This is a genomic window from Mycobacterium sp. 1482292.6, assembly GCF_001672995.1.
Lineage (GTDB): Bacteria > Actinomycetota > Actinomycetes > Mycobacteriales > Mycobacteriaceae > Mycobacterium > Mycobacterium europaeum_A.
Window position 1 is genome coordinate 1 of sequence record NZ_LZKV01000082.1, and the last position, 56,564, is coordinate 56,564.

60 protein-coding genes and 1 pseudogene (1 of these 61 running past the window's edge) are annotated in these 56,564 nt (G+C 66.4%); 28 read left to right on the forward strand and 33 right to left on the reverse strand.

Translation table 11 applies throughout. The features are described 5' to 3' along the window. Positions 1–361 (reverse strand): LLM class flavin-dependent oxidoreductase (locus tag A5624_RS07955; RefSeq protein ID WP_156748922.1); only part of this gene is annotated, 361 nt, incomplete at its 3' end. Positions 362–503: 142 nt separating this feature from the next. Between A5624_RS07955 and A5624_RS07960 the strand changes: the two genes are divergently transcribed. From A5624_RS07960 to A5624_RS07970, 3 genes are read left to right on the forward strand one after another with little or no spacing between them, the layout of a single operon-like run. After that, a complete protein-coding gene (locus tag A5624_RS07960; RefSeq protein WP_066864231.1) occupies positions 504–1,712 on the forward strand; it encodes an FAD-dependent monooxygenase in 1,209 nt (402 codons plus the stop codon). A 60-nt stretch (positions 1,713–1,772) separates the two neighbouring features. Continuing rightward, positions 1,773–2,633, forward strand: coding sequence for an LLM class F420-dependent oxidoreductase (locus A5624_RS07965; protein ID WP_066864234.1), 861 nt, complete (start codon positions 1,773–1,775; stop codon positions 2,631–2,633). A gap of 36 nt (positions 2,634–2,669) precedes the next feature. Further along, entirely contained in the window at positions 2,670–3,278 is a 609-nt protein-coding gene (locus A5624_RS07970) for a bifunctional 2-polyprenyl-6-hydroxyphenol methylase/3-demethylubiquinol 3-O-methyltransferase UbiG (RefSeq protein WP_066864237.1), read from the forward strand. 127 nt (positions 3,279–3,405) lie between these two features. On the opposite strand, the gene A5624_RS07975 is transcribed toward A5624_RS07970, so the two are convergent. Both A5624_RS07975 and A5624_RS07980 read right to left on the reverse strand, forming a co-directional pair. Beyond that, a complete protein-coding gene (locus tag A5624_RS07975) occupies positions 3,406–5,559 on the reverse strand; it encodes a 3-hydroxyacyl-CoA dehydrogenase NAD-binding domain-containing protein (RefSeq protein ID WP_066864240.1) in 2,154 nt (717 codons plus the stop codon). A 4-nt stretch (positions 5,560–5,563) separates the two neighbouring features. Further along, positions 5,564–6,775, reverse strand: coding sequence for an acetyl-CoA C-acetyltransferase (locus A5624_RS07980; protein ID WP_066864243.1), 1,212 nt, complete (start codon positions 6,773–6,775; stop codon positions 5,564–5,566). Positions 6,776–7,055: 280 nt separating this feature from the next. Between A5624_RS07980 and A5624_RS07985 the strand changes: the two genes are divergently transcribed. Next, a complete protein-coding gene (locus tag A5624_RS07985) occupies positions 7,056–8,237 on the forward strand; it encodes a pyridoxal phosphate-dependent aminotransferase (protein WP_066864246.1) in 1,182 nt (393 codons plus the stop codon). Here the strand turns inward: A5624_RS07985 and A5624_RS07990 are convergent. The 4 genes from A5624_RS07990 to A5624_RS08005 are packed head-to-tail and all read right to left on the reverse strand — an operon-like array spanning position 8,234 to position 10,869. After that, the gene (locus tag A5624_RS07990) at positions 8,234–8,674 is read right to left on the reverse strand and encodes an SRPBCC family protein (RefSeq protein ID WP_066864249.1); all 441 of its coding nucleotides are present in this window, start codon (positions 8,672–8,674) and stop codon (positions 8,234–8,236) included. The genes A5624_RS07985 and A5624_RS07990 overlap by 4 nt on opposite strands. 38 nt (positions 8,675–8,712) lie before the next feature. Beyond that, positions 8,713–9,168 (reverse strand): SRPBCC family protein, encoded by a 456-nt coding sequence (locus A5624_RS07995; RefSeq protein ID WP_066864252.1) that lies wholly within the window; start codon positions 9,166–9,168, stop codon positions 8,713–8,715. Between the two features lie 58 nt (positions 9,169–9,226). Then, positions 9,227–10,420, reverse strand: coding sequence for a CaiB/BaiF CoA-transferase family protein (locus A5624_RS08000; protein ID WP_197518934.1), 1,194 nt, complete (start codon positions 10,418–10,420; stop codon positions 9,227–9,229). Positions 10,421–10,425: 5 nt separating this feature from the next. Then, positions 10,426–10,869, reverse strand: a complete 444-nt coding sequence (locus A5624_RS08005; RefSeq protein WP_066864255.1) for an SRPBCC family protein — start codon at positions 10,867–10,869, stop codon at positions 10,426–10,428. A gap of 67 nt (positions 10,870–10,936) precedes the next feature. Between A5624_RS08005 and A5624_RS08010 the strand changes: the two genes are divergently transcribed. Continuing rightward, positions 10,937–12,622 (forward strand): alpha-keto acid decarboxylase family protein, encoded by a 1,686-nt coding sequence (locus tag A5624_RS08010; RefSeq protein ID WP_066864390.1) that lies wholly within the window; start codon positions 10,937–10,939, stop codon positions 12,620–12,622. Between the two features lie 4 nt (positions 12,623–12,626). On the opposite strand, the gene A5624_RS27295 is transcribed toward A5624_RS08010, so the two are convergent. The 5 genes from A5624_RS27295 to A5624_RS08030 form a co-directional block, all read right to left on the reverse strand. Next, positions 12,627–12,815: a bacterioferritin-associated ferredoxin gene (locus A5624_RS27295; RefSeq protein ID WP_067143839.1), complete on the reverse strand. Its 189-nt coding sequence runs from the start codon at positions 12,813–12,815 to the stop codon at positions 12,627–12,629. A gap of 10 nt (positions 12,816–12,825) precedes the next feature. Beyond that, positions 12,826–13,452, reverse strand: coding sequence for a fatty-acid--CoA ligase (locus tag A5624_RS08015; protein WP_066864258.1), 627 nt, complete (start codon positions 13,450–13,452; stop codon positions 12,826–12,828). Then, complete coding sequence (locus tag A5624_RS08020; protein WP_066864393.1) at positions 13,449–14,852, reverse strand: FadD3 family acyl-CoA ligase; 1,404 nt, start codon at positions 14,850–14,852, stop codon at positions 13,449–13,451. Before A5624_RS08020 ends, A5624_RS08015 begins: the two co-directional genes overlap by 4 nt. Before the next feature lie 38 nt (positions 14,853–14,890). Next, positions 14,891–16,081 carry an amidohydrolase family protein gene (locus A5624_RS08025; protein WP_066864260.1) on the reverse strand — a complete coding sequence of 397 codons (1,191 nt, stop codon included), beginning with the start codon at positions 16,079–16,081 and terminating at the stop codon, positions 14,891–14,893. Between the two features lie 87 nt (positions 16,082–16,168). Beyond that, entirely contained in the window at positions 16,169–16,588 is a 420-nt protein-coding gene (locus tag A5624_RS08030; RefSeq protein ID WP_066864263.1) for a lipoprotein LpqH, read from the reverse strand. A gap of 111 nt (positions 16,589–16,699) precedes the next feature. On the opposite strand from A5624_RS08030, the gene A5624_RS08035 reads away from it, so the two are divergent. Both A5624_RS08035 and A5624_RS08040 read left to right on the forward strand, forming a co-directional pair. Further along, complete coding sequence (locus A5624_RS08035; RefSeq protein ID WP_066864266.1) at positions 16,700–17,455, forward strand: enoyl-CoA hydratase/isomerase family protein; 756 nt, start codon at positions 16,700–16,702, stop codon at positions 17,453–17,455. 71 nt (positions 17,456–17,526) lie between these two features. Continuing rightward, entirely contained in the window at positions 17,527–17,892 is a 366-nt protein-coding gene (locus A5624_RS08040; protein ID WP_082990519.1) for a hypothetical protein, read from the forward strand. Here A5624_RS08040 and A5624_RS08045 read toward each other — a convergent pair. Then, positions 17,808–18,527, reverse strand: a complete 720-nt coding sequence (locus A5624_RS08045; protein WP_066864271.1) for a TetR/AcrR family transcriptional regulator — start codon at positions 18,525–18,527, stop codon at positions 17,808–17,810. The genes A5624_RS08040 and A5624_RS08045 overlap by 85 nt on opposite strands. Before the next feature lie 194 nt (positions 18,528–18,721). Here A5624_RS08045 and A5624_RS08050 point away from each other — a divergent pair, with 194 nt between their 5' ends. Next, positions 18,722–20,017, forward strand: coding sequence for a cytochrome P450 (locus A5624_RS08050; protein WP_066864275.1), 1,296 nt, complete (start codon positions 18,722–18,724; stop codon positions 20,015–20,017). A gap of 20 nt (positions 20,018–20,037) precedes the next feature. Here A5624_RS08050 and A5624_RS08055 read toward each other — a convergent pair whose 3' ends face one another. Genes A5624_RS08055 through A5624_RS08070 form a run of 4 tightly spaced genes read right to left on the reverse strand, consistent with a single transcriptional unit; the run spans position 20,038 to position 22,497 of the window. Then, positions 20,038–20,319, reverse strand: a complete 282-nt coding sequence (locus A5624_RS08055; protein WP_066864277.1) for a cytochrome C oxidase subunit IV family protein — start codon at positions 20,317–20,319, stop codon at positions 20,038–20,040. Between the two features lie 5 nt (positions 20,320–20,324). Further along, on the reverse strand, positions 20,325–20,903 hold the full coding sequence (locus A5624_RS08060; protein WP_066864279.1) for a cytochrome c oxidase subunit 3 family protein: 579 nt from the start codon (positions 20,901–20,903) through the stop codon (positions 20,325–20,327). Continuing rightward, a complete protein-coding gene (locus A5624_RS08065) occupies positions 20,900–21,715 on the reverse strand; it encodes a hypothetical protein (RefSeq protein ID WP_066864282.1) in 816 nt (271 codons plus the stop codon). Before A5624_RS08065 ends, A5624_RS08060 begins: the two co-directional genes overlap by 4 nt. Then, positions 21,712–22,497 (reverse strand): hypothetical protein, encoded by a 786-nt coding sequence (locus tag A5624_RS08070; protein ID WP_066864284.1) that lies wholly within the window; start codon positions 22,495–22,497, stop codon positions 21,712–21,714. Before A5624_RS08070 ends, A5624_RS08065 begins: the two co-directional genes overlap by 4 nt. Before the next feature lie 101 nt (positions 22,498–22,598). Here A5624_RS08070 and A5624_RS08075 point away from each other — a divergent pair, with 101 nt between their 5' ends. Further along, positions 22,599–23,201 (forward strand): TetR/AcrR family transcriptional regulator, encoded by a 603-nt coding sequence (locus tag A5624_RS08075; RefSeq protein ID WP_066864287.1) that lies wholly within the window; start codon positions 22,599–22,601, stop codon positions 23,199–23,201. An 11-nt stretch (positions 23,202–23,212) separates the two neighbouring features. Here A5624_RS08075 and A5624_RS08080 read toward each other — a convergent pair whose 3' ends face one another. Further along, entirely contained in the window at positions 23,213–23,596 is a 384-nt protein-coding gene (locus A5624_RS08080) for a hypothetical protein (protein WP_197497979.1), read from the reverse strand. A gap of 220 nt (positions 23,597–23,816) precedes the next feature. Here A5624_RS08080 and A5624_RS08085 point away from each other — a divergent pair, with 220 nt between their 5' ends. The 3 genes from A5624_RS08085 to A5624_RS08095 all read left to right on the forward strand — a co-directional run bounded on the left by A5624_RS08085 (position 23,817) and on the right by A5624_RS08095 (position 25,828). Further along, positions 23,817–24,539: a hypothetical protein gene (locus tag A5624_RS08085; RefSeq protein ID WP_066864293.1), complete on the forward strand. Its 723-nt coding sequence runs from the start codon at positions 23,817–23,819 to the stop codon at positions 24,537–24,539. Continuing rightward, on the forward strand, positions 24,536–25,174 hold the full coding sequence (locus A5624_RS08090; RefSeq protein ID WP_066864296.1) for a hypothetical protein: 639 nt from the start codon (positions 24,536–24,538) through the stop codon (positions 25,172–25,174). Before A5624_RS08085 ends, A5624_RS08090 begins: the two co-directional genes overlap by 4 nt. A gap of 132 nt (positions 25,175–25,306) precedes the next feature. Beyond that, the gene (locus A5624_RS08095) at positions 25,307–25,828 is read left to right on the forward strand and encodes a hypothetical protein (RefSeq protein ID WP_066864299.1); all 522 of its coding nucleotides are present in this window, start codon (positions 25,307–25,309) and stop codon (positions 25,826–25,828) included. A 54-nt stretch (positions 25,829–25,882) separates the two neighbouring features. Here A5624_RS08095 and A5624_RS08100 read toward each other — a convergent pair whose 3' ends face one another. From A5624_RS08100 to A5624_RS08145, 11 genes are all read right to left on the reverse strand, one after another. Continuing rightward, positions 25,883–27,670: an MCE family protein gene (locus A5624_RS08100; RefSeq protein WP_066864303.1), complete on the reverse strand. Its 1,788-nt coding sequence runs from the start codon at positions 27,668–27,670 to the stop codon at positions 25,883–25,885. After that, entirely contained in the window at positions 27,671–29,008 is a 1,338-nt protein-coding gene (locus A5624_RS08105) for an MCE family protein (protein ID WP_066864306.1), read from the reverse strand. Further along, positions 29,005–30,432, reverse strand: a complete 1,428-nt coding sequence (locus A5624_RS08110; RefSeq protein WP_066864309.1) for an MCE family protein — start codon at positions 30,430–30,432, stop codon at positions 29,005–29,007. Before A5624_RS08110 ends, A5624_RS08105 begins: the two co-directional genes overlap by 4 nt. Then, the gene (locus tag A5624_RS08115) at positions 30,429–31,547 is read right to left on the reverse strand and encodes an MCE family protein (RefSeq protein WP_066864312.1); all 1,119 of its coding nucleotides are present in this window, start codon (positions 31,545–31,547) and stop codon (positions 30,429–30,431) included. The genes A5624_RS08110 and A5624_RS08115 overlap by 4 nt, the downstream gene beginning before the upstream one ends. Then, positions 31,547–32,569, reverse strand: coding sequence for an MCE family protein (locus tag A5624_RS08120; protein WP_066864316.1), 1,023 nt, complete (start codon positions 32,567–32,569; stop codon positions 31,547–31,549). Before A5624_RS08120 ends, A5624_RS08115 begins: the two co-directional genes overlap by 1 nt. After that, positions 32,566–33,828, reverse strand: a complete 1,263-nt coding sequence (locus A5624_RS08125; RefSeq protein WP_066864318.1) for an MCE family protein — start codon at positions 33,826–33,828, stop codon at positions 32,566–32,568. The genes A5624_RS08120 and A5624_RS08125 overlap by 4 nt, the downstream gene beginning before the upstream one ends. A gap of 19 nt (positions 33,829–33,847) precedes the next feature. Further along, positions 33,848–34,693, reverse strand: a complete 846-nt coding sequence (locus tag A5624_RS08130) for an ABC transporter permease (RefSeq protein ID WP_066864323.1) — start codon at positions 34,691–34,693, stop codon at positions 33,848–33,850. A gap of 7 nt (positions 34,694–34,700) precedes the next feature. After that, positions 34,701–35,519: an ABC transporter permease gene (locus A5624_RS08135; protein WP_066864326.1), complete on the reverse strand. Its 819-nt coding sequence runs from the start codon at positions 35,517–35,519 to the stop codon at positions 34,701–34,703. Further along, on the reverse strand, positions 35,509–35,691 hold the full coding sequence (locus A5624_RS28115) for a hypothetical protein (RefSeq protein WP_156748926.1): 183 nt from the start codon (positions 35,689–35,691) through the stop codon (positions 35,509–35,511). Before A5624_RS28115 ends, A5624_RS08135 begins: the two co-directional genes overlap by 11 nt. Positions 35,692–35,913: 222 nt before the next feature. Beyond that, a complete protein-coding gene (locus A5624_RS08140; RefSeq protein ID WP_066864329.1) occupies positions 35,914–37,119 on the reverse strand; it encodes a CaiB/BaiF CoA-transferase family protein in 1,206 nt (401 codons plus the stop codon). Next, positions 37,116–38,651 carry an aldehyde dehydrogenase family protein gene (locus tag A5624_RS08145; protein WP_066864332.1) on the reverse strand — a complete coding sequence of 512 codons (1,536 nt, stop codon included), beginning with the start codon at positions 38,649–38,651 and terminating at the stop codon, positions 37,116–37,118. Before A5624_RS08145 ends, A5624_RS08140 begins: the two co-directional genes overlap by 4 nt. A 281-nt stretch (positions 38,652–38,932) precedes the next feature. Between A5624_RS08145 and A5624_RS08150 the strand changes: the two genes are divergently transcribed. From A5624_RS08150 to A5624_RS08180, 7 genes are all read left to right on the forward strand, one after another. Then, entirely contained in the window at positions 38,933–39,634 is a 702-nt protein-coding gene (locus A5624_RS08150) for an SDR family NAD(P)-dependent oxidoreductase (protein WP_066864335.1), read from the forward strand. Between the two features lie 53 nt (positions 39,635–39,687). Beyond that, complete coding sequence (locus A5624_RS08155) at positions 39,688–39,888, forward strand: ferredoxin (protein ID WP_066864338.1); 201 nt, start codon at positions 39,688–39,690, stop codon at positions 39,886–39,888. A 48-nt stretch (positions 39,889–39,936) separates the two neighbouring features. Continuing rightward, complete coding sequence (locus tag A5624_RS08160) at positions 39,937–41,301, forward strand: cytochrome P450 (RefSeq protein WP_066864341.1); 1,365 nt, start codon at positions 39,937–39,939, stop codon at positions 41,299–41,301. 121 nt (positions 41,302–41,422) lie between these two features. Continuing rightward, complete coding sequence (locus A5624_RS08165; protein ID WP_066864344.1) at positions 41,423–41,818, forward strand: hypothetical protein; 396 nt, start codon at positions 41,423–41,425, stop codon at positions 41,816–41,818. Positions 41,819–41,873: 55 nt separating this feature from the next. After that, the gene (locus tag A5624_RS08170; RefSeq protein WP_066864347.1) at positions 41,874–42,758 is read left to right on the forward strand and encodes a hypothetical protein; all 885 of its coding nucleotides are present in this window, start codon (positions 41,874–41,876) and stop codon (positions 42,756–42,758) included. Beyond that, positions 42,755–43,354 carry a hypothetical protein gene (locus A5624_RS08175; RefSeq protein ID WP_066864350.1) on the forward strand — a complete coding sequence of 200 codons (600 nt, stop codon included), beginning with the start codon at positions 42,755–42,757 and terminating at the stop codon, positions 43,352–43,354. The genes A5624_RS08170 and A5624_RS08175 overlap by 4 nt, the downstream gene beginning before the upstream one ends. A gap of 214 nt (positions 43,355–43,568) precedes the next feature. Then, the gene (locus tag A5624_RS08180; protein ID WP_369827454.1) at positions 43,569–44,984 is read left to right on the forward strand and encodes an alpha/beta hydrolase; all 1,416 of its coding nucleotides are present in this window, start codon (positions 43,569–43,571) and stop codon (positions 44,982–44,984) included. Positions 44,985–44,989: 5 nt separating this feature from the next. Here A5624_RS08180 and A5624_RS08185 read toward each other — a convergent pair whose 3' ends face one another. The 3 genes and pseudogenes from A5624_RS08185 to A5624_RS08195 form a co-directional block, all read right to left on the reverse strand. Further along, complete coding sequence (locus A5624_RS08185) at positions 44,990–46,165, reverse strand: acyl-CoA dehydrogenase family protein (protein WP_066864356.1); 1,176 nt, start codon at positions 46,163–46,165, stop codon at positions 44,990–44,992. Next, entirely contained in the window at positions 46,149–47,147 is a 999-nt protein-coding gene (locus A5624_RS08190; RefSeq protein WP_066864359.1) for an acyl-CoA dehydrogenase family protein, read from the reverse strand. The genes A5624_RS08185 and A5624_RS08190 overlap by 17 nt, the downstream gene beginning before the upstream one ends. A gap of 145 nt (positions 47,148–47,292) precedes the next feature. Next, positions 47,293–47,921, reverse strand: a pseudogene (locus A5624_RS08195) (nitroreductase family protein). A gap of 293 nt (positions 47,922–48,214) precedes the next feature. On the opposite strand from A5624_RS08195, the gene A5624_RS08200 reads away from it, so the two are divergent. The 6 genes from A5624_RS08200 to A5624_RS08225 all read left to right on the forward strand — a co-directional run bounded on the left by A5624_RS08200 (position 48,215) and on the right by A5624_RS08225 (position 53,372). Next, positions 48,215–48,607 carry a carboxymuconolactone decarboxylase family protein gene (locus A5624_RS08200; protein WP_008253716.1) on the forward strand — a complete coding sequence of 131 codons (393 nt, stop codon included), beginning with the start codon at positions 48,215–48,217 and terminating at the stop codon, positions 48,605–48,607. 76 nt (positions 48,608–48,683) lie between these two features. Next, the gene (locus tag A5624_RS08205; RefSeq protein WP_066864362.1) at positions 48,684–49,577 is read left to right on the forward strand and encodes an NAD(P)-dependent oxidoreductase; all 894 of its coding nucleotides are present in this window, start codon (positions 48,684–48,686) and stop codon (positions 49,575–49,577) included. A 247-nt stretch (positions 49,578–49,824) separates the two neighbouring features. After that, positions 49,825–50,916: an amidohydrolase family protein gene (locus A5624_RS08210; RefSeq protein WP_066864365.1), complete on the forward strand. Its 1,092-nt coding sequence runs from the start codon at positions 49,825–49,827 to the stop codon at positions 50,914–50,916. A gap of 28 nt (positions 50,917–50,944) precedes the next feature. Beyond that, positions 50,945–52,090 (forward strand): amidohydrolase family protein, encoded by a 1,146-nt coding sequence (locus A5624_RS08215; protein ID WP_066864369.1) that lies wholly within the window; start codon positions 50,945–50,947, stop codon positions 52,088–52,090. Position 52,091: 1 nt separating this feature from the next. Beyond that, positions 52,092–52,490 carry a Rieske (2Fe-2S) protein gene (locus A5624_RS08220; protein ID WP_064882584.1) on the forward strand — a complete coding sequence of 133 codons (399 nt, stop codon included), beginning with the start codon at positions 52,092–52,094 and terminating at the stop codon, positions 52,488–52,490. Positions 52,491–52,505: 15 nt separating this feature from the next. Further along, positions 52,506–53,372, forward strand: coding sequence for an alpha/beta fold hydrolase (locus A5624_RS08225; protein WP_066864372.1), 867 nt, complete (start codon positions 52,506–52,508; stop codon positions 53,370–53,372). Positions 53,373–53,389: 17 nt separating this feature from the next. Here the strand turns inward: A5624_RS08225 and A5624_RS08230 are convergent, their stop codons facing one another. Beyond that, positions 53,390–53,863, reverse strand: a complete 474-nt coding sequence (locus A5624_RS08230) for a hypothetical protein (protein WP_066864375.1) — start codon at positions 53,861–53,863, stop codon at positions 53,390–53,392. A 36-nt stretch (positions 53,864–53,899) separates the two neighbouring features. On the opposite strand from A5624_RS08230, the gene A5624_RS08235 reads away from it, so the two are divergent. The 3 genes in view from A5624_RS08235 to A5624_RS08245 are tightly spaced (at most 27 nt apart) and all read left to right on the forward strand, a layout consistent with a single transcriptional unit that may run on beyond the window. Then, positions 53,900–55,195, forward strand: a complete 1,296-nt coding sequence (locus A5624_RS08235; protein WP_066864378.1) for an NADH-ubiquinone oxidoreductase-F iron-sulfur binding region domain-containing protein — start codon at positions 53,900–53,902, stop codon at positions 55,193–55,195. Continuing rightward, positions 55,192–55,488: a ferredoxin gene (locus A5624_RS08240; protein WP_066864380.1), complete on the forward strand. Its 297-nt coding sequence runs from the start codon at positions 55,192–55,194 to the stop codon at positions 55,486–55,488. Before A5624_RS08235 ends, A5624_RS08240 begins: the two co-directional genes overlap by 4 nt. A 27-nt stretch (positions 55,489–55,515) precedes the next feature. Then, positions 55,516–56,564, forward strand: partial view of an acyl-CoA dehydrogenase family protein gene (locus A5624_RS08245; RefSeq protein ID WP_066864383.1) — the 5' portion only. The gene runs 127 nt beyond the window's last position; only the first 1,049 of its 1,176 coding nucleotides appear in the window; the start codon lies at positions 55,516–55,518; its stop codon lies beyond the right edge, outside the window.

Sequence of the window (56,564 nt, forward strand, 5' to 3'; positions counted from 1 at the left end):
ATTCGTGTTCGTACCAGCCGCCGCCGATACCCATCTGGATGCGGCCACCGGAGATGATGTCGGCCGTCGCGGCGACCTTGGCCAGGTAGACGGGGTTGCGGTAGCTCATCGCCGTGCACATCTGGCCGAGCTTGATCCGCGAGGTGGTCGCCGCGTAGGCGGCCATCAGCGACCAGGCCTCGTGCGTGGCTTCCCCGGTCGGCACGGGCACGGTGTGGAAATGGTCGTAGACCCAGAGTGAATCCCAGCTGCCCTTGTCCGCGTGGTCGGCCAGCTCGCGCATCACCGCCCAGTGGTTCTCCGGTTCGATGCCGACCAGATCCATTCGCCAGCCCTGCGGGATGAAGAGACCAAAGCGCATACCCGGACTGTAGCCGCAACCCCGCGGCCGTCACCCGCCCAGCGCGTCGAGCGCGGCCGCGACCGACTTCGCTCGCGACACCTCGTGCGCAGCATCGGGGGACTTACGCTTACCGAACGTTAAGTAAGTATGGGAGATCGTCATGCGGATCCTCGTCTCGGGTGCCAGCATCGCCGGCCCGGTCCTGGCCTACTGGCTGACCCGTCACGGCTTCGACGTCACCGTGGTGGAGCGCGCACCGACACTACGCAAAACCGGCGGCCACGCCGTCGACTTGTTCCGTCCGGCAATGGAGATCTCGGCGAAGATGGGCGTCCTGCCACGCATCGAGGCGCGGGCCACCGGAACGGACCGGCTGACGATGCACCGGGAGGGCCGGACGAAGCCCACCCGGATCGACCTCACCAAGATCTACGCGGCCACCTCCGACCGGCACGTGGAGATCATGCGCGACGACCTCAGCGAGATCTACTACGACGCCGCGCGCGACGACGTCGAGTACCTGTTCGGTGACTCCATCATCGGGATCGAGCACGACGGCACCGTGACCTTCGAGCACGGCCCAGCGCGCACCTTCGACGTGATCGTGGGCGCCGACGGGCTGCATTCCAATGTGCGGCGCCTGACCTTCGGTGAAGACGCCGAGCTCACCCGCTTCCTCGGCGGCTACCTGTCGGTGGTCTCGGCGCCCAAGGCGCTGGTCGCGCCCGGCGAGATGGTCGCCCACATCGGGGTCGGGCGCTTCGCCGGCATCTACACCGCCGATCACCTGGACGACGCGCGGGCGGTGTTCATGTTCCGCAGCACGGCCGAATTGGATTACGACCACCGCGATGCGTTGCGGCAGAAGCGATTACTGCACGAGGCGTTTACCGGGATGCACGAGCAGGTGGACGGCTGGTTAAGCGAACTGGAGCGCACCCCCACCTTCTACTTCGACTCCATCACCCAGCTGCGCACCGATCGGTGGTCGCGCCGCCGGGTCACCCTGGTCGGGGACGCCGGATACTGTCCGGGGCCCGCGGTGGGCGGCAGCACCAGCCTCGCCGTCCTCGGCGCCTACGTGCTGGCCGGCGAGCTCGCCGAGGCCGACGGGGACCACCTGCGCGCCTTCGCCGCCTACGAACTCCGGATGCGCGAACCGGTGCACCGCAGCCGGTCGTTTGCCCGCGGTGCGGCCAAGGGCGTCATCCCCGGTTCACGAATCGGCCTGTGGGCGTTGACCCGTGGGGCCCAGCTGGTCTCGGCGATGCCCGGACCGCTGTCGCGGTCCTTGGCGAAGCTCAACACCAAGGGCGTGCGGATGCACGACTCGATGCCAGTCCCCGAGTACACCTTCAGCGACGTCTGACAGCATGTTGCGTAGAGCCGCGGACCCGAGTCACCGCGCGCCACCACGGGAAGGCTGCAGATGGAACTGACCGGTGTGGGGATCTGGAGCAGTCAACTGCGCTACGGCGACCCGGCCGAATCCGCCGACGCCGCAGCGGAACTCGACGACCTGGGCTTCCCCGCGCTGTGGATACCGGATGTCGGCGGTCCGGTGTTCGACGCGGTGGGTCATCTGCTCGGCGCGACCAAGCGGACCGTGATCGCCACCGGGATCCTGAACCTGTGGATGCATTCGCCCTCCGAGGTCGCCGACTCCTACGCGGCCCTGACCGCCGAGCACGGTGACCGCTTCCTGCTGGGCATCGGCGTCAGCCACGCGCCGCTGATCGATGCCGGCCAACCCGGGCGCTACCGTAAACCGCTGGCGGCGACGGCGGCGTTCCTGGACGGCTTGGATGCCGCGCCGCGGCCGGTGCCCGTCGAGCGCCGGGTCCTTGCCGCGCTCGGCCCCAAGATGCTGACCCTGTCGGCGACCCGCGCCGGGGGCGCCCACCCGTACCTGGTCACCCCCGAACACACCGCCTCCGCCCGTGCGACTTTGGGCCAGGGCCCATTGCTGCTGCCCGAACAGACGGTGATCCTGACCGACAGCGCCGAGGAGGCCCGCCAGATCGGAACCGATTGGCTGCGCGCGTATTTGGCCTTGCCCAACTACGCCAACAACCTGTTGCGCAGCGGCTTCTCCGAGGACGACCTGTCGCAGGTGAGCGACCGGCTCTTCAACGCGATCATCGCCTGGGGCGACGAAGAGGCCGTCATGCGCCGCGTCGCCGAACATCGTTCCGCCGGCGCCGACCACGTCTGCGTCCAGGTGCTGCTGGCCGATCCCCGCGCCTTCCCGCGCGAGGAATGGCGCCGGATCGCCGCCGCCTCCCGGTAGGGTGACCGGCCGCGTCGAAGCGGCCTAGGGTGAGCTATGGCTTCCAAACAGACGCTGTTTCGGATCTTCTACCGCATCGGTTTCACCCCGTGGGACGGTCATCCGCTCGCCCAGAGCGTGCGCGATCTCGTCGAGGGCACCCCCGACGCCGCCGCGCTCCCCGCAGGGTCGGCCCTGGAGGTCGGCTGCGGCACCGGCGACTGCTCCATCTACCTCGCCCAGCACGGCTGGAAGGTCACCGCGGTCGACTTCGTGGCCAAACCGCTCGAGCGCGCCCGCGCGAAGGCACAGGCTGCGGGCGCCACGGTCGACTTCGTCCAGGCCGACGTCACGCAGTTGAGCCGGACGGGCATCGGCACCAACTTCGGGTTGATCGTCGACAACGGGTGCCTGCACAACATGAGCGACGCGGATCGCGACGCCTATGTCCGCGAGATCAGCGCCCTTGCCGCACCCGACGCCCGCCTGCTGATCGTCGCGTTCGTGCCCGGTGGCCGGGTCGGCGTGCGCGGGATCGACCGCGCCGAGATGGAACGTCGATTCACCCAGAGCTGGACGCTGCTGTCGGCCGGCGCCGAACGCGAGCTGGACCGCGCCGAGAAGACGCCGGCGTGGTACTACCTATTCGCGCGCCGCGACACGTAACCTGTTGCGACGACACGCCGTAGCGCTTCGCAATGGCTTAAGTCTCGGCGCAGCGGCCGAGCCGCCGTACGCATAAGCCCCCGAAACCACGAGGTTTCGGGGGCTTATGCGCTTGCGTTGGTGCAGGCTAGGTCAGCGACGCCGGCGGCAGGAACCGGTCGCCGTAGCGGGCCGCAAGCTCCTTGGCCCGGGCCACGAAGGCTTCCTTGCCGATGCCGTGCTTGCCCTCGTAGCCGACGATGAACTGGGCGCTACCACCGGTGTAGGGCGGGAAGCCGATGCCCATGATCGACCCGATGTTGGCGTCGGCGGTCGACGTCAGCACGCCCTCGTCCAGGCACTTCTGCGTCTCGAGCGCCTCGGCGAACAACATGCGATCGATCATGTCCTGCAACGGAATATCGGCGCTACCGGACTTGAACGTCTCGCGCAGGCCCGGCCATAGCCGGGTGCGCTTGCCGTCGACGTACTCGTAGAAACCCGCGCCCTTCAGCCGCGACGGGCGGCCCAGCTCGATCATCTTCTCGACGACGGCCTCGGCCGGGTGCGGCTCGTAGGTGCCGCCCGCGTCCTCGACACCCTTGCGGGTGGCCGTGGCGATCTTGTGCATCAGCTCCAGGTTGAGCTCGTCGGACAGCTGCAGCGGCGGCGCCGGGTAGCCGGCCTGCGAACCGGCGTGCTCGACGCTGGCCGGCTCCACGCCCTCACCGAGCATGGCGAGCGCCTCGTTGACGAACGTGCCGATGACGCGGCTGGTGAAGAAGCCGCGGCTGTCGTTGACGACGATCGGGGTCTTGCCGATGGCCAGCGTGTAGTCGAACACCCGGGCCAGCGCCTCGTCGGAAGTCTTTTCGCCCCTGATGATTTCGACCAGCGGCATCTTGTCGACCGGCGAGAAGAAGTGGATCCCGATGAAGTCCTCCTGGCGCTTCACGCCGGTCGCCAGACCGGTGATCGGCAGCGTCGAGGTGTTCGACCCCAGCAGTGCGTTGGGCTCGACGATGTCCTCGATCTCCTGGAACACCTTGTGCTTGAGTTCCTGGTTCTCGAACACCGCCTCGATCACGAAATCGACGCCCTTGAAGGCCTCGGGGTCGGCGGCCGGGGTGATCCGGTCCAGCAGCGCCTTGCTCTTCTCCTCGGTGGTCTTGCCACGCTGAAGCGCCTTGGCCTCAAGCTTTTCCGAGTAGCCCTTGCCCTTCTCGGCGGCCTCGAGGCTGACGTCCTTGAGCACCACCTCGAAGCCGGCCTTGGCCGAGACGTAGGCGATACCGGCGCCCATCATGCCCGCACCCAGCACACCGATCTTGTTGATCTTGACCGGTTCGATGCCGTCGGGCCGCGACCCACCGCCGTTGATGTGCTGCAGGTCGAGGAAGAACGCCTGGATCATGTTCTTGGCGACCTGGCCGGTGACCAGCTGGGTGAAATAGCGGCTCTCGATGCGGCTGGCGGTGTCGAAGTCCACCTGCGCGCCCTCGACGGCCGCGTCCAGGATGGCGCGCGGCGCCGGCATCGGTGCGCCCTTGAGCTGCTTCTTGAGCAGCGCCGGGAACGACGGCAGGATGCCGGCCAGCGCGGGGCTGGCGGGGGTGCCGCCGGGCATCTTGTAGCCCTTTTTGTCCCATGGCTGGGTGTATGAGTCGGGGTCGTCCTTGACCTGTTTGATCCAGGCCTTGGCGGCGGGCACCAATTCGTCTACCGAGCCGACGATTTCGTCGACCAGGCCGATCTCCTTGGCCTTGTCGGCCTTGAACCGGGTGCCCTGCGACAGGATGTTCATGAAGGCGTTCTGGATGCCGAACATCCGCACGGTGCGGGTCACCCCGCCGCCGCCGGGCAGCAGGCCCAGCGTGACCTCGGGCAGGCCGACGACCAGGCCCTTGACGTCCGCGGCGATGCGGTGGTGACAGGCCAGCGCGATCTCCAGACCGCCGCCCAGCGCCGCGCCGTTGATGGCGGCCACCACCGGCTTGCCCAGCGTCTCGAGCGCACGCAGGTCACGCTTGACCGACTCGACGGTGTCGAACGCCTCCCCGGCGTTCTCCGGGCCGAGGTTGATCATGCCCTTCAGGTCACCACCGGCGAAGAAGGTCTTCTTCGCGCTGGTGATCACCACACCGGTGATCGAATCCTTCTCGGCGGCAAGGCGTTCCACAGCGTTGTGCATGGACTCGCTGTAGTGCTCGTTCATCACGTTGGCCGACCCGGTGGGGTCGTCCAGGGTCAGGGTGACGATGCCGTCGTCGTCCTTGTCCCACTGAATGGTGTTCTCTGCCATGGTCTTAAACCCTCTCGATGATGGTGGCGACACCCATGCCGCCGCCGATGCACAGCGTGATCAGCGCGCGACGCGCGTTGCGGCGCTCGAGCTCGTCGACCATGGTGCCGGTGATCATGGCGCCGGTGGCGCCCAGCGGGTGGCCCATCGCGATGGCGCCACCGTTGACGTTGAGCTTCTCGTCGGGGATGTTGAGGTCCTTCTGGAACTTCAGCACCACCGACGCGAACGCCTCGTTCAGCTCGAACAGGTCGATGTCGTCGATCGTCAGGCCCGCGCGGTCGAGCACCTTCTGCGTGGCCGGGGTCGGGCCGGTGAGCATGATGACCGGGTCCGAGCCGCTGGTGGCGGTGGCCACGATGCGTGCCCGCGGCGTCAGGCCCTGCGACTTGCCCGCGGCTTCCGAACCGACCAGCACCAGCGCGGCGCCATCGACGATGCCCGAGCTGTTGCCGCCGGTGTGGACGTGGTTGATCTTCTCGACCCAGTGGTACTTGGTGAGCGCAACGTCGTCGAACCCGCCCATCTCACCGATCCCGTCGAACGCGGTCTTCAGCTTGCCCAGGCCCTCGAGCGTGGTGTCGGGCCGCATGTGCTCGTCGTGGTCGAGGATGACCAGACCGTTCTGGTCGCGCACCGGCACCACCGACTTGGCGAAGTAGCCGCCCGACCACGCCGCGGCGGCCTTCTGCTGGCTGCGCAGCGCGTAGGCGTCGACGTCGTCGCGGGAGAAGCCCTCGATGGTGGCGATCAGGTCGGCGCCGATGCCCTGGGGCACGAAGCCGATCTGATAGTTGGTCTCGGGGTCGGTCGCCCAGGCGCCGCCGTCGGAGCCCATCGGCACCCGGCTCATCGACTCGACACCGCCGGCCAGCACCAGGTCGTCCCAGCCGGACCGGACCTTCTGGGCGGCGGTGTTGACGGCCTCGAGACCGGAGGCGCAGAACCGGTTGAGCTGCACGCCGCCGGTGGTCTCCGGCAGGCCGGCGGCCAGCACCGCGGTGCGGGCGATGTCGCCGCCCTGGTCACCGACCGGGGACACAACGCCCAGGATCATGTCGCTGATCAGGTTCTCGTCCAGGTCCGGGAACCGCCGGCGCAGCTCGTCCACCAGGCCCACGACCAGGTTGAGCGGCTTGACCTCGTTCAGCGAACCGTTGCGCTGCTTGCCCCGCGGGGTGCGGATGGCCTCATAGATAAAAGCTTCTTCGGACATGACGACTTCCTGTTCTGACGAATAGGGTTCGAATCCGTCTTCGAGATAGATTCCGCCCCACCCTAACAGGGTCCCCGGCCAACCTGTTGGTTGGGCAAGATCGCGCAGCTCAGAGGCACCGAGTGACGCACGCCACGCGTCGGCTTGCGGGGTCGGGCGGCCGCCCCGGCCAAACGTGCGACTACGTTCACGCTCGGCGACGAGTGTGCGCCTAACTTCACGCTTGGCTGGTGGGCGTCCCGGGCACTGGCCGTGGCCGACCCGCCTAAGCTCGACCACCATGACGGTGGAGCGATTGCGCCCCTACGCGACCACGGTGTTCGCCGAGATGTCGGCGCTGGCCGCGCGCATCGGAGCAGTGAACCTGGGCCAGGGGTTTCCCGACGAGGACGGCCCCCCGGCCATGCTCAAGGCCGCCCAGGAGGCCATCGCCGACGGCGTCAACCAGTACCCCCCGGGCATCGGCATCGCGCCGCTGCGCCACGCCATCGCCGCCCAGCGCCGGCGCCGCTACGGCATCGACTACGACCCCGACACCGAGGTGCTGGTGACGGTCGGGGCGACCGAGGCCATCGCCTCGGCGGTGATCGGCCTGGTCGAGCCGGGCTCCGAGGTCCTGCTGATCGAGCCGTTCTACGACTCCTACTCGCCGGTGGTGGCGATGGCCTCCGCGCAACGGGTGGCCGTGCCCCTGGTCCCCCACGGTCGCGGCTTCGCCCTGGACGCCGACGCGCTGCGCCGGGCGGTTACGCCCCGGACCCGGGCGCTGATCGTCAACTCACCGCACAACCCGACCGGCACCGTGCTGCGCGCCGAAGAGTTGGCGGCCATCGCCGAGGTGGCGGTCGCGGCCGACCTGCTGGTGATCACCGACGAGGTCTACGAGCATCTGGTATTCGACCGCCACCGACACGTGCCGCTGGCCGGCTTCGACGGCATGGCCGAGCGCACCATCACCATCTCCAGCGCGGCCAAGATGTTCAACTGCACCGGCTGGAAGATCGGATGGGCTTGCGGCCCAGCGCATCTGATCGCCGGGATGCGCGCGGCCAAACAGTACCTGAGCTATGTTGGCGGCGCGCCGTTCCAACCGGCGGTGGCGCTGGCCCTGGACACGGAGGACGCATGGGTGGACGACCTGCGCGCCACGCTGCAGGCCAGACGCGATCGGCTGGCCGCCGGGCTGATCGACGTCGGGTTCGAGGTGCACGACAGCGCCGGCACGTACTTCCTGTGCGCCGATCCGCGTCCGCTGGGATACGACGACAGCAGCGAGTTCTGCGCGGCGCTGCCGGAAAAGGTTGGCGTTGCCGCGATCCCGATGTCGGCGTTCTGTGACCCCGCTGCGACGAGCGGTCCGGCCGACGTGTGGAATCACTTGGTGCGCTTCACCTTCTGTAAACGTGACGACACGCTCGACGAGGCGATCAAGCGGCTGGCCGCGCTGAAAGACGCCGGTTAGCCGGCAGTGCCCATCACGCGCTTACGCAGACCCTCCAGCGCGGCGTGCAGGATTTTCTTGCGGGCCCGGGCGATCCAGAACTCCGGTAGCGGCGCCCACGGTTCGACGGTGATGGTGAAGCGCACCCTGGTCTTGTCCACGCCCAGCCGGCTCAGGTTGTACTCGCCGTGCTGACCGTGCTGCTGCGCCGTCTTCCGGGCGTCCCACACCATCCAGTCTGGGCCCCAATGGTATTCGAGCAATTCCGTGTCGTGGATGCCGGTCACCGAGATCGTGACCTTCACGTGGTGGGGGCGGCCGTCGGGATGCTTGTCGACGACCTCGACCCGCTTGTGGACCGACGACCACGAGGGCACGGCATCCATATCGGCGAGCGCCTCCATGATGACTTCCGGAGGCGCGTCGATGATGATTTCCGACGATGCTTGAACGGCCACTACTACTAAGTTAACGCCAGCGCAGCCACCGGCGAAGGCTATTCGGTCCCGGGGGACTCCCTGTCGCCCGAGACCAGGTCGCGCAACCCCTTCATGGAGGCGTCGAGAACGCTCTCGGCGGCCCGTCGCACGATGAACGCGGGCATGGGCCGGCCGGGTTCGACGGTGATGTCGAAGCGCACCCGAGTCTGGTCGATCCCTTCGGGTTTGAGGGTGTATTCGACGTGCTGCCCATGCTGCTGAGAGGTCCCCGTGGCGTCGTAGACGACCCAATCGGGACCCCAGTGATATTCCAGGACCTCCTTGTCGACCAGCCCGAGAATCTTGATGGTGGTCTTGACATGGTGGGGCCGGCCGTCGGGATAACGGTCGATCACTTCGATGTGTTTGTGCAGCGGCGACCACGATGACAGGACGCCGACATCTGTCAGCGCCTCCATGACCACTTCTGGCGGCGCGTTGACGACGAATTCCCGTGATGCTTTTACGGCCACTGAAGATCAACTTAGCAACGCCGATCCCGCTGCGGACGGATTCGGCGTAACCAGTTCCCTACCAGTTGATTTCGGCAAGCGGTGTGGTTTTCGCCGGCGGCGGTCCGACCGGTCCGGCCGGGGTCCGCGAAAAGCGTGGGGCGGGCGCGGCCTGGTCGGCGCCATGGGCGGTGATCACCGTGGACCGCGTCCGCAAGTGCTCGTCGGTGGCGGCCTCGCTCCACGTCAGCACTGCGGTGACGCACGCGTCGGTGCCGGCGAACGTCTGTGCCCACTCGTCGCGCGTGCGCCCGGCGAACCGCCGGGTGAAGATCTCGCGCATCCGCGGATACGAAGCTTTGTCGTGTTGGGCCGGCACGTCATCGGGTGACAGGCCAAGCCCATCGAGCAACGCCGCGAAGAATTGCGGCTCGATGGCGCCGACGGCCACGTACTTACCGTCGGCGGTCTCGTAGCAGCCATAGAACGGGGCGCCACCGTCGAGCAGAAACGATTCGCGCCGGTCGCGCAGTGCCCCAGTGGACTTCATGGTCCACATCATCTGGGACAGCAGGCTGACACCGTCGACCATCGCCGCGTCGATCACCTGCCCGGTGCCCGTGCGTTCGCGTTCGTAGAGGGCGGCCGCGATGCCGATCACCACCAGCATCGAGCCGCCGCCGAAGTCGGCGACCAGGTTCAGCGGCGGCATCGGTGGCCGGTCGGCATATCCCAGCGCCGACAGCGCACCGGTCTGCGCCAGGTAGTTGATGTCATGCCCGGCGGTCGCGGCCAGCGGCCCGTCCTGGCCCCAGCCGGTCATCCGGGCGTAGATCAGCCGCGGGTTGAGTGCCGCGCAGTCGTCGGGCCCGATGCCGAGCCGCTCGCAGGTTCCGGGCCGGAAGCAGTCCAGCAGCACGTCGGCCTTGGCGGCCAGGCCCAGCAGCGCCTGCGGCTGCGCCTTGACGTCCAGGTCGACGATCCGCTTGCCGCGATGCAGCAGATCACGACCCTCGGCTGGCATCGCGATCGCCACGCCTGTTTGGTGGCGACCCGCTTCGCCCGGCTTCGCCGCGCTCGCGATCGCCACGCCTGTTTGGTGGCGACCCGCTTCGCCCGGCTTCGCCGCGCTCGCGATCGCCACGCCGCCCGGCCGGCGCACCCGCACCACGTCCGCACCCAGGTCGGCGAGCAGCATTCCCGCGTGCGGCCCGGGCCCGATGCCGCCGAGTTCGATGACGCGCACCCCCGCCAGCGGCCCGCCACCGCCCACGGCGGCTAGTTACCCTTCTTCACCTGGAGCACCCGCTCGCGCAGCGCCTTGGTCGCCGAATCGATAGTTCCCTTCACGGCACGCTTGAGCACGAAGCCCGGCAGCGGCACGTTCGGGTCGGCCAGCAACTCGAACTTGACCAGGGTCCCCTCGCCCTGCGGCACCAGGGTGTACTTTCCGTCCTGCGCCTTCTGCTGCGAGGAGCTGACCAGCTTCCAGCTCACCACGTTGTCGCCCCAGGTGTAGGCCACCACCTGTTCATCGGTGATCCCGGCGACCTTGACCTTCATCCGCACTTGGCGGGGGCGCCCGTCGTCGCCGGTGTCGAGGATCTCCGCACTCTGATGCGGCTCCGACCAGTCGGGCATCGCTTCGAAGTCGGCGATGACGTCCAGAATCTCCTCGGGACTGGCTTCGATGACGATGTCGCGGGATTCTTTGAGTGCCATGGCCCGCACGATACTGGCACCGCGTCTCACCCGGAACGGATTGAACTTCGAGCGTACCGTCGTGCCTGTGACTGATGCCGCGACCGATACCGCATACACCGTCGGTGACTACCTGTTGGACCGTCTCGCCGAGCTCGGCGTCTCGGAGATCTTCGGTGTTCCCGGCGATTACAACCTGGAATTCCTCGACCACATCATCGCCCATCCCCGCATCCGCTGGGTCGGCAACGCCAACGAGCTCAACGCCGGCTACGCCGCCGACGGATACGGTCGCCTGCGCGGAATGTCGGCTTTGGTAACGACATTCGGCGTCGGCGAGCTCTCGGCGGCCAACGCGATCGCGGGCAGCTACGCCGAACAGGTACCCGTCGTGCACATCGTCGGCGGCCCGTCCAAGGACGCCCAGGGCACCCGCCGGGCGCTGCACCATTCGCTCGGCGACGGGGACTTCGAGCACTTCTTCCGGGTCAGCCGCGAAATCACCTGCGCCCAAACTAATCTCATGCCCGCGACGGCCCGCCGCGAGATCGACCGGGTGTTGTCGGAGGTGCGTGAGCAGAAACGCCCCGGCTACATCCTGCTGTCCACCGACGTGGCGCGCTTCCCCACCGAGCCGCCGGAGGCGCCGTTGCCCCGCTACACCGGGGGCACCAGTCCCCGCGCGCTGGCCATGTTCATCGAGGCGGCGAGCGCACTCATCGGCGACCACCAGGTCACGGTGCTCGCCGACCTGCTGGTGCACCGGCTGCAGGCGATCAAAGAACTCGAGGCGCTGCTGGCCGCCGACGTGGTGCCGCACGCCACGTTGATGTGGGGCAAGAGCCTGCTCGACGAGAGCTCACCCAACTTCCTGGGCATCTACGCCGGGTCGGCCAGCGCGCCGGCGGTGCGCGCCGCGATCGAGGACGCGCCCGTGCTGGTGACCGCCGGCGTCGTGTTCACCGACATGGTCAGCGGCTTCTTCAGCCAGCGCATCGACCCGGCCCGGACCATCGATGTGGGCCAGTATCAGAGCAGCGTGGCCGGGGAAGTCTTCGCGCCGTTGGAAATGGGCGCCGCGCTCGACGCGCTGGCCACCATCGTGGCCCGGCGCGGGGTCTCGTCGCCGCCGGTGGTCTCGCCGCCCGCCGAGCCGCTGCCGCCGCCCCCGCCCCGCGACGAACCGCTGACCCAGAAGATGTTGTGGGACCGCCTGTGTGTGGCCCTCACACCGGGCAACGTGGTGCTCGCCGACCAGGGCACCTCCTTCTACGGCATGGCCGACCACCGGCTGCCGCAGGGCGTGACGTTCATCGGTCAACCACTATGGGGCTCAATCGGTTACACGTTGCCCGCCGCGCTCGGGGCGGCCGTGGCGCACCCGGACCGCAGGACGGTGTTGATCATCGGCGACGGCGCGGCGCAACTGACCGTCCAGGAGCTGGGCGCCTTTTCGCGCGAGGGCCTGACCCCCGTCATCGTGGTGGTCAACAACGACGGCTACACGATCGAGCGGGCGATCCACGGCCAGACCGCGCCCTATAACGACATCGTGAGCTGGCAGTGGACGGACGTTCCCCGGGCGCTGGGCGTCACCGACCACTTGTCGTTCCGGGTGCAGACCTACGGCGAGCTCGACGACGCCCTGACCGCAGCGGCGCAGCACCAGGACCGCATGGTGTTCGTCGAGGTGATATTGCCACGGCTCGAAATCCCCAACCTGCTCGTCGACCTCGTCCGACCGACGTCACCGGACGGCAGCCCCCGGCGCTGACGGCCTAGCGCGACGAGTTTGGCGTTCGCTCCGGGCTGGAGGAGCGCAGGATGGCCTGCACCGTGCGCCGGCAGCGACCGCAGTCGGCGCCCGCCCCACAGGCCTGGGCGACTTCCTTGGTCGTCGACGCCCCGCATTCCACGGCCTCGGTCACGGTTTGGCTGGTGACGCCGTTACACAGGCATACGAACACCGGCGAGCCCTCAGTCCGCGCCGATGCGCATCATGTCGAAGAATCGGCCGACGAACAGCGGCGGGTAGGCACCGATGCCCGCGCCGGACATCCATTGCGCCGCGGCATCGGGGTGGTCGATCCAGCGCCGCGCGCTTTCCTCGTCGGGAAACTCCTGCAGGATCAGCACCTCGTGATCGTCGTCGAAAGCCTGGAATACCCACGTCTTTCGGATTCCGGCGGTGGTGAATCTGTCTATCGCCGTGCCGACTTCGGAGGTCAGCAGGGACACGTCGTTGACCGACGCGATGGCGGCCACCACGACGCCCGGTGCCGCAGGGGTTTTCGGTGGCTGCGCGATGAACCTGTCGACGATCTCGCCGGCGAAGACCGCGGGTATGTCCTCGACGCCGGCCTCGTCGAACCAGTCGAAGAAGACCCGGGAGCGCAACAGCTCCACGATCGGCTCCCTGCTGTGGACGCCGATCATCACCAACACCCGCCCGTGGTCATGTGTCGAGGTGTAGACGAGCACATGGTGTGCACCGATGTCGGCCAGGGCGGCCTTATTGCGTTCCAGCAGCGGCCAGACCCGGGTCGGGTCGGGGACGCGATAATCCGACGCGATCACCATTGAATGAATGTCGCCGTTGTTCACCGCAGTTGGTCCTTCATCACTTTCCCTGTGGCGTTGAGTGGAAGTGAATCAAGGAACTCTACCGCGCGCGGCACTTTGAACCCGGCCATCCGGTCCCGGCACCAGCCGATCAGCTCTTCGGCGCTGACATCGGCATTACGGACCACGAAAGCCTTGCCCACCTGGCCCATCCGCTCATCGGGGACACCGATGACGGCCGCCTGCGCGACGGCCGGGTGGCTGAGCAGGAAGCCCTCGATCTCGGCCGGGTAGGCGTTGAATCCACCGACGATGAACATGTCCTTTTTCCGGCCGACGATGCGCAGCCGACCGGCCTCGGTGAATTCCCCTAGATCCCCGGTGTGCAGCCACCCCTCGCCGTCGATCGCTTGGGCGGTGGCCTCCGGTTCGTCGAGGTACCCCTGCATGACTCCGTAGCCGCGGACCAGCACTTCGCCGTCGTCGGCGATGCGCACCTCGACCCCGTCGCACGGCACGCCCGCGGTGGTGGCCACATCCTCGAAGGAGTCGCCCGGCAGCGAAAGGGTGACGTTGCCGGCCTCGGTCAGGCCGTAACCCGTCATCAACGTCTGGAAGGGCAGCTCGTCGTGGATGCGCCGCACCAGCTCGACGGGAATGTCCGCGGCGCCGGTCACCCCCGCACGCAACGACGACAGCTTGGACTTGTCCCCCACCGTCAGCAACGAGTGATACAGCGTAGGCGGTCCGGGAAGCATTGTAATGCGTTCGCGTTCAATGAGGTTCACGACGATGTCGACGTCGAACACCGCGACGGGCAGCATCGTCGCACCGCGCAGGAAAGAGGTCACGAGGCCGGCCTTGAGCCCGAAGGTGTGGAAGTACGGGTTGATCTGGAGATAGCGGTCGCCCTCGCGCAGGTCCGCGAGCGTCGCCCACTCCTCGTACATGCGCAGCGTCTGGCCGTGATTCAGCATTGCGCCCTTCGGGCGCCCGGTGGTGCCCGAGGTGAAGATGATGTCCGAGGTATCGGTGCCGCGCACCGGACGCTCGAACGGTGAACCGCTGGACAGGAAGTCGGACTTCAGGTCGATGACCGGCACCCCGGCGGGGGCGGTGTAATCCTGGTTCAGAAAGCCCTTCTGGACCAGGACCGCCTTCACCTTGCTGCGGCCGATGATGTCACCGGCCTCTTCGGTCTTGAACCGGGTGTTGACCGGGACGAGCACACCGCCCGCGGTGAGCAACCCGAACGCGGCGATGATCCACTCGGCCGAATTCGGTGCCCAGATCGCGACGCGGTCGCCCTTTTCGATGCCGAGGTCAGCGAAAGCGCCTGCGGCGCAACGAATTCGCTCGACGACTTCGGCGAAAGTCAAACGCAGCGGACCGTCGACGACTGCTTCCGCATCGCCGAAGCGGTCCGCTGCGCTCAAGACCATCTCGGGGATGGTCTGCCATGCCTGGTTTGGCCGGTCGGTCACACCGTGACGAGCCGACCGAGGTTGCCGCCCATGATCTTGGCCTGGTCGTCAACGGACAGGTGCGACAGCGCGTTGACGTAGTACGTCGGCTCCGCCAGGCCCTCCGGGTGCGGCCAGTCCGAGCCGTACAAGACCTGATCCACACCGACGAGGCTGATCAGGTCGTCGATGCCGTCCTCGAAGAACGGGCTGACGTGGATCCGGTTCTTGACCGTCTCGACGGGGTCGCTCGGGAAGGCCTCCGGGGCCTTCCGGAAGACCTCGGCCAAGCCGTCGAGCAGCGGGGTCATCCACTTCGAACCGGCCTCGACGATCGCGACCTTCAGCTTCGGGTGGCGGTAGAGCGCGCCGTGGATCACCCACGAGCCCACCGCATCCTGGATCGGCCGCCATTCGTTGAGAATGTTCATCGCATTGGTCTGGAACGGCAGCATTTCCTGTTCGGCGCCGTCCCACTCGGAGGTGTAGCGCGAGTAGCCGCTGTCGCTGGAGTGCATGCCGACCAGCACGTCGTGCTCGACGACCCTTTCCCAGAACGGGTCGAACTCGGGCACCGCGAACGACCGCGGGCCGCGGAAGCCGGGGACGGGAGCCGGTCGGATCAAAATGGCGCGGGCGCCGCGCTTGACCGCCCACTCCAGTTCCTCGATCGCCTTCTCCACGATCGGCAGCGTGATGACCGGCGTGGTGAAGATGCGGTTCTGGTAGTTGAAGCCCCAGACCTCGTCGAGCCACTCGTTCAACGCGTGAACCAGGACGTGGATGGCGACCGGGTCGTCGCGCAGCCGCTCCTCGAGCAGGCTGGCCAGCGTCGGGAACATCAGCGTGCGGTCCAGACCCAGCTCGTTCATCTTCTCCAGCCGCGGGCCGGGTTCGAAGAACGCCGGTATCGCGCGCATCGGCTCGCCGAACAGCTCGCGCTTGGATTTGCCGTCCGGGTTACCGAACTTGAAGTACTCCTCCCAGGCACCCGGCCGGGCGACGACCTCGAAGGTCGGGTTGGGAATGTAGTTGCTGATTTGGCCGCGGATGGCGATCTTCGTCCGCCCGTTGACCTGCACGTACTGGACATAGTCCTTGTACGCCTTGGGCAAGAACTTGGTCAGCGCTTCCGGCGGCTCGTACAGATGGTTGTCCGCGTCAAAGATCGGAAACGGGACGTCTTCCCGGTGCGACAACTGCCCCATGAAATCCTCCTTCTTGATTTGTGAGAATACTATTCTCTACAGGCGCCTAACCGCAACGTGCCCCCGCCGAACCGCTGTTCGACGAGGTCAGCACGACACGTAGATCTTGTAGGTGGCGGTGGCCGGTTCCCCGGGCTTGTCGGTCTTGTAGCCGTTGGCGGTGCCACTGACGGTGAATTTGTCACCCGTCATGCTCATGTCGCCGGTCCCGTCGCCGCCCCGGGAGTACATCCCGGTGAAGCCGCCCACATTCTGGATGTGCACCGACTCGACCGTCGCCGGTTGCGCGCTCTCGTCGACGATGAGCTTGGCGCCGGCAAAATCGCTACCGATGTCGATGGTCCGGGTCCATTCGCGTTGACCGCACTTGACGATATGAAAATTCCGGTCGTTGCCGTTGACGGTGACGGATGCCGTGCCGGCGAGTTGGGTCGGCGGTCGCGACGTGCACGCCGCGACCAAGGTAATGGTCAGGACCGCAGTGGCGGCCGCGATGGGACTCCGCACCGAGTCACCTCAATTCTCGCCGGCGAAAGTTCTTGGGCTGCAGCGATGATGTTATTCTCGCGAAAAGAGAATGCCAATATCGGGTTCTTGCCGAGGAGCGATAACAAGAACATGGTGGACCTGGAGATCGACGACGGGTTGGCCGTGGTCACCATCGACCGCCCGCACGCGCGCAACGCCATTGGCCTGGACACCATGGACCAGCTGGAGAAGGCGCTCGACGCGGCGGCGGATGCGCAGGCGCTGGTGATCAAGGGCGGCGGGGACAAGGCCTTCGTCTCCGGCGGTGACCTCAAGGAACTGAGCGCGCTGCGGACCGAGGAGGACGCCGCGGCGATGGCCCGGCGGATGCGGTCCATCTGCGACCAGCTGGCGGACTTCCCCGCCCCCGTCATCGCCGCGCTCAACGGTCACGCGTTCGGGGGCGGCGCCGAAGTCGCGGTCGCCGCCGACATCCGGGTGGCCGCCGACGACATCAAGATCGCCTTCAACCAGGTGCAGCTGGAGATCATGCCGGCCTGGGGCGGAGCCGAGCGGCTGGCCGCGCTGGTCGGAAAGAGCAAGGCGCTGCTGTTGGCCGGTTCGGGAACCGCCCTCGGCGCGGCCGAGGCCGAGCGGATCGGCCTGGTGGACCAGGTGCTGCCCCGCGCCGTCTTCGACTCACCCGACGAAGGATGGCGAGCGGTCGCGAGGTCGCTGGCCCGCCGCCCGGCGACGGAGATAAAGCGCGTAATCCGCGGAGTTTCTCCTGATGAGGCGATAGCATCCTTTGCGCGACTATGGGTTGCCGACCCACACTGGCAGGCCGCAGAACGGGTCATGAACCGCAACACCAAACCGCGCCCGGCAGCCGGAGGAGCGTCATGACCATGAACTTGAAGACGGTGCTGGGCGTCGGCCCCGCCATCTCGTTGGCCTGTCTGTTGGCCGCGGCGGGAGTGCTGGGGGGAAGCGGGCGGGCACACGCCGATGACCCCGTCATGCATCACGTCAGGTACACCGTCACCGCGCAGAATCCGATTTACACCAGCATCTATTACCTGGACCATCAGCCGGCCAAGTTCTCCGATTACAGCCACAACCCCTATTCGTTCACGCCACACGTCGACGTCGACCTCGCCCCGGGCAAACCGTGGGGCTTCGATCTGGACATGTCGGACCCCGATCATTACGCCATGGTCGTGGCGAGCACGGGCACGGAGCCCGGCACGCCGGGGCTTCACTGTGAGCTGGCGGTAGACGGCGCCGTCGTCGTATCCAAGGACGGCCCCAAAGGCGTGCTCTGCTCGCTGCGTAACTGGTGAACCAGCCAGGTCTCCGGCACACCCTCGATCGGTTGCGGTTCGCCTTCCAGGCGGCGCAGGTAGTTTTCGACCAACTCCACCGTCTCGGCATGGCCGGCGGACATGCCGATCGCCTGCTCGAGCACCAGAAAGCGCGAGAGGCTGCTCATCAGCACCGTCCACACCACCGGGGGGATGTCGATGTCCTGGCCCTCGTCTTGAATCCTGGAGCCGTAGCGCTCCAGCGCCGTCGCCACCGCTTGGCGCTGTTCTTCGCGGAAACGCTCTGCGTAATAAGCGATTTCGGCCCGCATGTCCTTACGGTGGTTGGCCAGCGCCATGAATTCCATGGAAATCCGGGTGAAGGCGGGGTCGGTGCCGAATCGCCACAGCGCCCACAGCGGCTGTGGCAACTTCAGCATTTGCGCGTGCGCCTCAAGGGCCTCTTCGGCCCGGCGGCGGAACACCTCGAGGAACAGCTCTTCCATGGTGCGGAAGTAGTAGTGCACCAGCTGGGGTTTCAATCCCGCCCGGCCCGCCAGCCGGCGCGACGTCACCGCGGCATACCCCTCTTCGAGCATCAGCTGCTCGGCAGCATCGAGCAACAGACCACGGTTTTTCGCGTCCGGCGCCCCGATCCTGCGGGCCGATGTCATGTCCCTGCTCCGTACTGTGTGCCATCCCGTGCCGACCACACGGATCGTATCGTGGCGCGGCGTTGCGATCTTGACCCTGACATTACCGCCATGCTAAGCAGGTGCTCAGCATATTTTCGATCTCGTAATCACGCGGCGATACCGCTTGCCCCGGTACACCACCGGTTAACCCAGCCCAGGGGGACGCACTGAAGATGAGCAACTTCGAGACGATTGACTTCTTCACCGATCCGACTTTGGTCCCGGATCCGCATCCGTACTTCGACTACCTGCGGAGCCAAAACCCCGTGCTGCGGCTGCCGCACTACGGCGTCGTCGCCGTCACCGGCTATGACGAGGCCTGCGAGATCTATAAGGACCCCGACACCTTCTCCAACATCGTCGCGCTCGGGGGGCCGTTCCCGCCGCTGCCCTTCACGCCCGAAGGCGACGACATCAGCGCCCAGATCGATGCGCACCGCAGCTCCTTCCCGATGAACGAGCACATGGTCACGATGGACCCGCCGGATCACACCAAGGCCCGGTCGGTGCTCGCCAAGCTGCTGACCCCGAGCCGGCTCAAGCAGAACGAGGAGTTCATGTGGCGCCTCGCCGACCGTCAGCTCGACGAGTTCCTCGGCATCGGTGAGTGCGAGTTCATCGCCGAATACTCCAAGCCGTTCGCCACTTTGGTGATCGCCGACCTGCTCGGGGTGCCGGAGGAAGACCACAAGGAGTTCCGCACCGTCCTGGGCGCCGACCGGCCGGGCGCGCGGGTGGGCGCGCTGGACCACGAATCGGTGGGCATCAACCCCCTCGAGTGGCTCGACGACAAGTTCTGTCACTACATCGAGGATCGGCGCCGTGAGCCGCGCGGCGACGTGCTGACCTTCCTGGCCGAAGCGAAGTACCCGGACGGGTCGACGCCCCCGGTGATAGAGGTGGTACGCTCGGCGACCTTCCTCTTCGCCGCGGGGCAGGAAACCACGGCCAAGCTGCTCAGCGCCGCCCTGCAGGTGCTCGGTGACCGGCCCGACATCCAGCAACAGTTGCGTGATGACCGCAGCCTGATTCCCGGGTTCATCGAGGAGTCGCTGCGCATGGACAGCCCGGTGAAGAGCGACTCACGCCTGGCCCGCAAGGCCACCAGCATCGGCGGTGTCGACATCCCCGCCGGCACCGTGGTCATGATCCTGCCGGGCGCCGCCAACCGCGACCCGCGCCGCTTCGACAACCCGCACGAATTCGACCTGCGCCGCAAGAACGTTCGCGAACACATGGCGTTCGCCCGCGGTGTGCACTCGTGTCCCGGCGGTCCGCTCGCCCGCGTCGAGGGCCGTGTCTCGATCGAGCGGATCCTGGACCGCATGCCGCACATCGAAATCAACGAAGCCCATCACGGGCCGGCCACCGAGCGCCGCTACAGCTACGAGCCGACGTACATCCTGCGGGGCCTCAGCGAACTGCACCTGACGTTCACCACCGCCGACGCGGTCGCGCCGGTCGCCTAGGGGTTCGACGCTCGCGAGCGCTACCGGACCTGCAGTCCCACGAAGTAACTGCCGAGCAAGACCACCGCGATCAGCACCACCCACGCGTCGGTGAGTCGGCACAGCAGGACCGGGGCGTCTCGCACCTCCATGAACTCGCGAAAGATGATGCGCACCTTGACCAGTGCGATGACGATGACGCTCGACGTGACCACGGCGCTGGACTTCAGCAATCCGCCGGCGGAGTGGTCGATCCCCAGATAGGCCAGCGTCAACGCGGCCAGGATCACCCAGACCAACAACAGCCTCTTGTTGAGTTTCACTGGGCTCACCTCACCACGTAGAGCAGCGCAAAGATCAGCACCCACAGGAAATCGATGGTGTGCCAATAGGTTGCGCAGGTTTCGACAAGGTTTTGGTCCCGCCGCGCCGGGCTCAGAAGTTGGTAGACGATGACGCCGAGCACGACGAAGCCGATCAGCAGGTGCACGAAGTGGATGCCGGTGAGGAAGAAATAGAACATGAAGAAGTCGTTGCTGTCGATGCCGTTTCCGGCGTGGACCAGTCGCGCCCACTCGAGCACCTTGAACGACAGGAAGACTGCGCCGAATGCGGCCGTGATGAAGACATCCCGGAGCGCCGGCCGGTAGGCGCCGGCGCGCGCCGACTGCACACACCGCGCCACCGACCATGAGCTGAGCAACAACACCAATGTGTTCAAGACCCCGACGCGCAGGTCGAGCTGAGCCTGTGAATGCAGGAACAGCTCGGGGTTGCGGCCGCGGGAGAACAGGTAGAAGCCGAAATACGCGGTGAACACCAGGGTTTCGAACAGGACGAACGCCCACATGTCGGGCTGGCCCGGCACAGCCCTCGCGCGCGCCGGCTTGCCGGCCAGGCCGGTCACTGCGCCACCGGACCCTTGGCCGGCAGGTCCGGCAGCACGCCGGTCCCGAAGTCTTCGCGGCGGATCATCTGGAACAGCATGACGATGAACGTGACCTGGTAGATGCCGAACACCACCATATCGAGCCACCACGCGATCTCGCCATCCCACGCGAACACGCCGCGCCGGAAGATCCAGCACGGCGCCACGACCACCTCGGTCAGCGCGTTGCACAGGTTGAGATAGCCGAACCACTTGGGAAATACCCGATTCTTGTCGAGCAGGATCGCCACCATCCAGATGAGCGAGCCGATCAGAAACACCCCCATCGTTCCGTCAAAAGACAGGAACGCGAAGTCATACAGCCAGCCGATCACCCGGGGATCGCGGTCCGGTCGCAGCGTGCCGACGATCAGCGCGATGTTGAGCAGCAGCATGCCGGGTACCGCGCTGAGCGAGTAGATGAGCAGATACGAGTAAGCGAACGCCCGGCTGACCGACATGCGCCGCATCGAATAGGCGATGAGGGCGTTGTTGACCGCGATCATGCCGCTGATGGCGAAGATGACGCCGAAGCCGACGGGTATGCCGAGGCGACGTTCGGCGAACCAGTGGACCTGTGTCGCGAGATCCCAGGTGGGTTCCGGCGGCGGCTGGACCTGCGCCACGATGAAGAACATGGGGAAGAAGAGGCCGTAGAACACCATGAGCACCCCCCACGCCAGCCACAGCTCTCGCTTGGGGTCGCGGCGCAGGTGCCAGCCGATCCGGTGATGCAGCGGGCCCGGGGGCGGCGTGGCCGGGGACGGCGGCGGTGTGATCACCGCGCTCATGCGGTAGCCAATTCCGTTGGGCAATCACGGCTTTCGGCCCGCTCGCGGTAAACGGCTCGACCCAGGACAACACCCATCACGATGATCCACAGGGCAATGGCGGCGTTTTTCACCCAGAACGACAGCAAGCCGTCCCACGCCAGCGGGCCGGTCAACGCCACGCCGACGAAGGACGCCGGCGCCAGCGCGGCCGCCACCAGCAGGTTGAAGTGGGCCACCCAGCGGTTGAACACCGGGCGCGACTTGTCATCGAAATAGATCGCCAGGGCCAGGATTACGCACTGCCCGATGAAGAACGGGACCAGAATGGTGAAGGTGATCCAGCCGAGATCGTTGAGCAGCTGGGTCAACTCGGGGCTGCGCTCCGGTCGAAAGGCGGCCAGCAGCCAGCAGACGTTGGCAACGAGAAACAACGTCGGACCACCGGCCGCGCACCCGAGCATCGCGTAGGAAAAGATTGGCGTCCGATGCGCCATGCGGCGAATCTGCAGCACGATCAGGGCCAGGATCGGCACGAGGCACACGCCGAACCAATTGAACAGGATCATGCTGGAACGGATCTGGGGAATATGCGCCGGATCGCGGTAGAACGCGGCCACCTGTTCGGCCGACATGGTGGGTGACATCGGCGGGTTGAACCCTGGAAACAGGAAGAAGGACGCGATCCACAGGATCAGCGCCGCGGGCAATGTCCAGAGCAGAATCAGCTCGCCATCGGTCCGCCGCGCGGCGGTTCGCACCGATTGGGTACCGTCCCCGTCGTTTCCGCCGACGTCGGACATCGGCACTCCTTCCCCGCACGAAATCGCCGCCGAAACCCGGCTAGTGAGCGAAGCTAGCCGATCGGCTAGCCAGGGTCAATAGCGTCGTCTAGTCTCGGTGCGTGGGAACAGCGCGGCAGCCGGACACCGGTGAGCAATTCTGGCTCATCGAGCACAGTCCTGCCCGGACACGGGTACTCGATGCCGCGCTGGATCTGATCGCCAACCACGGCGTGAGCGGTACGTCACTGCAGATGATCGCCGACGCCGTCGGTATCACGAAAGCTGCTGTCTACCATCAATTCCGGACCAAAGAGCAGATCGTGATCGCCGTGACCGAGCGCGAACTCGGCCGGCTCGAGCCCGCGCTGGAGGCGGCCGAAGCGTACGACGACGGGCCCCAGGCTCGAGATGCGTTGCTGGTGGGCGTGATCGAGATGGCCGTTCGGGACCGCCGGCTGGTGCGCACGCTGCAATTCGATCCCGTCGTCGTCCGGCTGCTGGCCGAGCACAAGCCGTTTCAACATTTCATGGACCGTCTGTATCGGGTGCTGCTGAGCGATGCGGGCCTGGACGGGCGGATCGAGGCCGCCATGTTCTCCGGCGCGCTGAGCACCGCGGTCATGCATCCGTTGGTGGCCGACATCGACGACGAGACCTTGCTCGAACGGGTTACCGATTTGAGCCGGCGCCTGCTCGGTCTGCCTCGACCATCCCGCGACTGACCGCGCCGCGGCTACGTGTCGGCGCGGACCCAGCTCGAGATGCCGTCGTGCGCGATACAGATCAGGAACAGACCATCGGGCGCCTGCGCGACGTAGTTCAGATAGTTCGTGCAGTCGGAGTTTTCGTCCTTGACACCCGCCATCGGCGGTGAGCGGAACCATCGCGGCTGGTATCGCCTCGGCGAGCCGCAGAACATCAGCCGGCCCGGCTCCGAGGCGAAGGAGACGTATCCGTCGGCGACACCGAAGGCGTAGTAGGTGGTGTTGTCACACGGTGCGCCGAGAACCTGATGGGGCATGATGCCCGGGGTGCAGGCTGGGTAGTCGCAGACGGTCGGCCCGGCCGAGGCTGGCGGCGCCGCCACCACCCCGGCGCCGAGCAACGCGGCAACCATAGCCACGATTGATCGCACCCGATTACTCTGCCACACCTGAAAAGAAAATTCTCCTGGTTGGAGAAGATCACCTGGGCCGAACGGTGTTCGGCGACGCGCCATGCCGAAACACCGCGGTGGCCGCTCCCCGGCGAGCCGGCATTTCCGCATGTAAGGCCTCGGGTGGGCGGCCGACCGACGACGGCATTGAGCCCGGGCGGCGGTGATAAGCTGCTTCTCCGTGCACGATCCGGAGGGGCCTGACGCCGACCCACGTGAGGACGCGGCGCCAGACGAAGTTGCCCGGGCCGAAGCGCGGGCCGAGGCGGCGCGGGCACGCCTGTCGCAACTGCGCCGGGCCGCCGAAACCGGGAGCGTGGACGACGAGGACGATGCCTCCCAAGACGCCGAGCAGCGCCCCGCGAAGACCCGCAAGCGGCTACGCCTGCGGCGTCCGGGACGCCCACGGTGGCTGCGGCGTCCCAAGCGGAAAACGGTAGCGGTCGGCGTCGGCTCCGTGCTCTTCTCGGCCTCTGTCGCCGCGACCGGTTACATGCTGTGGCAGCACCACATCGGCGTGCATAATCGCCAACTCGCCGCGGAGTTCAGTGCGGCCGCCCGGCAAGGGATCACGGCTTTCATGTCAATCGACCCCGCTCATGCCAAGGAGGATGTCCAGCGCGCGATCGATGCCTCCACCGGCGACCAGAAGAACCAGCTGGCTGTGCTGTCGACCCTGATCGTCAATAAGGCCGAGGAGACGAAGGTCGGCAGCACGGTCACCGTCGAAGCGGTCGCCGTCCAATCGTTGAGCGACAATTCGGGAGTCGTGCTGGTGGCGGCGAAGACCACTCCCACTGGGCCGGATAACGCCAAACCGCCGCCGGCCTTGTTTCGGCTCAGCGTCAACATGGACCGCGACGGCGGCCAGCTCAAAATGTCGAAAATCGAATTCCTGCGATGACTGTCGAGCATGGCTCGTCGCCGGACGACACCGAAAAGATTGACGGAGTCCAGACTTCATCCGCCGAGGAGAACGACGGGCCGCCCGCTGGCGAGGACCCGGCACGCACGGGCCGGCTGGCGGTGATTCGGCGCCGAGCCCGCCCGTATTTGGCACGGTGGCGTGCGATCGTCGCGACGGCGTTGGTGGTTGCCGCCGTGGGAGTCGCCGCAGGCGTGTACTTCTTCGTGTACCGGCCGGACCAGCAGGTCAATGACGCGGCGGCGGGCCGGGCAATCCGGGCGGCGTCAGACGGTGCGGTGGCGGCGCTGTCGTATTCCTACGACCATTTGAACCGCGATTTCGACAACGCGAAATCACATCTCACCGGCGACTTTCTGGCCTATTACAGCAAATTCGCCGACGAGGTCGTCGCGCCGGTGGCGGAGAAGGGACAATTGACGGCGTCCGCCAAGGTGATTCGGGCCGCGGTCTCGGAATTGCATCCCGATTCGGCAGTCGTGCTGATTTTCGTCGACCAGACGACGGCAAGCGTGCACAAGAAGGATCCCGAGAAAACGCAGAGCAGCGTCCTTGTCACGCTGAAAAAAGTCAATGGGTCCTGGCTGATTGCAAAATTCGACCCGTCCGGATAAGCGGGGTAGATCTTGTCCCAACCGTTACCTGGCAGGCCGAAGCGGTGTAACGTCATCGGTCGAGAACGCCGCAACCGACGGCGAAAAGGCGCCTATAGGCACTCTCGGATTACGCGCTTCGAGGAGCACCTGATGCGTTCAGTCAAAACACTCACCACCGCAACGCTGGTTGCTGCCACCGCATTCGGCGGTTTGAGCGCTGCGCCCACTGCCCAGGCGATAACCAAGGAAGACGTGGCCCTCAACGGAACCTACCGCGCCACGTCCATCGGCGATTGGGCCCAGCGAAATGACCAGTACTTCGGCGAACCGACGGTCTACCAGGTATGGACCATCAGCTCGACGTGTGACTCGACCTTGGAATGCCATGGCACGGTGACGAGCGACCAGGGATGGACCGCGCCCCTATATATGAAAGATGGGGAGATGTGGAAGGTGAGGCGCGAAGTTCCGAACTGGGAGCGGTGCGAGGACGGTACGGCGTTCCCCGGGCAGCAGCAATACTTCTTCTTCCCGGTCAATGACAATGGTGGATTCCAGATCGGCTCGCGGGTCCTCTCGGGCAAGGACAAGACGGTCGGTCCGAGCGGTGCGTGCGGGCAAAACAATTGGCTCGATATCACGATGCCGTTGCGGTTAGACCAGCTCTCCTGACCGGCCGGGCGTAGCTTCGTCGCCTCGCCCCCTGGGCCGCTTCGGCTGGCGAATTCAGGTGGGCAGCATGTCCTTCCACGTCTTGGGCGCTTTCGGAGCGACGAGATCCGACTGCTGATACAACTTCCCGTCCGGACCGACGTAACGACCGGTGTGCGGATCGTACTTTGCCACCACGACCGAGGGCGCGGGCTTAGATGCGTTGGCTCCGAACGAGCTTGGCGCGGCCTGGGGTCCGCCGCCGCCAGCCGTGTCGGCCGGTGCGGGATCGGCCGGTGCAGAGTCGGCCGGCGCGGGACCGGGAGCAACGAGCGGGGCTAACGGCAGTGCCGGCGGCGCGGCCGGCGGCGGGGGAAGTTCTCCCGCCGCAGGGACGTCGAGTGGCGCAATGGGCGGAAGGTCCGCCGACATTCGCGACATCGGCGCCAGCGCTGGTCCCGACGACGGCAACGGGGGGACGGCGGCCCCCACCGTGCCCGGCGGCGGATTTTCTCCCCGCGGCCCCGCAGGGGCACCGCGCGGCACCGCCCCCGGCGGCAGCGGCGTTCCCTCGACCGGTCCGAAGATCCTGTCATTGGTGGTGATTCGGTCATCGGGCGGCACACCCTGGGCGATCAGGTTGGGATCCAGCGGGTAGGGACCGAGGGTGTGCTGGCGCATCGCCAGCGGCATGTACGGCTTGTCGCTGTTGCAGATTTCGACGGTCGGGGCGCGCTTACCCGGGTGACCCATGCAGGGATAGTTGCGGGCACCGCGCACCGCGATCGGTGAATCCTGCGGCAGTTTGCAATACAACCCGTCCGGTGTGTCGATGTCGGTCAGATCGTCCGGGGACCGCCAGGTGTTGGGTGGCATGAAGCCGACCGTACAAATAGGTGGGTCGTCGACCGTGGCCGCGAAGTCGCCGTAAGCCCTACCGTCCGGGTGGTTTTCACCCTGAGCGGCCTGCTCGATGGCAACGCCCGACGGCAGCAGGACCAGCAGCTGCTCGATGGAAGGGTGATAGGTGACGCCGATCTGCCCGATGGTGGTCAGGTTGGCAAGCAGCACCGGCAGCGTCGGTTTGATCTGTTCGAGAAGCCGCGACGCTTCATTCGCGGCGTCAGGGCCCTTCTCCAGGATGGTGCGGAAGTGAGAATCGTTGTTCACCAACGTATCCGAGATGCCGGCGAAGCTGTGCGCCCACGTTCGGATCGAATCGGTGGTTCGCGCCTGGGTGTCCAGCAGCGGTCCGGTGTCCTCGGTGAGGGCTCGGGTGCGGTCGACGACGCCGTTGGCGTCGCGGGACAGCGTCTTCGAGGAATCGATCAGTGACCCCAGGTCGTAACCGGAACCGTTGAAGCCCTGAAAGGACTCGTCCAGCAATTGGCCGAGCTTGGTCTTCGGGATGCTTTGGACCAACGCGTTGACCTGCTCGAGCATCGGGCCGACCGGCTGCGGAATTGTCGTGTCGCGCACGGCGATAACCGACCCGTCGTGCAGATATGGCGGCGAATTCGTCTTGGGCCGTAGGTCCACGTACTGCTCACCCACGGCGGAGACACTGAGCACCTGCGCGGTCAGGTCCGACGGGACCTTGGGTGAAGTGCTAAGCGACAGCGTCGCTTTCGCGCCGGTCGGCGTCAAACCCACCGAGGTGACCTTGCCGAGCTGAACCCCGCGGTAGGTCACATTGGAAAACCGGTACAGGCCGCCGGTGGCCGGTAGCTCCAGCGTCACCGTCATCCGGCCGATGCCCAGCAGTGTCGGCGCTTGGATGTAGAACAGGACCATCGAGATCACGCCGATGGTTCCGGCGATCACGAACACCGCCAGCTGGATCCGAACGAAGCGCGTCAGCATCTATCCACCCGCTCCCGTTCCGGGCGCCTCCGCGGGCACCGGCGATTGACCAAGACCCGCGTCGGGCACCGGCGGCGGCCCGGGCAGCGGGCCCGCGTTCGGCGGCGGCCCGGGCAGCGGGCCCGCGTTCGGCGGCGGCCCGGGCAGCGGGCCGTAAGCCGACGACGGTCCGGGCACCGCACCCGGCGGTGGTGGCGGCAACGGCAATGCGTTGGGATCGATCCACGGCGGCCTCAGCGGGTTATGCAACGGATCGAGTGTGTAATTCAAGCGATACGGGTCCCCGGGCACCGGTGGTACGGGCATATCCAGCTGCCCCCAGTGGGTTCCCAGGAACAATCCCTTCTTGAGCCGCGGGATCGTGAGGTCGAAATCGAAATGCAGGTTGAAGAAGTCACCTCGGACCGCGCGGTCGACGAAGTTCTGGGTGAACGGGAACACGAACGATGCCGCGATGGCCGCGCCGAAGTCCGGTCCGACGTCGGCGAGCGCCTTGATGGTCGGCTCCAGGTTTTTGAGGTTCGTGACCAGGTCGGCCTGGGAGTCGTTGATCAGCCGGGTGGCGGTGTTGCTGAACACGCGAAGATGATCCAGGGCGGCCGTCAGGCGCGGCCGCTCCTTGATCAACACCTCCAGCGCCGGCGGTATCTTGCGCAGCGCGTCGGTGACCACGTCGCGTTGGTCGGCGAAGGTGGCGGCCAGCCGATTCAACGCCTGGATGGAGGCGACGAGGTTGTCGCGCTGGTCGTCCAGCGTGCCCACGAACGTGTCCAGGCGGGTGATCAGATCACGCACCGCGCCCTCGCGCCCGGACAGGGCGGCAGAGAAATTGTGGATGACCTCGCCGATCTGTCCCAGTCCACCGCCGTTGACGACCGCGCCCAACGACGACAGCGTCTGCTCCGTCGACGGGTAGGCCGATGACCGGCTGAGTGGGATGGTGGCGCCGGGCTGCAGCCGTCCGCTGCCCTGCTGACCGAGCGGTGTGTTGAGCTCCACATGCATCGAGCCCAGCAGGCTGGTCTGACCGACGGTGGCTACCACGTTGGCGGGGACCACGACATCGCGCTTGACCGAGATCTCGACGTCGGCGTGCCAGCCTTGCACCCGCATCGTGCCGACGCTGCCGACGACGACGTCATCGATCATCACGGGCGAATTCGATTCCATCGTCCCGACATTCGGAAGTTCGACGTGGTAGATGTTGGCTCCGGGACCGCGTCCGACCGCACCGGGCAGCGGTAGCGAATTCAGGCCGTGGAATGCGCAACCCGTCGTCGTCAACGCCACGCAACAGCCGACGGTGAACATCCGCCGAGCGACCACTCGAGCGATCATTGTTGTGGCCCCTCGTCTGGCAGCAGCATGCCCGACACGGTCGGCGCCGGTGGTGGCGGCACCGGTGTCGACGGCGGCGGCGGCAGCGGCATCGCCGCGCCCGGTATCCGCGCCGGCGGCACCGCCCCCGGCGGTCCCACCGGATCACCCGGCAGGCCGGTATAGGCCGACACCTCAGGCGGGATCTCGGGCGGTCCGGGTTTCGGGCCCTCGCCGCCAGGCGCCAGGCGCGGTTCGGTGTAGAGAACCCTGGCCGGGTCGACCGACTTGGATATGAACGGGTTGATCGGAATTGGCGAATTGTTCCAGCTCGTCTGCCGCAGCCCCGGCCCCAGGAACAGGGAGCACAGCTTGCCCGATTCGACCGCGGTGATGTTCTCGATGGCACCGATCTGCGTGCAGCCCGGAGTGGACAGCAGAACCTGACCGCCCCACGTGGGATTCGACATATTCATCAGCCCGAACCCGCCGACGATGGTTCCGGTGTCCGCGTTGTAGTCGTTGAAGAAGTTGCCGAACGCGTTCGGCGCGCCGTGCAGAATGTTTTCCAGGGCCATGTGGTGATCGACCAGGTTCTGCGTGACATCGGCCAACCGGGCGATCTGCTCGCTGGTCTGGTTGCGGGTCCCGGCGATGAACCGCCGCACCTCGCCGACCGCCGTCGACAGATCGGTCAGCGCCGCATCCAGATCGGATTTGCTGTCGTTGACCACGCTGGTGAGCGTTGCGAGGCGACCGTTGAACTGCTCGATCTGCACGTTGCTGTCGCGCAGCGCGCCGACGAAGGTCTGCAGGTTCTTGATGATGTCGACGATGTTGCCGCTGCCGTTGGCGAGGATCCGGCCCACCCCGGACAGTTGAGCGAGCGTTTGCCGCAGCTTGTCGCCGTTGCCGTCGAGCGCGTCGGCGGCACTGTCGATGAACCGGCCCACCGACGTGCCCGAGACCCCGCTCTTGGGTCCCAAATCCGTTGCCAGCCGCATCAACTGGGTTTTGACTTCATCCCACTCGACCGGCACCGCGGTCCGTTCGACGGGGATGACCGCCCCGTCGCGCATGACCGGCCCACTGTCGCGATAGGCCGGCGAGAGCTGGACATAGCGGGCGGCCACCAGATTCGGCGCGACGATCACCGCCTTGGCGTCCGCCGGAATGGGCACGCCGCGGTCGACCTTGAGGACCATCTTGGCCTGGGTGCCCTGCGGCTGAATGGATTTGATGTTGCCGACCTTGACACCGGACACCCGCACCTCGTCATGGGGATAGATCGCGGTGGCGGTGGTGAAATACGCGGTGATCGTGCGTGGCCCGAAGAACGTGTTCCGGACGACCATGGCGGCGCCGGCAATGATCAGCCCGACCAGGACGGCCGCCGTCACGGCCGCCAGCCGCTTGCGCGGAATCCGGGAGATCCGGGAGCTCACTGTGATCCTCCGATCCGTCCGCCCAACGTGCAGCCAGGGCACTGTGGAATGAGGTTGTACGGCCAGGGGGTCAGGGCCCGAGGTACCGGTGACGGGAAGCCGGGGCCCTTGGAGGTATCGAAGGTGCGGAATCCCCAGAGGTAGTCGAACAACTCCTGGAAGAGTTGCGGAACAAGGAAGTTCGGGGCGAACGCCTGGTAGGCGTACATACCGGAGATTGCCTCGCCGACTGTGATCTGGAATTTGGCGAGGCCCGGCAGCGCTTTGCCGATGTTGTCGCGGTTCTTCTCCAGGACGCCGGTCACCCGGTTCAGCCGCTCCAGAGTAGGTGCGAGTGTGGCTTCGTTGTCGTGCACCAACCCCGTGAGCTGCTTGGCCACCACCGAGGTGTTGGCCAGCAGGTCGACGATCTCTTGCCGGCGTGCGACCAGCACTTGGAGCAGGGAATCGGAGTTGAGGATGAGCTTGTTGACCTGCATGCTGCGTTCCGAAAGTATCCCGGTGACGTCGCCGGCGCTCTTGAACAACTCGCCCAGGTTCTTGTTGCGGCTGTTGAGGGTTCGCGATAGCCGGGTGAGCGCGTCGAAGGCCGGCCCCATCTGGGGTGCGATCTGGTCGAGCGTCGCCGCCAGCGTGTCCAGCGACTGATTCAGCGCGGTGGTGTTGGTGCCGGCCGTGTCCGACGTCAGGTCACTGACCGCTTCGCTCAGCGAGTAGGGCGAAGACGTGCGCGAGACGGGGATCAGCGTCATCGGGTGCATCGTGCCGCTGCCGGCGGACTCCACCGTCAGCATTCGCTCGCCCAGCAGCGTGCCGGTGCGGATGTGCGCGGAAGTCTCGGAGCCGAGCAGGATGTTGCCCTTCATCGCGAACGTCACCAGAGCGTCGCCATGGCTGAGCTTCACATCCGAGACGGAGCCGACCTTCATGCCCGACACGATCACGGGGTTGCCTACCGCCAGGCCGCCGGCTTCGGTGAACAGCGCCTGGTAGCGCACCATCGTCGCCCATTGGATGAATCGGTCGGGCGACAGTCCGACCAGGATGACCATCACCGCCAGGACGACGCCGATGAGTCCGGGCTTGACGAGCCCAGCTCCGCGATACTTGAGCATTAGGGTTCCGTGCACCTTCCTGCATCTGACCTGAAGATGTTGGCGCGCACGGTCTTACCTGAAAGATCCGTGCCGCGGAGCCCGAACTGGCAGAGGTAGTACGGGATGGTGGCGCCGTTCACGCCGAGCCGGACGAGCTTTCGGTAGTTCTGCGGTGCCTTCGCGATCGCGGCGTCGAGGCGGTCCCTGTCGCCATCGAGGATCGGCGCCAGCCGGTTCAACTGGGCGATGGTGCCCGACAGCGGCGGGCGGGCCTCGGCCAGCAGATCCGCCAGCGAGGCCGTTCCCTTGTCCAGGGCGTCAATGGCGGACCCGATCGTGTCGCGGTCACCCGACAGGCCGCTGACAAGCTGCTCGAGGCGATCGATCGCGCCGGAGAACTGCTTGCCGTCCTTGGCAACCGTGCCGATCACGATGTTGAGGTTGTCGATCAGTTGCTGCACGGTTTGGTCGTTGTCGGCCAGGGCATTTGAAAACGAGGTCGTTTTGGAGAACAGCGACTCGAGTGTTCCGCCCTGACCCTGGAAGACCTGCAACAACCCAGACGTCAGCTCGTTGACATCGCGCGCATTCAGGCCCTGCGTAACGGGTTTCAGCCCGCCGAGCAGCAGATCGAGGTCGAGCGCTGGAGCGGTGCGGCTGACCGGAATCTGACCCCCTGCCGGCAGCCGCTTGGGCGAGCCGGGACCGTCGACGAGTTCGAGGTAGCGATCACCCACCAGGTTGAGGTAGCGGACCGCCGCCCTGCTGCCCTCGGTGAGGACGACGTTGCGGTCGGCGTCGAACTTCACCACAACCTTCTTGTCCGGCTGCAGCGACACACTGTTGACGGTGCCCACCCGGATCCCGGCGACCCGCACCGATTGGCCCGGCTTGAGACGCGAGACGTCGGTGAACACCGCCGAATACTCGGTCACAGAACCCGTCCGGTACTGGCCGAAGATGAAGAATAGGAAGGCGGTAAGCATCGCCATCACGACCGCAAAGATCGTGAACTTGATCAGCGTTGCGCGCGTTCTCATCCGGGCTCTCCGATCTGCGCGGAGTTACGTGGCGGTCCGGCGATCGGCCCGTACAACAGCTGCTTGAGGAGATCGGAGTTGATCAACAGCTGCGGGTTTCCGTAGTTCACGGGATTCGCGCCGGTATCGGCAATCAGCTGCGGTGGGGCCGTGTTGAACGGCAGCTTCGGCAGACCGACGCACTGCGGGCCGCCCGTCGCCGCAACCTTGGGCAGGTTCGTCGGATAGCGGTAACGCTCGGCGCCCCACGTGAGGCTCGCCGAGATGTTGATGCTGGGTTCCGACAACGGCGCCCCATGCGATATCTGTACGAGCCCCGCGAAAGCGCAGTTGAGCGCCGGAGCGTACTCATTGGTCAGATCGGTCGTCGGCACCAGCAGATGCAAGACATTTGTCAGCGGTTGGCGGTTCGTCGACAACACGTCATTGCCGATGTCGGCCAAGCCGATCGCGCTGATCAGCAACGCATCCAGGTTGTGCTGTTCATCGACAAGTGTCTTGCTGATCCGGGTCGCATTGGCGGCGGTCTTAATGAGGTCGGGTGCCGCGTCGGCATAGGCGTTGGACACCGCCGGCAAGACAGCGAGGTCGTGCCGGAACGCGGGCAGGCTCGGCTCCAGCCTGGCCAGGAACGAATCCAGGTCGCTCAGCGACTGGCCAAGCTGTGGACCCCGCCCGCTGAACGCCTGTGCCAGCGCACCAAGCGACTCGTTGAGCTTGGGCGGGTCGATGTGGCTCAGCACCGACACCAATTGCTGGAATACGGTGTTGATTTCGACCATGACGTGCTGGCCCCGCAGCGTCTGGCCGCTGCGTAGCCGTTGGGCCGAGGGCTGGTCGGGCGGGACCAGCTCGACGGACTTCGCGCCGAATACCGTCGACGAGGCGATATTGACGAGCACGTTGCCGGGGATGAAGTGCATCTGCGACGGGTCCATCGCCAAGTGAATGGCGGCCTCACCGTTGGGCAGCGGCTGGATTGAGGACACCTTGCCCACCTGCACGCCGCGCATCTTGACCTTGGCGTCGGGGTTCATGACCAGGCCGGCTCGTTGCGAGATGACCGTCACCGGCACGGTGGTGGTGAAGGAGCCCTGAAACAGACCCACCGCGACGGCGAAGATCAGACCGATGATGAGGACGGTGGCCAGTCCGAGCAAGGGTGGCAGGTAGTTGCGCCCGGCCGGCGGCCGCGCATGGCCGGTGCGCGCCGGTCGCCCCCCGACCGCGCCGCGACCGGCCGGAACATTCTGCGTCATTGCTGTTTCACCTCCTCTGCTAACCGGACAGGTTGAAGTTGCCGTTCGTACCGTAGATAGAAAGCGAGACCAACAGGGTCACCGAAACCACGACGATGAGCGAGGTGCGCACCGCGTTGCCGGTCGCGTTGCCGACGCCGGCCGGTCCCCCCGAGGCGAAATAGCCGTAGTAGGTGTGGATCAGCAGGATGGTGAGCGCCATCAGAATCGCCTGCAGGAACGACCACAACAAGTCGATCGGATTCAGGAACGTGTTGAAGTAGTGCTGATACAAACCCTGCGACTGTCCCAGTAGGAACGTGGTGGTGAACTGGCTGGCCACGAACGACAGGATGACGGCGATGCTGTACAGCGGCGTGATCGCCATCATTCCCGCCAGGATCCTGGTGCTGACCAGGTAGGCGACCGGCCGAATGGCCATGCTCTCCAAGGCATCCACTTCTTCGTTGATCCGCATGGCACCCAGCTGAGCGGTCACGCCGGCGCCGAAGGTGGCCGCCAGACCGATCCCGGCGACCACCGGTGCCGCGATGCGCACGTTGATGAACGCGGCCAGAAAGCCCGTCAGCGCCTCGATGCCGATATTGCCCAGCGAGGTGTACCCCTGGATGGCCAGGGTGCCGCCCGCCGCCAGCGTCAAGAAGCCGACGATCACCACGGTTCCGCCGATCATCGCCAAAGTGCCCGCGCCCATGCTGATCTCGGCGACCAGTCGAATGACTTCGCGCGTGTAGTGGGTGGCAGCGAAGGGCACCCCGGCGAGCGCCTTGCCATAGAACAGGGTGTGATCGCCGATCCGCCCCATCAGGGCGACCGGCCTCTCGAGTTGACGGGTCAGACGCGGATATGCGGCCCTCAGTGCCATGGCAGCCCTACTTCGCCGTCATCTTGATGCCGATCGCGGTGACCACCACGTTGACGACGAACAGCGACATGAAGGCGTAGACGACGGTTTCGTTCACCGCGTTGCCAACGGCCTTGGCGCCACCGCCGGTGATCGACAGGCCCCGGTAGCAGGCGACCAGGCCGGCGATGAGGCCGAAAAGCGCTGCCTTGACGCACGAAATGATCACCTCGGGAACACCGGTGAGCAACGTGATGCCCGCGGCGAACGCGCCGGGGTTGACGTCTTGGACAAATACCGAAAAGACGTAACCGCCAAGGACGCCGATGATGACCACCAGGCTGTTGAGCAGGAAGGCGACCAATCCCGATGCCAGCATGCGCGGTGTGACCAGACGTTGCACCGGGTTGATGCCCAGCACCTCCATCGCGTCGATTTCCTCGCGGATCGTCCGCGCCCCAAGATCCGCGCACATTGCCGTAGCGCCGGCACCCGCAACGATCAAAACCGTGACCAGCGGGCCGAGCTGGGTGACAGCACCGAACGCGGCGCCCGCACCGGAGAGATCCGCCGCGCCCAGTTCGCGCAAAAGGATGTTGAGCGTGAAGCTGACCAGGACGGTGAACGGGATGGCGACCAACAAGGTGGGAGCCAGCGACACCCGCGCGACAAACCAGGACTGCTCCAAGAACTCCCGCCACTGGAAGGGCCGGCGGAACAGGTACTTGACCGCGTCGGCGGACATCGCGAACAGGGCGCCGACGGCGTGCATGGGCCCGGTGAAGTCGAATTTCAGTTTCAGCTGCGGTAATCCCGCTGACCAGTGGTCGGCGCCCTTAGTTGCCATCGGCGTCAGGCCCTTTCCACGCTACGAGACCGGCAGTCTTGTTCTGGCGCAACGGCTGCGGTAAGTTCAGCAGAATTGACGGCCGTAAACGCCCGCTGACGAGGGCGAAATGCTCAGCGGGCAGCCAATTTCCGGCATCGACCTTGGAAGTGACAGCCGCGACCTCGCTCACGCCAGACCTCCGTTCTGTTGCGTGAGTTGGCGCTGCAAAACGAGGGGCCCCACGTCTTGAAGCGTCCGGCGATTATGACTCATGCCGCGTCCGGGCGGAGCGAAAAATGCATAACCGTTATCGCGCATTCCGCGATTGGTGCACGGGCGCAAGGCGACTGCGTCCCAACGCAAGCGACGGTCGGCTCAAGCATGTCGCTGCTGACTCCAGTCCAAATAGTGCTCACGTGACGGCGCCGGCCGTCTTGAGTTCGATGATGCGGTCCCAGTCGAGGCCGAGCTCCATCAGGATCTCGTCGGTCTGCTCTGCGAATCCGGGGGCTGGCCCGGTCTGTGGCGCTGCGACGTCGAACTGTACCGGGTTGGCCACCAGCTCGAGTTCGCCCGCCCGCACCAGGTACTCGTTCGAGCGGATCTGCGCATCCTCGGCCGCTTGCAGGGTGTCCTGCACGGGCGCCCACGGCCCGGAGAGCGTGGCGAAGCGCTCGCTCCACTCGGCCAGCGTGCGGCCGGCGATGGCCTTGGTCAGCAGCTCGACCGCGTCCGCGGTGTTGGCGGCGATGTTCTCCACGGTGTCGAAGCGCGGATCATCGGCCAACTCGGGCAGGTCGACGTGGCGGCACACGTCGGCCCAGAACTTGGTGGGCTGCATCATCACGAAGGAGATGTAGCGGCCGTCGGATGTCGTGTACAAACCCACCAGCGGGTTGTTGGGCGCGCCGTGCACGCCCGGCGGCGGCGATTCCAGCCGCTGGTTCAGATGCTTTGTCAGCGCGACCGTGTGCCCCAGCGACCACAGCCCGCTGCCCAGCAACGACACGTCGACCACCGACGGTTCGCCGGTGCGCTCGCGCTTGAGCAGCGCCGCCGCGATGCCGCCGGCCAGGTTGGTACCCGAGATGGTGTCGCCGTACGCCGGTCCGGGCGGCGCGATCATGCCCGGCATGCCGGCCGGAGTGATGGTGGCGGCCGTACCGGCCCGGCACCAGAAGGCGGTCATGTCGTAGCCGCCTTTGGTCGACTCTTCGCCGCGCGGGCCGAGCGCACTGCCGCGCGCGTAGACGATCTTCGGGTTCACCGCCCGGATGTCATCGACGTCGATGCCGAACTTGCGCCGGTGGTCGGGCAGGAAGCTGGTGAGGAACACATCCGAGCGGCGGGCCAGCTCATAGAGCACCTCCTTACCCTCGGGCACCGACATGTCCAGCCCGATGCTGCGCTTGCCGCGGTTGGCGTGCTCGATGTTGGGGTTGGGATCGCCCTCGACGCGCAGCATCCCGGTCTGTCGCAGTCCACGTTGCGGATCACCGGTCACCGCGTGCTCGACCTTGACCACGTCGGCACCCCATTCGGCGAGCACCGCACCCGCCGAGGGCACGAACCCATACATAGCGACTTCGAGGACGCGGATGCCTTCGAGCGGCCTCATGCGCCGGCTCCTTTCGCTGAGACGGCGGGCACGGCGAAGGTCTTGCGCTCGAGGAACTCCTCGAGCCCGGCGACGCCCATCTCCCGGCCCACGCCCGACTGCTTGAAACCCCCGAACGGGCTATCCGCGCCGAAATAGTTGCCGCCGTTGATGGAGAAGGATCCGGTCCGGATCCGGCGCGCCACGGCCAGCGCGCGGTCCTGATCGCGGCTGAACACCGCGCCCGCGAGCCCGTAGATCGAGTTGTTGGCGATGCGCACGGCGTCATCGTCATCGTCGAACGCGATCACCACGAGCACCGGCCCGAAGATCTCGTCCTGGGCGACCTCGCTGTCGGGATCGACGTTGGTCAGCAGCGTCGGCGCATAGAAGTAGCCCGGGTCGAGTCGCTTGCCCCCGGTGACCAGGGTCGCCCCGGCGGCCACGGCGCGCTGCACCATGCCGTCGACCTTGTCCCGCTGTTGCTCGTTGATCAGCGGTCCCATATAGGTTTTGGGATCGGCCGGGTCGCCGTGGCGCACCTTGGCGAAGTTCTGCGCGATCAGTTCGACGATTTCGTCGTGGTGCGACCTGGGCACCAACAGCCGGGACGTGAGCGCACAGCCCTGGCCCGCATGGGTGACCATGCTGAACGCCGCGAACAGGGCCGCGTTGGCGAAGTCGGCGTCATCGAGAATGATCGCCGCCGACTTGCCGCCCAGCTCCAGAAAGACCCGCTTCACGGTGTCGCTCGCCGCGGCCATGATCTTGCGCCCGACCGCAGTCGACCCGGTGAAGGTGATGACGTCGACGTCCGGGCTGGTGGTCAGGGCTACCCCGGGAGCCGGGTCCGACGAGCTCAGCACGTTCACGACCCCGGCCGGAATGTCGGTGTGATTGGCGATCAGCTCGCCGAGCGCCAGCGTGACCAGCGGTGTGTCCGGGGCGCCCTTGAGCACCACCGTGCATCCGGCGGCCAGCGCCGGGGCGAGCTTCGCCAGCGCGAGCTGGTTGGGGTAGTTGTAAGCGATGATGGCGCCGACCACCCCGGCGGCTTCCTTTTCCACCCAGCGGTGGTGGAACATGCCTCGCGATTCTTTTTCGCCCAGGTCCTCGGTGAACTGATAGGTGCGCAGCAGGTCCGCGTAGAAGCGCACGATGCCAATCGGCTCGTCGAGCTGAGCGCCCTGGGTCAGCGCGCGGGTGGCGCCCACTTCGGCGATGGTGAGGTCGCGCAACTCCTCGGCGTGGTCGACGAGCGCCTGGTGCAACTGGTCGAGGCAGCGGATCCGCAACTCGACGTCGGTGGGCCAGCTGGTCTCGTCGAACGCCCGCCGGGCGGCCGCGATCGCCGCTTGAGCTTCCTCGCCACCGGCGTCCGGCGCATGCCCGATCACAGCACCCGTTGCGGGGTTGATCGAGGGGAACGTCCTGTCGGCGCTGACCAGCCGGCCATCGATCAACAGACGGCGGTCGACGTGGGACTCAGGCGCGGCATCCGCGACGGTCACTGTGGTTCCAGTGGCGGGCTCTGCCGTGTCCTGGGCAGGCATTCCGTACCCCCTAGTGTGGTGGCGATCACGATAATTTCATTCTCTTCCCCGGCGAATCTTACATTCGACTTTCGATAATTCAAGAAAGTCTCAGGAATGAGATCGGGGGTGCTGACCAGGGCCGCAACCGGCCGTACACTGCCGGCCAGGGTCTTTCCCGCAGGCCGGACGCGGTGTTAGGCGCATGTTGCACGGCGCTCCGCGCGGAGAGTAGGGTTCTCATAATTGTAAGGGAGATTCTTTGTGACTGAAATGGCCCCCTCCGGAGCAGAGGCCTCTACATGAAGACTGCGGTAGTCACCGGCGGCGGATCCGGCATCGGCCTCGCCGTCGCGCAACGCCTGCGGGCCGACGGTTTGAACGTTGCCTCCATCGACCTGCGGCCGTCCGAAGCCGATTTCGCCTTCACCGCCGACGTCACCGATCGCTCGCAAGTGGACGCGGCGCTGGCGGCCGTCCGCGCGCAACTCGGGCCGGTGACGGTTCTGGTCAACGCCGCCGGCCTCGACGGGTTCAAGAAGTTCAACAACATCACCTTCGAGGATTGGCAGCGGGTGATCGACGTCAACCTCAACGGCGTCTTCCACACCGTCCAGGCGGTGCTCCCCGACATGGTCGAGGCGGGATGGGGACGCATCGTCAACATCTCGTCGTCGAGCACGCATTCCGGTGCGCCCTACATGAGTCATTACGTGGCGGCCAAGTCGGCGGTCAACGGCCTGACGAAGTCGCTCGCACTCGAGTACGGGCCCAAGGGCATCACGGTCAACGCGGTGCCGCCCGGCTTCATCGACACCCCGATGCTGCGCGCCGCCGAGAAGAACGGATTCCTCGGTGACATCGACGAGACCATCGCGCGGACGCCGGTGCGCCGGATGGGCACGCCGCAAGACATCGCGGCGGCGTGCGCGTTCCTGGTGTCCGAGGAGGCCGGCTACATCACCGGTCAGATCTTGGGCGTCAACGGCGGTCGCAACACCTGAGCGGTGGCGATTCGTCGGCGGCGCCCGGTAACCAGTGTGAGAGGAGACAACCCGTGAAGGTCTGGGTGGATTCACAGCGGTGCCAGGGCCACACCCTGTGCGCCATGATCGCGCCGGAATCGTTTCAGCTCAGCGACATCGACGGCAGCTCGTCGGCGGTCGACGAGGTGGTGCCCACCGACCGCGAGGACCAGGTCCGTGAGGCCGCGCAGTCCTGTCCGGAGCAGGCCATCATGATCACCGACGACGCCTGAGCCGCTATCGGATCCGTAGCTACGGCAAACACATAGGGAGACAGAGCATTGAGCGTCGACGACGTCGTCAATGACAGCGACCGCAAGAAGAACCGGTACCACTTCGACCGGCATTCCGCGGAATACCGGTCGAAGTTCAAAGCGATCACCGAAGAGATGCACGCCAAGTGCCCGATGGCCTGGACGGATACCTATGGCGGCCACTGGGTTGCGGCCGGCAGCCACGAGGTGTTCGAGCTGGCCCGCTGCCCCGCCGTCTCCAACGATCACGACATCCACGGCGAACGCCGCGGCTACAAAGGCATTTCGATCCCCACGGCCAGCCGGGTCAGCGCGGTGCGCGGCGGGATCCTGGAGATGGACGACCCCGAGCACCGCATCTACCGAACCGTGCTCAACCCGTACCTGTCGCCCGCGGCGATCAAGCGCTGGGAACCGTTCATCGACGACGTGACGCGCGCCTGCCTGGACGAGAAGATCGAAAGTGGCCGCATCGACTTCGTAGACGACCTGGCCAACATCGTGCCCGCCGTCTTCACGCTGGCGATGCTGGGCATCCCGCTGAAGAAGTGGAACCTGTACAGCGAGCCGGTTCATGCCGCGGTGTACACGCCCGAACACTCCCCCGACATCGAGCGTGTCACCGCGATGCACCGCGAGATGGGCCTCGACATGGTCAACAATATGATCGAGATCCGCGCGAACCCGCGGCCCGGAATCGTCAACGGCCTACTCCAGATGCGCATCGACGGTGAGCCGGCCCCGGAGCTGGAAATCTTGGGGAACCTCGGCCTGGTCATCGGCGGGGGCTTCGACACCACGACCGCGCTGACCGCCCACTCGCTGGAATGGCTTTCGGAACACCCGGAGCAACGACAGCTGCTCAGCGACGAGCGCAAGACCCTGCTCGACCCCGCGACCGAGGAGTTCTTGCGCTACTTCACCCCGGCGCCCGGAGATGGCCGGACCTTCTCCGAGGACACCGAGCTCGACGGCACCCAGTTCAAAGAGGGTGAGCGGCTGTGGATTTCGTGGGCGATGGCCAACCGCGACCCCTCGGTGTTCCACGACCCGGACCAGATCATCCTCGACCGTAAAGGTAACCGGCACTTCAGCTTCGGGCTGGGCGTGCACCGCTGCATCGGCTCGAACGTGGCGCGCACCGTGTTCAAATCCATGCTCACCGCGGTCCTCGACCGGATGCCCGACTACAAATGCGATCCGGAGGGCACCGTTCACTACGAGACCATCGGCGTCATCCAGGGCATGCGCAAGCTGCCGGCCACCTTCACGCCCGGCCGCAAGATCGGGGCCGGTCTCGACGAAACACTGGAGAAGCTTCAGCGCATCTGCGACGAACAGGAACTCGCCCGGCCGATCACCGAACGCAAGGAAGCCGCGGTCATCGACTGAGCCGTTCAGAATTTCGCGAGTCGGCCTGTTCAGCGTGACCGCGTCTTATATTTGAGCCAAACGCGTGCGCAGAGAGGGAGACGCATCGGTGAAGACTTTCGCAATCAGCCTTGCGCTTGCCATGGCCGCGCTGACTCTCACGCCGAGCGCCCGCGCGGACATGCTGTATTCCAATTACCGGGTGGACACGAACCGGGATCCCGGCCACAGCTGGATCTGGTCGATCAACCCGTGCGTTAATTCAGCGCCGGGATGCCTGCAGGTGTACGCAACGCCGCAACCCAACGGGCAGGCGGCGCCCTGGCGGGGAGAGGCCCATCTGACCGATGGCCGCTATGTCATGGCCGCTGACGACCCCTTCGGTGTGCGTTGCGTGGTCCAGTTCTTTCCCTCGCATGACGTCTACTCGTGGGATCCGGTGACGCTGGCGGGTCAGGTCGACTCGACGTTCGACACCGGCTGCGGCGGCGGACCGGGGGGCGCCAACAGCTGGCCGTTCTCGCTCGTGCGATGGTAGCCGCGTGAGAGGTACAGGAGTCGGTCGATCATGACGGCGACGGGCAGCAGGCACGATGGCTGACGAGAAGAAGGCGCCGGTGGATTCGGCCACCTCGAAGGCCGACGTGCAGGCGTTGCTCGAGGAGGCCGAGGCCGAGGCCGCCGAAGCCGAGGCGCTGGCCGCCGCGGCCCGCGCCCGCGCTCGCGCCGCCCGCCTCCGGCGCGAAGCGCTGGCCCAGACCGAGACCGAGACAGCGACCGCGGCCACAACCGAGCCCGAGACCGCCCAAGAGGCGCCGGCCGCCGAAGAAGACGGAACCGACACCGCCGAGCCGGAGACCGACGACGACGTCACCGAAACCGTCGAGGCAACCGGCACCGAAGCAGCCGAGAACGAGCGCGAAGCCTCCGACGAAACCGCCGAAGGGACAGAAGCGCAAGCCAAGTCGGCCCGCTCTCGGCGGCGTCTGCGGCTGCCCTCGTGGTCCGTGGTGTGGAAGGCGGCGGTCATCCTGCTCATCTGCGCCTTCCTCGGCGCCAGCGGATACATGGTGTGGAACCACAATGAAACGATCGAGCGCAACCACCGCGCCGCGAACATTCTCGCGGGCGCCCGACAAGGTGTCGTCAACCTGACTTCCATGGACTTCAACAAGGCCAAGGAGGACGTCCAACGGGTGATCGACAGCTCGACCGGCCCGTTCCGGGACGACTTCCAAGCGCGCGCAAAGGATTTCACGACCGTCGTCGAACAGTCCAAAGTGGTCACGCAGGGAAGCGTGAACGCGGCGGCCGTACAAACGATCAACGGGGATTTTGCGTTGGTTCTCGTCGCGGCCACCTCGCACGTCACCAACGCCGCGGGCGCCAAGGACGCACCACGCAATTGGCGGCTGAAGGTGACCGTGAAAAACGACGGCGGGCAATACAAGATGTCCAACGTGGAGTTCATTCCGTGAGCGAGGACCAGCCCGGCATCGACACAGCCGTCGACACTGCCGACGACTCCGTCGACCACGAGTCTGTCGACCAAACCGACCGCGACGAAAGTAGCGCTCCACCTGCGCGGCGCAGGGTGAAAGTCGTTCCCGTGATTCTGATTGTGCTGCTGCTGCTTTCCGGCGGCACGGCGACCTGGCTGTACTTCAAGCAGTACCGGCCCGACAAACAGACCGACGCCAGCGTCGCGAGCACGGTCGCCAATGCGGCGTCCGACGGAACCGTCGCGTTGCTGTCGTACTCGCCGGAGTCGCTCGACAAGGACTTCGCCAACGCCAAGACCCACCTGTCCGGGGACTTCTTGTCGTACTACAACCAGTTCACCGAACAGATCGTCGCGCCGGCAGCCAAGCAGAAGTCGCTGAAAACCAACGCCCGGGTGTTGGGGGCCGCGGTTCAGGAATTGCACCCGAATTCGGCGGTCGTGCTGGTGCTGGTCGACCAGAGCACCACGAGCAAGGACACTCCCGACCCCGCGATGGCTTCCAGCAGCGTGCTGGTGAGTTTGACCCGAGTCAACGGCGCCTGGCTGATCACCAAGTTCGATCCGGTCTAGGCCGTTTCAGCTAGTTCGACCGTTGCGTGTGAACCCATGGCTTTCACTGTGAGCTGAGGGCGCCGACACGCCGGCGGCGGCCGCCATGGATTCACACTCGACACCGTGGATTCACACTCGACGCAGCGAACCTGCGCCGCCGGGCTCCGGCCGCCAGGACTGTGCCCAAGGATTCACCAAGGATCCGCCGAGGCCGGCATTCGATCCTTTTCTCATGCCGCTCAATCGCCGGCACCCGGGAGGAGGAATCGCCATGTCGCTACTGGGCAACCACATATCTCTGATGCACGGTTGGGTCCCGATCACGGCCCAGATCGTCACCCCGCTCACCCTGGCGGTTGCCGCCGGCTGGCGATCGCGTCGTTGGCGCCTGCTCTGGCTGCCCGCCGCTGCCGTCGCCGGGGTCGGCACGGCGCTCGGGGCGCGCCGCTGCATCAGCGCGGCGGCACCGGACGCGCTATACGTCTGGATCGCGTTGGTCGGTGTGGCCATGGCGGTGCTGATCCTGGGCTGGCGCGGTGCGCGGTGGTGGCGGCGCGGACTATCCATCCTGGCCGTGCCGCTGTGCCTGCTCTGCTCGCTGCTGGTGCTCAACCAATGGGTCGGTTACTTCCAGACCGTCCAGAGCGCGTGGAATCAGTTCACCTCGGTTCCGCTGCCCGACCAGGTCGACAAGGCCACGGTCACCACGCTGGCGGCGAAGGGCTCCAAGCCGCCGCACGGCAGCCTGGTGCCGGTCGTGATCCCCGAAGACGCTTCGCAATTCAAGCACCGTGAGGAACTCGTCTACCTGCCGCCGGCCTGGTTCGCCAGCTACCCGCCGCCGCAGTTGCCGACGGTGATGATGATCGGCGGCATGGTCAACACGCCCGCCGACTGGGTGCGCGCCGGCGGCGCCGTGGACGCCGTCGACGCCTTCGCGGCCGCGCACGACGGCAACGCGCCGGTGCTGGTGTTCGTCGATCCGGGCGGCGCGTTCGACAACGACACCGAATGCGTCAACGGAAGCCACGGCAACGCGGCCGATCACCTGACCAAAGACGTTGTGCCCTACCTGGTCTCGAACTTCGGTGTCAGCCCCGACCCGTCCCGCTGGGGTGTCGTCGGCTGGTCGATGGGCGGAACCTGCGCGGTGGACCTGACCGTCATGCACCCCAACATGTTCAGCTCGTTCGTCGACATCGAGGGCGACCTGACCCCCAACACCGGGACCAAGGAGCAAACCATCGCCAACCTGTTCGACGGCGATGCCGACGCGTGGGCGAGATTCGACCCGACCACGGTGATCAACCGCCACGGACGCTACACCGGGGTATCCGGTTGGTTCGCCATCTCGTCGGGTGATTCACCGCGCCGCGACGTCACAACCGTGGACACCGCCGCAATGGCCGTCGCCGGTCGCGCCGCCGCCGCCGACCCGGGCAACCAGGCCGCGGCCGCCTCGTCCCTGTGCGGGCTGGGCCGAGCCAACGGCATCGACTGCGCGGTGGTGGCCCAGACCGGAAAGCACGACTGGCCGACCGCCGGCATGGCGTTCTCCACCGCGCTGCCGTGGCTGGCCGGCCAGCTGCACACCCCGGGTGTGAGCCGGATCGCCTTGCCCAGCAACGGCTCTCAGCAAGCCCTATGACCGCGCTAGCCGCGCGGCAGGCCGAGTACCCGCTGGGCGATGATGTTGCGCTGGATCTCCGACGTGCCGCCGGCGATGGTCCCGGAGAAGCTGCGGGCGTAGCGCTCGAACCAGCTGGCGAAGTAGTGGTCGAGGTTCATGTGCGCGTACGGGCCCGTCAGGCCCGGGTGCACCAGTCCGTCGGATCCCGCGGACGTCAGCGCCAGTTCCATGCCACGCAACTCGGCCTCGGAGCCGAGCAGCTTGAGCACCGAGATCGCGGCCACATCATCTTCGCCACGCGCGGCGCGCGCCAGAGCCGCCGAACCCAGCAGCCGTAGGGCCTGCTTGTCCATGATGGTGCTGGCGTATTGGTCACGCTCGACGTCGGTGCTCGGATGGAAATCGTCGATCATGTTCTCCAGGCGATCGGCGAAACCCAGCCACATCATCGTGCGTTCATGTCCCAGCGAGCCGTTGGCCACCCGCCACCCCTGGTCGAGCTCCCCGACCAGGTTCTCGGCCGGCACCCGAACGTCGGTCAAGAACACCTCGTTGAAATCGAGATCGTCGGCACCGCAGATCGACGGGAACGGCCGGCGCACCAGCCCCGGGGTATCGGTGGGGATGATGAGCGCGCTGATTCCCTTGTGCTTCGGCACATCCGGATTGGTCCGCACGAACGTCAGCAGGATGTCGGCGTCGTGGGCCCCCGAGGTCCACACCTTCTGGCCATTGACCACGAAGTGACCGCCGTCCAGCACCGCGCGAGTGCGCAGCGACGCCAGGTCGGAACCCGCGCTCGGTTCGCTCATGCCGAGCGAAGCGGTGATCTCGGCCCGCAAAATCGGCACCGCCCAACGCCGCTTCTGCTCGTCGCTGCCGAACGACAACAGCGATGCCCCAACAATATTCACGCCCTGCGGGTTGAAGCTGTGGTAGATCCGCCGGCGGCTCAGTTCCTCGAGATAGACGAACTGCTGAATGACCGTGGCGTTGCGCCCGCCGAATTCCGGCGGCTGGCTGGGCAGCAGCCAGCCGTTGTCGAACAACAGCCGCTGCCAGTCGCGGGCCCACTGCGGCATGTGCGAGACCGACCGGGGGCGTTCGAGCGTTTCGCTTGCGGGAGGCAGGTTTTCATCAAGGAACGCCGAGAACTCCGCCCGGAACTCCTCGACGTCGGAATCAAAAGTCAGCTGCACGGTATTCCTCCGCGATCCGCGCCCGGTGCTCCGCCGCGCCGCCGAGCATCAACTCGCCCGCCTTGGCTCGTTTCAGCGCGAACTGCAGGTCGTTCTCCCACGTGAATCCCATTGCGCCATGCAGCTGTAGGCCGTGCCGGAACACCAGCGACTGGCATTCGCCGGCCGACGCCTTGGCCATCGCGGCCGCCAGCCGGCGGCGCGGATCGTCGGCCGCGATCGTCAACGCGGCGAAGTAGGCCAGCGCGCGCGCCCGTTGCACGGCGACGTGCATGTCGGCGGCCTTGTGCTGCACGGCCTGGAACGAGCCGATCGCCACGCCGAACTGCTGGCGGCTACTCACGTGCTCGAGCACCAGGTCGAGGATGCGTTGGCAGGCGCCCACCATCGTGATCGCCATGCCGGTCAACGCGAAATGGTGAGCGCGTTCCGCGTCGACGGTCAGCCGGTCACTGTCGGGCACCCGAACCTCGGCGAACGACAGGTCGGCGACGTGCAGTACCGGATCGAACACCGCCGCGCGCCGGGCCGACACCTGACCGGACGCGACCAGGAACACCCCGGCGTCGGTCACCACCGCCAGCCGATCCGCGCGATCTCCGTCGAGCACGTGCCGCGCGGTGCCTTCCAGGACCCAACCCTCGGCGTCGCGGTGCGCGGCGACCCCGCTATAGACCGCGGTGCCCGACTGGTGTGGGTCGAAGCGGTCCGCGGCGAGCGGCGCGAACTGGCTCATCGTCGCCAGGTAAGGGGTGGGGTCGGTGGCGTGGCCGAGCTGCTCGAGCACGATGGCCAACTCGACGGCGCTGTCCGCATCGCTGAGCTCGGTCCAGCCCTGGTCTACATACGATTTCCACAACGGGCTCGGGTCGACGCCCTCTTCGGCCACGCTGCGCACCAACGACGGCGGGCACTGCTTCGCGACGGCGTCGCGCACCGTGTCCTGCCACAGTCGCTGGTCAGCATCGAACTCCAACAGCATCCGCGCCGCCTCTCGTCGTAACTGTCACGGCGAGAATACCATTCTCGGTTGCGGAAGTAATAATCTCTGAATCCGGGCATGGGGTATCAAACAGGCCATCCCGCCGCGCGCCCGGTTCGCCGGGCCAATGGCTTCGAGCGCCCAGCTAGCCGGGGGCTCGGGCACCGTCGAGGACGCCGTCGGCGGCTTGGTCCCAGCGGTCGAGGTTGACGAATTCGGCCAGCGGACGCCGGCGCAGCGGGCCATGTTTGCCCTTCGGCCACCCCACCACGATGTGGCCGGCGATCATCCAGCCCTCGGGTACCCCGACGGCCTCCCGCAGCAGCTGCTCACCGCCGTACGAGGCCCAGCTGGTCAGGCAGGCACCCAGGCCCTGGGCCCTGGCGGCCAGCAGGAAGTTCTGCATGGCGGGAAAGATCGAACCGCCGAGCAGCAGTTCGGACGCCGTCGGGTAATGCGCCTGGGCGAACAGGACCGAAGTGAATTCACCGGCGCGGTCGTGCAATTCGTATGTCGCACGGTAGGTGCGGGCTCGACGGCTGTTGTCGTCGTCGGCGGGCCGGTTCATGCCGTAGACCGGCTCGATCACTTCCAGCGCGTGGGCCGCGGCCTTGGCCACCACCGCCCGCTGCTCGGGCGATCGCAGCACCACGAATCGCCAGCCTTGCGCATTGGCGCCCGAGGGGGCCCACCTGGCCGCCTCGAGACACCGCGCCAGGGTCGCATCGTCCACCGGCTCGTCGGTGAAGCGCCGATGGTCCGGGCCGTCGACATCACTTCCCAGATGTCAGCGCTTGCTCCGGTCACTGCTTCTCCTCTACGTCCAGAGTCGCCCAGGTCCGCACCGTCAGTTCGTATTCCTTGCGGCGCAAGACTTTTGGTTACCGCGACGTTGAAGCACCCGTCCGGCGGCAATGAGAACAGAAAGTGGACAGCTTCATTAGAACCTCGACTGTAGACCCCGCCGAGCGACCACGGTGCAAGACTGCGCTCAGGCAATCGGAACCTCGCCAGCGCACGCGCGACTACATCGAGGGCCGCTGCCCCGAATTGAAGGGAGATGTGCATTGGATCGCGAAACCTACCAGCGGGGGCTTGACATCCGCTCCGAGGTGCTGGGCGAGGAGTATGTCAACCGCGCGTTGGCCAACGCGGACGACTTCACCGGGCCCCTGCAAGACCTCGTCACCGAATACTGCTGGGGTGCCGTCTGGGGCCGCGAGGAACTCCCGCGCAAGACCCGCAGCATGCTCAACCTGGCGATGATCTCGGTGCTCAACCGGCCCAACGAATTACGCACACACATCAAGGCGGCGCTGACCAACGGTGTCACCCGTGAGGAAATCCGCGAGGTCTTCCTGCAGGTGGCCATCTACGCCGGCGTGCCGGCCGCCGTCGACAGCTTTCGCATCGCGGGTGAGGCGTTCGGCGAACTGGACCGGGATAGTGGCGACCGCTAGCGCGGCGGAGCCGGGCGCCGGGGGCACCTCCCGCTTGCGGGGGCCGGGTCGCCACCATCGGGGTAAGGGACCCAACATGAAGATCGGGTTCATCGGACTCGGAAATATGGGCCTTCCCATGGCATCCCGCCTCCTCCGGGAAAATCACGACGTCGTCGCCTTCGACACGAGCGGCGAGGCACTCGAGCGCGTCGTCGCCCTTGGCGCCCGCCCGGCGTCGTCGGCCAAGGAGGTCGCCGACCGCGCCGAAACGGTGCTGGCCAGCCTGCCCACCCCGAGTGTGTCGCTGGAGGTGGCGACCGGCCCGGCGGGCGTGATCGAGGGGGCGCGGGTGCGGCGCTACGTCGACTTGTCCACTGTCGGTAGCCAAATGGCGGTGCAGATCCACGCGATGCTGGCCCGGCGCGACATCGTGGCGATGGACAGCCCGGTCAGCGGCGGTGTCAGCGGGGCCGAGAAAGGGACGCTGGCGCTCATGGTTTCGGGCCCGCGCGACGAATTCGACCTCGTGCGAACCGCGCTCGAAGCGCTCGGCCGGCCGATGTATGTCGGCGACAAGCCCGGCGCGGCGCAGACGATGAAGCTGGCGAACAACATCTTGGCGGCCAACGTCTTGGCCGCCACCGCGGAAGTCGTCGTGATGGGCGTCAAGGCCGGCCTCGACCCCGCCGTGATGATCGAGGTGCTCAACGCGGGATCGGGTGCGACGAGCGCGAGCCGCGACAAGTTCCCCCGCGCGATCCTGCCGCGCACCTTCGACTACGGCTTCGCCACCGGGCTGATGCTCAAGGACGTGCGGCTCTACCTCGATGAAGCGCGGGCGCTTGGCGTTCCCGCCGAGGTCGCCGAGACGATCGGCCGGCTGTGGGAGGCCCTTGCCCGCGACGAGGGGCCCGAATCCGACTTCACGACGGTGATCAAACCGTTCGAGCGGGCCGCGGGCGTGACGGTGGGCGGGGCATCGGACTAGCCCATCGCCCCGGCCGCCGCGGCGACGAGCCCGCGATCGCGTCCCTCCCCCACCTCGGAGAATGGTATTATCCGCAAAGAAGAACCATACTTGCTCCGACGACCACAAAACGCGTGCCACCAGCGACGATGAATAAACGAAATGCTTACCGGAAACCCGTTGATGGACCACCGAACGAAATGTTAGATTGGCTATCATCTGACCTCGCGCGGCCGGCTTTCGCCGCCGCAGCCGAAGGGTGGCTCTTGTGATCACACACGCCGACGGAACCAGCACCCCGTTGATCGATGCCAGCGTGCACATCTTCTTCCCGTCCAACAAGGCCCTGCGCAAGACCCTGCGCGAGCCGTTCAAGAGCCGCGGCTTCCCCGATTACGAGATGGACTGGTACGGCGCCCCAGGCGGTGAGTACGCGCCCAACACCGAGGGCCCGGACCGCCAGTACCCGGGTTCGGACCCGGATTTCGTTGCCAATGAACTGTTTTCGAAGCGCGGCGTCGATGTGGCGGTGCTGCACCCGATGGCGCGCGGCATCATGCCGGACCGGCACCTGGGCAGCGCCCTGCACGCCGCGCACAACGAGATGATGGTGTCGAACTGGCTGGAGTCCAGCCAGTTCGGCGAGCGGTTCCGCGGCACCATCCGGGTGAACCCCGACGACATCCCCGGCGCGCTGCGCGAGATCGAGCGGTGGCGTGCGCACCCGCGGGTGGTCCAGATCGGCGTCCCGCTGCAATCCCGCGAGCTGTACGGCAAACCGCAGTTCTGGCCGATCTGGGAGGCCGCCGTCGACGCCGGACTACCCGTCGCCGCGCACATCGAGGTCGGGTCGGGCATCGCATTCCCGCCGACGCCGAACGGCAACACCCGCACCTACGAGCAGTACGTCAGCTTCATGGCGCTGAACTACCTGTATCACCTGATGAACATGATCGCCGAGGGAGTGTTCGAGCGGTTCGACGGCCTCAAGTTCGTCTGGGGCGACGGCGCCGCCGACTTCATCACGCCGTTCATCTGGCGGATGGACACCTTCGGCCGTCCGCACCTGGAGCAGACGCCGTGGGCACCGCGGATTCCCAGCGACTACCTGCCCGGTCACGTGTTCTTCGTGCAGGGCAGTCTCGACGGCCCCGGCGACGCCGAATTCGCCGGCGAGTGGTTTGGCTTCACCGGTAAGGACGACATGGTGATGTTCGGCTCGAGTTATCCACACTGGCAATGCGGCGATGTCAGCAAACTGCCCAGCGCGTTGTCGGCCGAACAGCGCGAGAAGCTGTGCTGGCGCAACGCGGCGCAGCTCTACGGCATAGACATTCCCGCCGGGGTGGGCGCACAGTAGAAGTATCGCGAAAACTGAGGAGAGCCAGATGACGTTGACCCATTCGCAGGAGCGGGTTCCCGCTACCGAGCGCATAGCCGTCCGCTGCGTCGACTCGGATGTCCACCCGGCCCCCAAGCGCGGAGAGCTGCTCCCGTACATCCCCGAGCCGTGGCGCAGCAAGTACTTTCTCACTCGCACCGTTGGTGAGCAGATCTACTACGACGCACCGGACTACGCGCACTCCTACGCGATGCGCGTGGACTCGTTTCCGGCCAACGGCGAGTTCCCCTGCAGCGACCCGGATTTGGCGTTTCGCCAGCTGATCATGGAGGCCGGGTCCGACATCGCGATCCTGGAGCCCGCGGCCTACCCGGCGCGCATTCCTGAAGCGCAGCATGCGATGTCGGCCGCGTTGAACGACTGGCAGGCCAATCACTGGCTGGACAGCCACAACAACTGGCACGAGCGGTGGCGCGGCTCGATTTGCATCGCGATCGAGGAGCCGGAAGAGTCGGTGCGCGAGATCGAGCGCTGGGCCGGGCACCCCTTCATGGCCCAGATCCTGATCAAGGCAGAGCCTCGGCCGTCCTGGGGACACCCCAAGTACGACCCGATCTGGGCGGCCGCCACCAAGAATGACATCACCGTGAGCTGCCACCTGTCGCGCAGCCAGTTCGACGAGCTGCCGATCCCGCCGGTGGGATTCCCCAGCTACAACCACGACTTCATGGTGACCTACTCCCTGCTGGCGGCCAACCAAGTGATGAGCCTGATCTTCGACGGCGTCTTCGACCGGTTCCCGACGCTGCGGATCGTGTTCGTCGAGCACGCCTTCAGCTGGATCCTGCCGCTGATGTGGCGCATGGACGCGATTTACGACGCCCGCAAGTCGTGGCTCGACATCAAGCGCAAACCGTCCGAATACGTCAAGGACCACATCAAGTTCACCACCCAACCGCTCGATTATCCCGAGGACAAGACGGAACTGACCCGCGCGCTGGAATGGATGGAGTGCGAGAAGATCCTGCTGTTCTCCTCGGACTACCCGCACTGGACGTTCGATGACCCGCGCTGGTTGGTCAAGCACCTGCCCAAGCACGCCCGCGACGCCGTGATGTACAAGAACGGCATCGCGACCTATCACCTGCCCGAGACCGTGCCGGTCCTCGAGGGTCAGACCCGGGTGCTCTGAGTTGACGGAAGAAACCAAACGGCCCGAGCCCCGTCTCGCCCAGGGCCGCGAGCACGTCGTCGCCACCGTAGACGAAATCCCGCCGGGCACACACAAACTGGTACCGATCGGGCGCCACGGCGTCGGCGTCTACAACGTCAACGGCACCTTCTACGCCATCGCGAACTACTGCCCCCACCAAGGCGGCCCGCTGTGTTCGGGACGGGCCCGGGGGCGCACCATCGTCGACGAGACCGCGCCGGGCGACTCGGTCATGGTGCGCGACCTGGAATACATCTACTGCCCCTGGCACCAATGGGGTTTCGAGCTGGCGACCGGTACGACGGCGGTCAAGCCGGAATGGAGTATTCGCACCTATCCGGTGCGCGTCGTGGGCAACGACGTTTTGGTTCAGGCCTAACCACAGGAGAATCGGGTGCCTTCTATCGAGATCAACGGGGGAAATGTCGTCTACGAAATCCTCGGTGACTCTGGCGATCTCATTGCGCTGACGCCGGGCGGCCGGTTCAGCAAGGAGATCCCCGGCCTGCGTCCGCTGGCCGACGCCCTGGCCGCGGGCGGTTACCGGGTGCTGCTCTGGGACCGCCCCAACTGCGGGGCCTCGGACGTGCAGTTCTACGGGCAGAGCGAGTCCCACATGCGCGCCGAGACGCTGCACAAGCTGGTGACCGGCCTGGGCTTCGAGCGCTGCATTCTGGCCGGAGGTTCCGGCGGGGCAAGGGATTCCATGCTGACCACGATGCTCTATCCCGCGATGGTCACCAAGCTCGTGGTGTGGAACATCGTCGGCGGCACTTACGGCACCTTCGTGCTCGGTTCGTTCTACATCATTCCCAGCATCCTCGCGGTGCGCGGCACCGGCATGGACGGCGTGATGAAGGTGGCCGAATGGCGTGAGCGCATCGAGGAGAACCCGAACAACAAGCAGCGCTTCCTCGACTTCGACAAGGATGAGTTCCTCAAGCTGATGCTGCGCTGGCTCAACGCCTTCGTCTCCAAGCCGGGACAGACGATTCCGGGCGTCGAGGACGAGATGTTCGACCGAATCAAGGTGCCCACGTTGATCATTCGTGGCGGTGAGAACGACATGGATCACCCGAAGCGGACGTCGCTGGAAGTCAGCTGCCTGATCAAGGGATCGAAGCTCATCGACCCGCCGTGGCCCGAGGATGCCTGGGAGCGGGCGTCGGAGGACCGCGCCGCGGGTCGGGTGCAGCACTTCAACATGTTCGACACCTGGGTGCAGGCGGCGCCCGCCATTCTGGAATTCCTGGGTTCGTGATGGCGCGAACCGGTGCACTACCTGGTGTGGATGTGGACCTCGCAATTCAGCGACGCCTCCAGCGCCGTGTGCACGCGGCTTTCCGGGATCCGTTCGAGATCGGACTCGCGCAGGGTCACCTGGACGATGTCGAATCCGTCCGCACCGGGGGTGCGCTCGATGTCACCGGTGAGCCCGAACGCGGACAGCACGCCGTGCGCGTCGTCGTCGGTTCCCCGGCTGACGAAGGTGACCACTCCCGCAGCGGGATCAACGCCGAATGCTCTGGTGCACAATCCGATTGCGGTGGCTTTGGCCGTGTCGCCGTCTTCGGCCGCGATGAGCAGCTCCACTTCGCGGCGGGTCGCGGGCCGGGATGCGAGGTCATTGGCGACCACGTCCGCGCCGGCCGCGGCTACCAGCTCGAGGAGAGCCGCCATGCCGTCGCGTAGTCGTGCGGGTGTGAGCACGCTTTCCGGGTCGACGTTGACACGCACCACCGCAGTTCGCATGTGCGCAAGCCTAACTAACACGATGGCAGGCCAGCCTTGAACACCACTCAGTCCACCACCATCGCCACCGCGACGTTGCCCGGATGCACGCCGCGGCTGCTGAGCGAGCGCGCCCGCGAGGACCTAGCGTCCTATCGCAAGGTCGGTGGCTACCGCCCGCTTGGCGACCCCGATGAATTCTTGACCGAAGTCGAATCGAGCGGCCTGGTCGGGCGCGGCGGTGCGGCGTTCCCACTGTCGGTGAAGCTGCGGTCGGTGCGCGACAACGGACGACTGCTGGGCGTGCCCGTCGTCGTGGCGAATGGCGAAGAGGGAGAACCGGCTTCGGTCAAGGACCGTTGGCTGTTGCGCAATCGCCCTCACCTCGTCCTGGACGGACTGCGGCTGGCCGCGACGATCGTTGCCGCCGACCGCGCCTACGTCTACGTGTCCGATCAGGAATCGGCACACAGCATCGAATCCGCGCTGGGCGAGTTGGACCCCGGAGCGCTCGGCGTCGCCGTCGACCTGCGCACCGTGGCGCCGGGGTACGTGGCGGGCGAGGAGACGGCCGCGGTGCGCGCGATCAACGGCGGCCCGGCCAAGCCGACGGACAAGCCGCCGCGTCCCTTCGAAGCCGGCGTCGATGACCGGCCCACGCTGGTGAGCAACGTCGAGACCCTGGCCAACCTGCCCTACCTGCAGGGCCACGGATCGACCGATTTTCGGTCGCAGGGCACGACGCTGTCGTCGGGCACCTTCCTGGCCACCATCACCGGGGGCGGGCGACCTCCCGTCCTGTATGAACTGCCGCTTGGGCTGCCGTTCACGGAACTGCTTGCCCTGCACGGTGTTCCGGCCGATCGGGTGCGCGGAGCGCTGATGGGCGGTTACTTCGCCGGTCTGCTCAACCGCTCCGTGTTGGAGACCACCCTGGACCACGAGACGATGCGCCGCGTCGGCAGCGGGCTGGGCTGCGGTGCGATTTCGATCATCACCGAGGACTGCCCCGTCGCGGTGGCCGCATCCGTGCTCGCGTACTTCGATCGCGAAAACGCGGGTCAATGCGGATCGTGCTTCAACGGGACGGCGGCGATGGCCGCGGCCGCCGGCGCGCTGCGCGACGGCGCCGCGGCGGCAGAAGACGTCGAACGGTTGCGCCGCTGGTCGGTGCTGCTGCGCGGACGCGGTGCGTGCGCAACGCTGGATGCCGCGACCAACGTCGCTGCCAGCCTGCTCGATCAGTTCCCGGACGCCGTCAGTGCCCATCTCGACGGCACCTGCCCGGACTGCACCCGCGGTGCGTTCCGCGCGGACCGTCCCTACGAGGCGGAACCTGTGAGGCAAGCATGAAAATCCGGCTGGATCGCACCATCTGCGACGGCTTCGGCATCTGCGCCAAACACGCGCCCGGATACTTCTCGCTGGACGATTGGGGGTACGCATCGCTCATCGGGGACGGCACGGTGGCGGAGGCGGATCGCGACGCAGTCATGCGGGCGCTGCTCGACTGCCCGGTGCACGCCATCACCGAAATCGGCCAGCGCACCTCCCGCGCATCGCAGCCGCCGTTGGCCGACGCCGAGGACCCGGCCGAGCACCTCAAAACCGAAGAGAACGAGGCGGAGTGGGGATTCACGCGCTGAGCCGTCCGCGCCCCGAGGAGTAGTGCCGTGCAGCTCACCTTTGACGCCGACGTAGAAGCCTTTCGCGCGGAGTTCGTCGGCTTCCTCACCGAACACCTGCCGACGCAGGCCCAAGCCGCGGAGCGCCCGTCGTCGACCTCGCACGTGCCCGAATGGTCGCGCCGCTGGCAGCGACTCCAGTTCGACCACGGATGGCTACTACCCGGCAACCCACCGGAATTCGGTGGTCGCAACGCAAACATCCTGCAGCAGTTCGTACATCGCGAGGAGCTGTCGCGACGCCGGATCTACCACTGCTTCAATCCCCAGGGCGTCGGCATCATCGCCGCGTCGCTGTTGTCCTTCGGCACCGAAGAGCAGAAGCGGCGCTGGGCCGTCCCGATCCTGCGCGCCGACAAGACCGCGTCCCTCGGCATGAGCGAGCCGGGAGCCGGCTCCGACCTGGCCGGGCTGCGGACGAAGGCCGAATTGGTCGGCGATGAGTTCGTGGTCAACGGGCAGAAGGTGTGGACTTCCGGCGCCCATGATGCCGACGTGATCCTGACGTTCGTTCGCACGGACCCGAACGCTCCGCGGCACAAGGGAATCAGCGCGCTGCTCATCCCGACCGATAGTCCCGGTCTGGTGCGTCGCCCCTTCCCCTCGGTCTATGACCGTGACGAGCTGGACTTCAACGAGGTGTTCTTCAACGACGTCCGGGTGCCCGCGGATAACTTGGTCGGGCCGCTCAATGGCGGGTGGCGGGTCGCCAACGGCTCGCTCGGCCACGAGCGCACTTTGATGTGGATGGCGTTCGCCAACCGGCTCGAGCAACTCCTCGAGGACTACCGGCCCAGCGACGAGGTGAATGCGGACCACTACGCCACCATCGTGATGGACTACTACGCGCTGCGGCTGCTCGGTTCGGCCGCGCTGGGTAAAGCGGCTAGCGGCGACGTGGACGTGGCGGCGTTGTCCGTGCTGAAGGTGTTCGGCTCGGAGGCCGAGCAGAGCGCGCTGCGACACGCTCTGGACGCCGCCGGGGCCGATGGGCTGCGGGACAAGATGCTGACGGCCCCGTACAACCCTTACGCCCC

Bases quoted from the DNA above. Each gene is read 5' to 3' on its own strand.
- A5624_RS07960 (WP_066864231.1), top strand. From the start codon at position 504: ATGCGGATCCTCGTCTCGGGTGCCAGCATCGCCGGCCCGGTCCTGGCC.
- A5624_RS07965 (WP_066864234.1), top strand. From the start codon at position 1,773: ATGGAACTGACCGGTGTGGGGATCTGGAGCAGTCAACTGCGCTACGGC.
- A5624_RS07970 (WP_066864237.1), top strand. From the start codon at position 2,670: ATGGCTTCCAAACAGACGCTGTTTCGGATCTTCTACCGCATCGGTTTC.
- A5624_RS07975 (WP_066864240.1), bottom strand. From the start codon at position 5,559: ATGGCAGAGAACACCATTCAGTGGGACAAGGACGACGACGGCATCGTC.
- A5624_RS07980 (WP_066864243.1), bottom strand. From the start codon at position 6,775: ATGTCCGAAGAAGCTTTTATCTATGAGGCCATCCGCACCCCGCGGGGC.
- A5624_RS07985 (WP_066864246.1), top strand. From the start codon at position 7,056: ATGACGGTGGAGCGATTGCGCCCCTACGCGACCACGGTGTTCGCCGAG.
- A5624_RS08005 (WP_066864255.1), bottom strand. From the start codon at position 10,869: ATGGCACTCAAAGAATCCCGCGACATCGTCATCGAAGCCAGTCCCGAG.
- A5624_RS08020 (WP_066864393.1), bottom strand. From the start codon at position 14,852: ATGGTCTTGAGCGCAGCGGACCGCTTCGGCGATGCGGAAGCAGTCGTC.
- A5624_RS08025 (WP_066864260.1), bottom strand. From the start codon at position 16,081: ATGGGGCAGTTGTCGCACCGGGAAGACGTCCCGTTTCCGATCTTTGAC.
- A5624_RS08035 (WP_066864266.1), top strand. From the start codon at position 16,700: ATGGTGGACCTGGAGATCGACGACGGGTTGGCCGTGGTCACCATCGAC.
- A5624_RS08045 (WP_066864271.1), bottom strand. From the start codon at position 18,527: ATGACATCGGCCCGCAGGATCGGGGCGCCGGACGCGAAAAACCGTGGT.
- A5624_RS08050 (WP_066864275.1), top strand. From the start codon at position 18,722: ATGAGCAACTTCGAGACGATTGACTTCTTCACCGATCCGACTTTGGTC.
- A5624_RS08065 (WP_066864282.1), bottom strand. From the start codon at position 21,715: ATGAGCGCGGTGATCACACCGCCGCCGTCCCCGGCCACGCCGCCCCCG.
- A5624_RS08070 (WP_066864284.1), bottom strand. From the start codon at position 22,497: ATGTCCGACGTCGGCGGAAACGACGGGGACGGTACCCAATCGGTGCGA.
- A5624_RS08080 (WP_197497979.1), bottom strand. From the start codon at position 23,596: ATGGTTGCCGCGTTGCTCGGCGCCGGGGTGGTGGCGGCGCCGCCAGCC.
- A5624_RS08090 (WP_066864296.1), top strand. From the start codon at position 24,536: ATGACTGTCGAGCATGGCTCGTCGCCGGACGACACCGAAAAGATTGAC.
- A5624_RS08095 (WP_066864299.1), top strand. From the start codon at position 25,307: ATGCGTTCAGTCAAAACACTCACCACCGCAACGCTGGTTGCTGCCACC.
- A5624_RS08100 (WP_066864303.1), bottom strand. From the start codon at position 27,670: ATGCTGACGCGCTTCGTTCGGATCCAGCTGGCGGTGTTCGTGATCGCC.
- A5624_RS08105 (WP_066864306.1), bottom strand. From the start codon at position 29,008: ATGATCGCTCGAGTGGTCGCTCGGCGGATGTTCACCGTCGGCTGTTGC.
- A5624_RS08115 (WP_066864312.1), bottom strand. From the start codon at position 31,547: ATGCTCAAGTATCGCGGAGCTGGGCTCGTCAAGCCCGGACTCATCGGC.
- A5624_RS08120 (WP_066864316.1), bottom strand. From the start codon at position 32,569: ATGAGAACGCGCGCAACGCTGATCAAGTTCACGATCTTTGCGGTCGTG.
- A5624_RS08125 (WP_066864318.1), bottom strand. From the start codon at position 33,828: ATGACGCAGAATGTTCCGGCCGGTCGCGGCGCGGTCGGGGGGCGACCG.
- A5624_RS08130 (WP_066864323.1), bottom strand. From the start codon at position 34,693: ATGGCACTGAGGGCCGCATATCCGCGTCTGACCCGTCAACTCGAGAGG.
- A5624_RS08135 (WP_066864326.1), bottom strand. From the start codon at position 35,519: ATGGCAACTAAGGGCGCCGACCACTGGTCAGCGGGATTACCGCAGCTG.
- A5624_RS08140 (WP_066864329.1), bottom strand. From the start codon at position 37,119: ATGAGGCCGCTCGAAGGCATCCGCGTCCTCGAAGTCGCTATGTATGGG.
- A5624_RS08145 (WP_066864332.1), bottom strand. From the start codon at position 38,651: ATGCCTGCCCAGGACACGGCAGAGCCCGCCACTGGAACCACAGTGACC.
- A5624_RS08150 (WP_066864335.1), top strand. From the start codon at position 38,933: ATGAAGACTGCGGTAGTCACCGGCGGCGGATCCGGCATCGGCCTCGCC.
- A5624_RS08165 (WP_066864344.1), top strand. From the start codon at position 41,423: ATGGCCGCGCTGACTCTCACGCCGAGCGCCCGCGCGGACATGCTGTAT.
- A5624_RS08170 (WP_066864347.1), top strand. From the start codon at position 41,874: ATGGCTGACGAGAAGAAGGCGCCGGTGGATTCGGCCACCTCGAAGGCC.
- A5624_RS08180 (WP_369827454.1), top strand. From the start codon at position 43,569: ATGCCGCTCAATCGCCGGCACCCGGGAGGAGGAATCGCCATGTCGCTA.
- A5624_RS08190 (WP_066864359.1), bottom strand. From the start codon at position 47,147: ATGCTGTTGGAGTTCGATGCTGACCAGCGACTGTGGCAGGACACGGTG.
- A5624_RS08205 (WP_066864362.1), top strand. From the start codon at position 48,684: ATGAAGATCGGGTTCATCGGACTCGGAAATATGGGCCTTCCCATGGCA.
- A5624_RS08215 (WP_066864369.1), top strand. From the start codon at position 50,945: ATGACGTTGACCCATTCGCAGGAGCGGGTTCCCGCTACCGAGCGCATA.
- A5624_RS08230 (WP_066864375.1), bottom strand. From the start codon at position 53,863: ATGCGAACTGCGGTGGTGCGTGTCAACGTCGACCCGGAAAGCGTGCTC.
- A5624_RS08240 (WP_066864380.1), top strand. From the start codon at position 55,192: ATGAAAATCCGGCTGGATCGCACCATCTGCGACGGCTTCGGCATCTGC.